The organism is bacterium (assembly GCA_023150945.1).
In the GTDB taxonomy this organism is placed as follows: domain Bacteria; phylum Zhuqueibacterota; class Zhuqueibacteria; order Zhuqueibacterales; family Zhuqueibacteraceae; genus Coneutiohabitans.
In genome coordinates, this window is sequence record JAKLJX010000003.1 from 225164 (window position 1) to 282834 (window position 57671).

The following is a 57671-nucleotide window of genomic DNA, read 5'->3' on the forward strand; positions in this document are numbered from 1 at the left end:
AGTCGGTGTCAAAGTCGTCGTCGAGCGTGCGCAGGGAGATCAGGTGTTTGGCATTGACGGTGCCGCCGAAGAACTCGAAGCCGTCATCGCCGGAGTAACTCACCTGCACATAGTCGATGATGGTGCCGCGTCCGACACCGCCGAGCGTGAGACCGTTGATTTCATTGTTGGGCTGGAAGGCGATGCCGGGGAATTCGATGCGCACGTAGCGCAGAATGCCGCTGTTGTCGTCAGGATTGGAGCCGCCGTAGGTGGAGCCGACGCCGCCTTCGATGATGGCAGTGCCGCCCGGCACGTTGATGGGCGCGCGGCCGCAGATGATTACCCCGCCCCAGTCGCCATATGTGCGCTGCCCCGCTGGCTGGTTACTCGTAAAGACGATGGGCTGCTCGCGGGTGCCGTCGGCGATGATCTTCGCATCTTGCTCGACGATGAGAGAACCCTTGGAGTCTTTGTCGCCATAGACGTAGGTGCCAGGCTCGATCGTAAGTGTTGCACCGGCTTTGACGTAGACGAAGCCGTTCAACGTGTAGGTATTGTTTCTCGTCAACGTCGTATTGGTTGTGATATTGCCGGATAAGACGATGTTGCCGGCCCAAGCCGTTGAACTGGCCAGGCACGACGTCAGAATCACTGCAGCGATTTTTTTCAGCATTACTCCTCCAAAGTCCAAAAAGGGTGGGGGTGTTTGATCGGTGACAAGGTATATGAATGAAATTACCCTGAAATAACTGCATGATTAAGAAACCGTAAAGACAGTCAGGATGGTGGAAGCTGTAGACGGGATTTGAATTAGGCAGGCATGGCGAAGTCCGATGGCCCCCGCGCCAGCGAGACCAAGTGGGCATCTCCTTGCTGCCCCGTGAGGCCTTGCAGTGCAGCAGAGGGCGCGCTGCGGCTCAGCTCAGCAGCCGGTGGCGGTCGAGCAGGCTGGCCAATTGCGCGTGGAGACCAGAACCGTCGGTGGCGGGAGAGATGACCGCATCCGCCGCCCAGTAGCGGAAGTTGTTCGGAATGTCTTGCTGGTTGGAATTGAGAATGATGGGCAGGCGCGCGTCCCGCTCCGCAATTTTGCCGATCAGTTCGAGGCCGTGCATATCGGGCAAAACCGCATCGACGATCACCAGGTCGAAAGGTATCCGCTGCAGGAGTTGCAGCGCCTCCCCAGCCAGGCGGGCGCACACCACGTAGTAGCCTTGTGATTCAAGCTCCAGCTTGCTGGCCATGGCCTGCTGCGAGTCACTCGTTACCAGCAGCAGCGCGGCCAGGGGGAGATCATCAGGAACGGCAATGGCGATGTCTTCGGCCTGGGGATCGCAACTCATTGCGAGTGCGACATTCATGGCTCACCTCCTTTGGCTGTGACTCGGCCTCAATCCGTCCAGGCAAATATGCCGAGCAGGTCCAAATCGAGCAGCGTTGCATAAACGTTTTCGTGGATGCCCACAACCTGCATTGCCGCTCCCTGCTGGCGGCGCGCATTGGCAAAGCGGGCGAGATGGCACAGGCCCGCGGCGCTCAGCAGCACCAGGCCCCGCATGTCGATGGTCCACTGCGCCACCGGAGAAACCGTGACCTTCTGAAGGAAGCCCCTCAACGCCGAGGCGCTTTCCGCGGTGATGGCGCCCTGCAACACGATCCTGCCGCAGGCGAGCGGTCCCGCGCCCATGATTTCGAAGCGGGCCACGGGTGACAGTGCCGAGTGGGGATGGCTCTCATCCAGCCGGGCGTGCAGCGCGGCCATGGCATTGGACCTCATTGGCATTCTCCTTGGGAAATTGGTTCGCATCCGTCCGCAAGCGCGAATTTTGAGAAGCTGCTCCAGCAACGGCCTGGCCGATGCATCAAGATCCGCAGGGTTTCCACGTCACCCGAAGTTTTGGAAACCTCGGCCCAGCCGAGGTTGGATCATTTTCTCACGGAGACGCATTCGGGTACAGTGGTAAGAAATCACGTGACTGCGGAGGTGGCGAGGTGCGCGCTGCCAGAGTGTGCCTCGCGGCAGGGCGCGATGGCATTGTCCGGCTGCAGCCAATTCCATCGGCCGTCACAGGCCAAGATAATCGCGGCAGATCATGGGGGAATAAAAGGGAGATGAAGAAAGCGTGAACTGCTGCGCAGTGGCCGCCGAAGCGCCCCCTACGGCGGGCAGCACCGGCCGGCGCGGGCCAGCGTATTTAGCGCTGTTAGCGCGCGGCGCGTGGTGTGGGACGCGGAAGGACATTTTACCCATAGTTAATCATTTCTTAATTTTGCTTTCATCTGAGTTTCATAAATGCCTTGTGAAAGGCGTGCAATTTGCGAGCGCGCTTGTCATGCGGCCGCTGACTTTGAGCGTGATTCGAAAAGTCTGCGACATGCGCCAGAGCAAAATCTCCGCGCCGAATCTCAAAAGCGTCTGTGCGTCGCCGTATTTCATTTGACCAAAAAAATCACTAAACTGGCCAGCCCGCAGGAGTGGCCGCGCACGCGGAGTGAAGAAGCAAGCAATGCCGCGCGCGCCGGTGGTTCTCATCTTGTCTGGCGCTTTGGGTGCTGCAAATAGTGGTTTCAGAATGCAAGGACAACTGTTGAAATTTGCCGCCATAGATATCGGCTCCAATGCCGTGCGCCTGCTTTTTGCCAACGTCGTGGCCGACGGCGCTCAGCCGGTGGTGCAGAAGGAGTCTCTCCTGCGCGTGCCGCTGCGCTTGGGCACGGAGGTGTTTGCGCACGGCCGCTTGTCGGAGGAGAAGGCCGATGATCTGGTCAAAACCATGATCGCGTTCAAGTATCTGCTCGAAACGCAACGGCCGCTGGCCTACCGTGCCTGCGCGACTTCCGCGATGCGCGAGGCGGCCAACGGCCCGGAGATTTGTGCGCGCATTGAGGCGGAAACCGGCATTGCGGTGGAAATCATCGCCGGCAAGCGGGAAGCGGAAGTGATCTATTCCAATCACGTGGCGGAAAACCTGGAGGCGGGCATTTCCTATCTGTACATCGACGTGGGGGGCGGCAGCACCGAGCTGACGCTGTTTGCGGAGAATCGGGTCGTGGCTTCGGCCTCGTTCGACATCGGCACGGTGCGCATGCTCGGCGATCTGGTCTCTGCGACCGCTTGGCAGGCGCTCAAAGGCTGGGTCAAAACCCTGGCCGCGGTGCACCGGCCGCTGGCGGCGATCGGCACCGGCGGCAACATCAACAAGTATTTCAGCCTGGCAGAGCAGCGCGAGGGCAAGCCGCTTTCCTACAAGAAACTCCGTGCGCTCTACACCGCGCTGAAGTCGCACTCGCTGGCCGAGCGTATCGCGCAGTTGCGGTTGAAACCCGATCGCGCCGACGTCATCATTCCCGCCGGCCGGATTTATCTGGCGATCATGAAATGGGCCGGCATCCCGGAAATCCACGTGCCGCAAGTGGGCTTGTCCGACGGCATGATTCACATTCTGTATGACGAGTATCGCCGCAGGATCAACAATTGAGTCGAGGGCACCATGCCAAAGCAAATCTTGATTGTCGATGATGAGCAGGACATTCTCGATTTGATCAAGTACAATCTCGAAACGGAAGGCTATGCCACGCTGCTGGCGCGCGACGGCGTGCAGGCGCTCAATGTGGCACACAGCGCGCTGCCGGATTTGATCATCCTGGACGTGATGCTGCCCGGCAAGGACGGCTGGCAGGTGATGCGCGAGCTGCGCCAAAGCCCGGAGACGCAGCACATTCCGGTGATCTTCCTGACCGCCCGCTCCAGCGAGATCGACGAGGTGGTGGGCATCGAGCTGGGCGCGGATGATTACATCATCAAGCCGATCAGCATTCGCAAGCTGTTGGCGCGCGTCAAGATGGCGTTGCGCCGCACGCTGCCCGCCGCTGCCGGGCCGCAGGAGGTGCTGCATTTCGGCGAGGTGCAGATCAACACGCTCAACTATTCCGTGCGTGTCGAAGGCCGCGAGGTGCCTTTCACCAAAAAAGAGTTCGAAGTGCTGGTGTTTCTCGCGGAACGGCCGGGCCGCGTGATCACCCGCGAGACGCTGCTCAACGAAATCTGGGGCGACAACGTCGTGGTCATCGACCGCACCATCGATGTGCACATCCGCAAGATTCGCGAAAAGCTCGGCGAAAAGAACATGCACTTGATCGAAACCATCAAGGGCGTCGGCTATCGGATGAAGGCGGAGAATTGAAGCGGTCGCGTGTTTGCGGCTTCGTTTTCGGTAAGGAATGATTGGCCCGCGGCCTTCAGGCTGATATGAAGATCTCCCTGCGCAAAAAGCTGTTCCTCACCCACCTCGCCCTGCTGGCGCTGGTCACTGCTGCCGCCAGTGTGATCACCCATTTCGAGCTGCAGAAGTATTACAAGGATCGGTTGTTTCGCCAGTTGCGGATTCAACTCGACGAAATCGAATTCCTGCTGGCGCACGGCGCTTTCAGCGATGCTTCCGGGAGCCTGAACTACCAAAAGCTGGTCGCGTATGCCACGGCCGGCGCCATTCGGCTGACCTTGATCGATTCGACCGGCGTGGTGCGTTTTGATTCGCAGGTGGCACGCGATTCCCTGAGCAGCGTGGAAAACCATCTTGGCCGTTCGGAAGTGGAACAAGCGCGCGCCACCGGCGTGGGCCGCGCCGAGCGCCGCAGCGGCACCATTCATACCCGTCTGTTTTACGTTGCGCGGCCGGTCGCTCCAATTCATGCCGGCAAGGGCTGGCTGCCGCAAGTGCGCTATTTGCGGCTGGCCGTTCCGCTCACGGAAATCGAAGCGGCGGTGCGCGAACTGCGCTGGCAAATCCTCGCCGGTGGCGGCATGGCCCTGCTGCTCACCGCGGTGGCGGGTTACTGGGTGGCGCGGCGCCTGACCAATCCCATTCACAAACTCGCGGAAATCGCCGATTCGGTGAAGATGGGCGATTTGGACGCTCACTTTGAGCGCACTTCCAATGATGAAATCGGCGATCTGGCGGATTTGCTCAACGAAATGTTGGCAAAACTGCGCGAGGACTTGAAGCAGATGCACAAGCTCGAGAACATGCGCACGCAGTTTCTCGGCAATGTTTCGCATGAGCTGCGCACTCCGATTTTTGCGCTGCAGGGTTATCTCGAAACCCTGCTGTACGGCAACGTGACCGAGGTGCAAACGCAGCGCATGTTCGTCGAAAAAGCCTATCGCCAGGCCGGCCGGCTGAACAACTTGCTCACCGATCTCATCGACATCTCGCGCATCGAATCCGGGGAGATGAAAATGAGCTTCCGCTATTTCGACGTGGCGGAGTGGCTGGCACGGCAGATGCCGGATCTGCAAAACCAGGCCAGTCAATACGACGTCACCATCAACCTGCAGAACGGCGAGCCGTTGGGCTCGGTGATCGCGCTGGGTGATCGCGAGCGCTTGACGCAGGTGATCACCAATCTTGCCAGCAATGCCATCAAATACAACGTGCCCGGCGGACGGGTCGAACTCGGCTATCATCTCAACAAAAAGGAAGTCGAGATCTATGTTGCCGATACCGGCCGCGGCATTCCGGGCGAACACCTGCCCCGCATTTTCGAGCGCTTCTATCGCGTCGATCGCGAACGCTCCCGCGATGTGGGCGGCACGGGTTTGGGGTTGGCCATCGTCAAGCACATCGTGGAAGCGCACGGCAGCAGCGTGCAGGTGAAGAGCGAAGTGGGCAAGGGCTCGGTATTCAGTTTCTCGCTCAAGCGCAATCTCAGCAAGGATTGAGGCCGGCGGATGAGCACGAAGGCAATATCCTTCCATTTCTTAACATATTCTTAACCTTCCAATAACACTGCATTATCATTTTCTTAATACTTTGTTGCCGTTGGTGCCATCCGGCGCGAGGCGCAGCCGCCAGTTTGCCGGCGTTCGACTCGCCGCAGCCACGGCGGCCACCGGGTGACCGCCGGCGAGCGAAGGCACGCGGCTTGATGCCGCCTCTCAATCCACGCGGTCCGTGCTTGTGCGCACAGCAAACTTAGGCAAGGAGGAAATATGAGGCAACGCACCGGTGTCTGCTTTTCAGCCGGATTATGCGTTCTGATTTTTTCCACTTCCACATTCCCGCAAGAAGTCAAATCCCGCAACGCCGAATCCTGGGAGCTTGCCGGCTCCATTCAATTGCAGCACTTGTATGATCCCGATCGCACCGGCGATGGGCTGGTGACCGACAACGGTTTTCGCATGCGGCGTGTTCGTCTCTCGGCGCGCGGCAAAGTCAACGCCTTCGTCGAAAGCACGCTGCAAATCGAAGTGCGTGACAACAGTCCGCGCCTCAAGGATGCCGAGGGCCGAATCAAACTGGCAAACAGCTTCTACCTGCGCTTCGGCCAGTTCAAAGTTCCGGTGTGGCGGGAAGAGTTGCGCTCTTCCACCAATCTCCTGCTCATCGAGCGCAGTGCAGCCGCGGAGTTTTTGGTGGCGAACAATTTTTCCGCGCGCCAGATCGGCGTGGAATTCGGCCGGCGGCCGGAGCGCGGGCTGCAGATGGCGTTGCACCTCTCCAATGGCGCAGGCGAAGGCATTCGCGAAGATGCCGGCCGGCCGAAGAACGGCTTCGTCAACAACGGCAAGCTGATCACCGGCCGCCTCAGTTTGCCGCTCGGCGAGCGCGTGCAACTCGGTGTTTCAGCAGCGGCCAACCGAGTGACCCGGATTGCGCAAAACCCGGCGGGGGCAATGGTCTTTGCCGGCACGCAGACACTGCTCGCACCGGACCTGGGCCTCTATCTGCACAGCAGCACGCACATGCAGTTCGATATAGAAGGCGGGGTGGCCTTCGGTAAACTTGTGCGTGAGCTGCCGGGCGGCACAGCGGGGGATTTTCTTCTGGCGGATCTCAGCGGGCGCTGGACCGCCAAGCTGCACCATGCCCTCACCAGCCTGGGTGGGCTGGAAGCGATCGAGTTGGCCGCGAGCGCTTGTTATCTCGAACCGGATGACCGGCAGGAGGATGAGTCGCTCCTGCTGCGCTTCGGGCCTGCGATTTATTTCGGCAAAACCTGCCGGCTGCAAATCAACGGTGAAGTGGACAAACCTTTGCCGGCCGGCGGGGAGACTGTGCTGCAAGTGCGCTCACAGATGAATTTTACTTTTTAACCTTTTCTTAACGAAAAATTCACGCCGCAGTCACTTGCGATCGCTACCATTCCTTGCCGGGCAAAGCCCCGGACTGCGGCGGCGGGCGGAAGCGCGGGCGCTATCTGCGGGCGCGCACGCAAGCGTCAGGCGAAGATCTACCATGCGCCATAATTTTGTCGAGGAGTTGGCCGGCCTGCCCAGCGAGTTGTTGTACCTGGCCTCGCTGGCGGAAAAAGCGGTGGAGCTGTCGATTCAAGCGCTCACAAACCGCGATGCGGCGCTGGCGCAGAAAGTCATTGCCGAGGATTTGCGGCTGGACCGGCGCGAGCTGGCGATCGAAGAGTTGTGCGTCAGTCTGCTCTCTCGCCAGCAACTGGCGGCGAGCGAGCTGCGGGTGGTAGTGTCCGCCTTGAAGATCAACAATGATCTCGAGCGCATCGGCGATCACGCGGTGAACATTGCGGGCAATACGCTGGCGCTGCTGCAGGAGCCGGCGCTGGCGCTGCCGGCCGAGATTCCGCAGATGGCCGGACTGGTGCAGCTCATGGTGCGCGACGCCATCGATGCCTTCGTGCATCGCGAGGCCGCGGTAGCGGTGTCCGTGTGCCAGCGGGATGACGAAGCTGACGCCTTGAACCAGCACATTCTGCGCGCGCTGGTTGCGCAGATGGCTGGCGATGCGCGCAGTATCGCTGCCGGCTTGTCGCTGATTCTAGTGAGCAAGAATCTCGAGCGCATCGCGGATCTATCGACCAACATCGCCGAGGAAGTGGTCTACATGGTGGAAGCCCGCACCATCAAGCACAATTCTTGAACGATACCGGGACAATAACATGTGTTGTCTTCTCCGAGCCGCGCGTGCGTCTGCAATTAGGCTTGACTCTTTGACGGATTTTTCACATATACCTCGCCGATTTGGACTGACGCCGCTGTGACACCAACAAGCGGTGTTTTCCGGCAAGCACGATCACCGGCCGCCGGACCGCTGTTGCTTACGGCACTGCCAATTCCACCGTCCGGGCACAAGGAGAAGAGGATATGAATCCCCATTATGAAATCAGCCTGCAACGTGATATGGACTTGATTCGCCGCAAAGTGATCGAAATGTCGAATCTGGCCGAGCACGCGCTCAAATCGAGTTTGCAGGCGCTGGTCGAGCACAACCGGCAAATCGCCTACTCGGTGATCTTGCGCGATCAGCACATCGACGAGATGGAGAAGGAGCTTGATCGTCTGTGCCTGGAGTTTTTGGTGCGCCAGCAGCCGGTGGCGGGGCAACTGCGCTTCGTCTATGCCGTGATCAAGATCAACAATGAGCTGGAGCGCATCGGCGATTATGCGGAGAGCATTGCGCGGCAATTTCTCACCATCAGCGCTTTGTCGCCGCAACCCTCCTATGCCCGCTTTGTCGAAATCGCCAACATCTCGATCCCGATGTTGCGCAATGCCATGCAGGCCTTCATCGACCAGAACCAGGAGCTGGCGCTGGCCACGCTGGAGATGGAAGACCGGGTGGACGGCATCCGCAACGCCATCAATTCCGAGCTGGTACATCTGCGCGAAAAGGGCGAGCTGCCGCTGGAGGCGCTCGCGCCGTTGATGTTGATCGCCAGCCGCTTCGAGCGCGTGGCCGATCAATCCTGCAACATCTGTGAAGAAGTGCTGTACATGTGCACCGGCAAATACATCAAGCACAAGGGCGTGGAAGTCTTTCGCGTGCTGTTCGTCGATGAAGGCAACTCCAGTTTGAGCCAAATGGCGGAGGCGATCGGCAACCGCCTGGGCATTTCCAAATTCATCTTCAGCAGCGCCGGCATCATGCCCAAGCCCATCGCCGAGTCCACGCTGCAGTTCATGGCCGGCAAGGGCTTCGATTTGTCGCGGCAAGGCTCGAAGTACGTCAATCAAATCGTCAATCTCGAACATTATCAAGTGATCGTGGCACTCACCGAGGCGGCGCAGGTGGCGTTTCCGCCGCCGCCCACCAAAACGGTGAGCATCTTGTGGGAGGTGCAGGATCCAGCGAGCGTGCCAGGCTCGCCGCAGGAGGTGCAGCAGGCCCATGAGAAAGCCTATCAGTATCTGGAAACACACATCCGCGATCTCGTGCACGCCATTCTGGGCGACGAGCAACGGTGACCAGCCGCTGCGTTTGCTTGCGGGAACACGCGGAGTGGCATTGGTTGCAAATGTTAACCTCTGGAAGGGAGGAGTGCAGGACATGAGAAGCAAGAATTCCGGTGGGCGGCAGATGGCTGCGATTGCTGCAGTCGTGCTCTTTGCGCTGCTCGGTTGCGGCGGCGGCGGCAACGGCGAAAAACTCACGATTCAAAATGCCGGCTCCGATACCATGGTCAACCTGGCGCAGCATTGGGCGGAAGTGTACGCCAAGATCGATACCACCGTTTCCGTCGAAGTCTCCGGCGGCGGCTCGGGCACCGGCATTGCCGCACTGATCAACGGCACGGTGGATTTGGCGAACAGCAGTCGCAAGATTCACGCGGATGAAAGCGAGCGTGCCCGCAGCAATACCGGCAGTGTCCCGGTGGAATACATCGTCGGCTATGATGCCTTGGCGGTCTATGTGCACAAGGACAATCCGCTGGAAGAGATCACGCTGGAACAGTTGGCGGAGATTTACGGCACCGGTGGCACGATCACCGCGTGGTCGCAACTGGGCGTGAATAATGCCGGCTGTGCCAAGGATGAAATCATTCGCGTCAGCCGGCAATCCAACTCCGGCACCTATGAATATTTTCGTGAAGCGATCAGCCACGCCAAAGGCCAGTCCCTGGATTTCAAACTGGGTTCGGTGGACATGAACGGTTCCAAAGACGTGGTCGAGCTGGTTGCCAAGACACCCTGCGCCATCGGGTACAGCGGCATGGGCTACGCTACGCCGCAAGTGAAGATGTTGCGCGTCACGCGCAAGGCTGGCGAACCCGCCTACGCGCCGACGGTGGCCACCACTCAGGATCAGACCTATCCCATCGCCCGGCCCCTCTACATGTATGCCCCCGGCTCACCGCGTCCGCATGTGCAGCGCTTCCTGGATTGGATTCACTCAGAAGCCGGTCAGAAACTCGTGGAAGAATCGGGATACGTGCCGATTCCGCATACCGCTGCCAGTGAAAACGCAGGGAATCCTTAAATGAGGAACCGCCGCCGTCTCGAAACGTTGATCGAACGCCTCATCGAAGGGGTGGTTTGGTTCTGCGGCATCAGCGCCATCGTATTTGTGGCCTTGATCTTCATTTTCGTTTTTCGCGAAGGCGCGGGCTATCTTTTCAAGGGGCTGAATCTGCGTGAGTTTCTCACCAGCCCGGAATGGTATCCGACCTCGGCCGCCAACAAGCGTTACGGCGTGCTGGCGTTGATCGCCGGTACGTTCAGTGTCACCGCTTTGGCCATGATGATCGCCGTACCCTTTGGTTTGGGGGCGGCGATTTTTATTTCAGAATTCTGCGGCGCGAAGGTCAAGGAAACGCTCAAGGTCGTGATCGAGCTGCTGGCAGCCATTCCCTCGGTGGTGTGGGGTTTCATCGGCCTGACCGTGATGAACCCGGTCATCATCGAAGTCTTTCACGCGCCCATCGGGTTGACGGTGCTGAACGGCGGCATCATCCTGGCCTTGATGAGCGTGCCCATCATCGTGTCCATCGGTGAAGATTCCTTGAAAGCGGTGCCGGATTCTTATCGCGAAGCGGCGCAGGCGCTGGGCTGCACCCGCTGGCAATTGGTCTTTCGCGTGCTGCTGCCGGCCGCGAAAAACGGTTTGCTGGCAGCCGTGCTGCTCGGCATCGGCCGCGGCGTCGGTGAAACCATGGCCGTGCTCATGGCCACCGGCCATGCCGTCAACCTCCCCACCAGCCTGCTCGATTCGGTGCGCACGCTGACCGCCACCATCGCCGCGGAGTTGGGTGAAGCGCCGGTCGGCTCCGAGCATTACCAGGTGTTGTTCATCATCGGCATTCTGCTGTTCACGATTACCTTCATTGTGAATCTGGTCGCAGACCTGGTGGTGCGCGGGATTCGGGGAAAGTGAGATTGGAAGCAAATCACTCGTGAGTGGACCGCGCCGCTGCAGCAGCAGGTGGCCGGCCTGCGGTGGACGAAATTGCCGATCCTCTGCGGCGTCGCAACCACAATGATCGTTGCGATCGCCTGCTCGAGGCTGCAGGCCGGGCGCGGTATCCGAGCGCGCGACAATCCCAGCACGGCCTTTGGTGCCGCGATTTTCAGCTTGATGGGCTGCATGATTCTCGTCGATACGCTGCTGGCGCTGCTGGCGTGCGGCCAGGCATGACAAGGCCGCCCGTTGCTGGCCGATTGCTTCTCTTCGCAGATGGCCTCTCTCAATTTGGAAAGATCATGAATCCTCAACCGACCTCAGCCTCCAACCGCACTGCCGCCGCCGGGATTCACCTGCCGTCCGGTTCAGCCAACGAGCGGCCGGCTGCGCTGGTGCCGGACCCGCGCCATAATTTTACCGCCACCGCCATGGTGCGCAAGAACCAGCGCACCGAGCTGCTGGCCAAGTCTGTCTTTCTGGTCATGACGCTGCTGATGATCGCGCCGTTGTTGATGATTGTCGGCTATCTGTTCTACCAGGCGGCACCGATTTTGTCGATCGACTTTTTGGTCTCCAATCCGGTGCGCGGCATGCGGGCGGGCGGCATTTGGGCGCCGCTGTTGGGCACCATCTATCTCGTCGGCATTTCGCTGCTGATTGCCGCGCCCATCGGCGTGCTGGCGGCGGTTTATCTCAATGAATACGCCCGCGACAACTGGTTCACGCGCATTGTCAATCTCGCGGTGGTCAATCTCGCCGGCGTGCCGAGCATCGTGCACGCCCTGTTTGGCCTGGGTGCGTTCGTGTTGTTCGCGCGCATGGGCCGGTCGATTCTGGCGGCCTCGTTGACGCTGGCCATCATGACGCTGCCGGTGATCATCGCCAGCACCAAAGAGGCGCTGGCGGCGGTGCCCAAGGCCTTTCGGGAGGCGTGTTGGAACGTGGGCGCCACCCGCTGGCAGACCATCCGGCACATCGTGTTGCCCAATTCGATCAGTGGCATTCTGACCGGCATCATTCTGCAGGTTTCGCGCGCCGCTGGCGAGACCGCGCCGGTGATGTTCACCGGTGCGGTATTCTTCAAAGCCATTAAGGAAGGCGATCTCTTCGCCTACAATTTGTTTGATCAATGCATGGCTTTGTCGATGCACTTGTTCACGATTTCCACGCAGGTGCCGGACGTGCCGAAAGCGCTGCCCTATGGCACGGCGGTGGTGTTGCTGGGCACCGTGCTGCTGGTCAATGCGCTGGCCATTGGGCTGCGCATTTATCTCCGTTCCCGCAAGAAATGGTGAGTGATGCCCGCCGGTGGCGGTCACGGCACATCGATCCTGCCGCCCGGCCCGCGTGCCAGCCGCAGGGTGAAACCGGTGGCAAGGGCGGCGTCCCGAATTGCCGGGCGCCACACTAGACATGCGGTCTTGTGAGAGGAAATGCAGTGCAAGAATCGAATCACAAAGAAATCGAAATTTCCGATCTCATCGTGAAATACGGCCAGAGCGTGGCGCTGCGCGGCATTTCGCTGGATGTTTTTCGCAATGAGATTTTGGCCGTCATCGGGCCGGCGCAATCGGGCAAGAGCACGCTGCTCAAGGTCATCAACCGCACCATCGATTTCGTAGTCGGCAGCCAGGTGCTGGGCGAAGTCAGAATCAACGGCACGAACATCCGCCAGATCAAAAACGTGTTCGAGCTGCGGCGCAAGGTCGGCATGGTGTTTCCCCTGCCGGTGGGGCTGCCGCTGTCGATCTATGACAACGTCGCTTTTGCGCCGCGCATGGCGGGCGTGCGCAACAAGGCCGAGCTGGACGAAATCGTCGAGCGCTGCTTGCGCCAGGCGGCCTTGTGGGATGAGGTCAAAGACCGGTTACAGAGCCTCGGCACCAAGCTCTCAGGCGGGCAGCAGCAGCGCTTGACCATCGCTCGCGCCCTTTCCCACCAACCGGAAATTCTCTGCCTGGATGAGTTTTCCATCGCGGTGGACCCCGTGACCACCATGCGTATCGAAGACGTACTCAAGGAATTGCGTTCGCAGATCACCATCATCCTTGTCACTAATCTCGTGCAACAGGCGCGGCGGCTGGCGGATCGCACGGCCTTCCTGCTCAACGGTGAGCTGGTGGAAATCGACCGCAATGAAGTGATCTTTTCCGATGCGCCCGCGAGTCAAAAGACATACGAATACGTCAATGGAATCTTCGGATGAGTGAAACGGCGGCATACAGCATCACCACGACCAACCTCAGCCTGTGGTACGGCACGTTTCAGGCGCTCAACAACGTCAGCCTGAAGGTGAAAAGCGGCCTGATTACGTCTCTCATCGGACCTTCCGGCTGCGGCAAAACCACGCTGCTGCGCTGTTTCAACCGCGTTAACGAGCGCTACGGCAACGTCACCACTACCGGCGAGATCAAGCTGCTCGGCAAAAACATCTACGACCCCGACGTCTCCCTGCCGGAGCTGCGCAAGGCCATTGGCATGGTGTTTCAGCGGCCCAATCCTTTGCCGATTTCGGTGTATGAAAACATCGTGTTCGGCCTGCGCATCCACAGCCCGCGGCGGGAGTTGCGGAAGTCCCAACTCGATGCGGCGGTGGAGCAGGCGCTGCAAGACGTGTCGCTGTGGAAGGATTTGAAGGACAAGCTGCACGTGCGGGCAACCAGCCTGCAGTTGGAACAGCAGCAAAAGCTGTGCATTGCCCGGCTGCTGCCGCTCAAGCCCGAGATCATCCTGATGGACGAGCCCTGTTCCGCGCTCGATGCGGAGGCCACGCGCGGCATCGAAGAATTGATGTTCGAATTGGCGGGTCGCTACACCATTGTCATCGTCACCCACAACATGGCGCAGGCCCGGCGGGTGAGCGATGAGTGCATTTTCATGCTGCTCGGCGAGCTGATCGAGCACAGCCGGACCGAGGATCTGTTCCTCACCCCCCAGGACCCACGCACCGCGGAGTACATCGAGGGCCGCTACGGTTGAGCGGCATGCCGGCGGCGGCAGAAGCCCGTCCGAGTGGTGGCCGGCCTGACATTTCGCTTGACTTTTGAAGCCTCAATCCCTATTTTGGCGCCCGTTGATTGAAAAGGGATGGGCGATTAGCTCAGATGGTTAGAGCGCTGGTCTCACATACCAGAGGTCGGTGGTTCGATCCCACTATCGCCCACTGATTCCACTCATACTGCCGCGCGGGTCTTTTTCCTGCCTTGCTGGTTGAATCTTTCCGCACCCGGGTACTCATTCGTTCACTTATCGGTTTCGCCGGGAAATTCGGCTTGACAATCGCAGGCCGGAATGGTATATTTCCCGCCAGTTTTTCGAACCTAGGAAGGGACAGCATGCGAAAATGACTGTCCCTCTTTTTTTAACTTGAATTCCAGGACTCATGGACACGCAGAAAAACGCCGAAGAGCAACTAACAGGACGTTCCGAACGCATCACCAAACGATCCGAAGACTATTCCCGTTGGTATACTGATGTCATTGGCGCCGCCGAATTGGCCGACTACTCACCGATCAAAGGCTGCATGGTCATCCGGCCGAATGGGTACGCCATTTGGGAGAAGATTCAAGCCGGTCTTGACAAGCTGTTCAAGGATACCGGCCATGTGAATGCCTATTTTCCCCTGTTCATTCCCGAGAGTTTTCTGCAGAAGGAAGCCGAACATGTGGAGGGTTTCGCGCCGGAGTGCGCGGTCGTCACGCATGGCGGCGGCAAGAAGCTGGAAGAACCCCTGGTGGTGCGCCCGACCTCGGAGACGATCATCTGGTCGATGTACCGCAAGTGGATTCAATCCTATCGGGATTTGCCGATCTTGATCAACCAATGGGCCAACGTCGTGCGCTGGGAGATGCGCACGCGCCTGTTCCTGCGCACCACGGAATTCCTCTGGCAGGAAGGCCATACTGCGCATGCCACCTTCGAGGACGCGGAACGGGAGACGTTGCAGATGCTGGAGGTTTACCGGACCTTTGCCGAAGAGTACATGGCCATACCGGTAATCCCCGGGATCAAGACCGAGAAGGAGAAGTTCGCGGGCGCGCTGCGCACGTATTGCATCGAAGCCATGATGCAGGATGGCAAAGCCCTGCAGGCGGGCACCTCGCATCATCTCGGCCAGAACTTTGCCAAGGCTTTCGATGTCAAGTACCTCAATGAACAGGGCGCGCTCGAGTACGTGTGGGCGACGAGTTGGGGCGTCTCCACTCGTTTGATCGGCGCCTTGATCATGACGCACAGCGACGACAACGGCTTGGTGCTGCCGCCCAAACTGGCGCCGTTGGCAGTCGTGCTGGTGCCGATTTGGCGCAAGGACGAGGAAAAAGCGCTGGTGATGGAACGCGCCCAGCAGTTGACGGCCGAATGGAAAGGCAAGTTCACGTTCAAGGTCGACGACCGCGACAACTACCGGCCGGGCTACAAATTCAACGAATGGGAAAAACGCGGGGTGCCGTTGCGCGTCGAGCTGGGCCCGAAAGACGTGCAGAGCGGCAATGTCGTTTTGGTGCGTCGTGACTCAGGGGAGAAGCGCGTGGTGCCGCAAGCCGGGCTGTCAGAGGAAATCCTGCGCACGCTGGCGGCGATGCAGCAGGCACTGTTCGAGCGCGCGCTGGCCTTTCGTGAAAGCAACACGCGGGCGATCGACGATTACGAGCAATTCAAGCGGGAGATCGACGAACGGGGCGGCTTTTTCTGGGCGCATTGGTGCGGCGAGCGCGAGGCGGAGGAGCGCCTGCAGGAGGAAACCAAAGCCACGATCCGCTGCATCCCCCTCGATGGCAAGCCGGAAGCGGGCCGCTGCCTGATTACCGGCAAGCCTTCTTCCCAGCGCGTGTTGATGGCCAAAGCCTATTGATCATCTGTCGTATGAGTAGTGAACCAAGCTTAGCGGAGGAGCGGTGAAGAGGTCTCTCTTTGTAACTGTCATGATGACGATTCTGTGCGGTTTGCTTTGGATTATTTCGATTGCCGCGACGACACCGCAGGCGGCAGTCGTGGAGCGTAAGCAACCCCCGATAGTCAAGGAGGGTGCGCTGGCTGCACCCGCCCGCCATTTCCAGAAGTGACAGTTCGTGGCCGTGCGATTGGACAAAGAGGAAACAAGCAAACTCGCTCAACCCGAATCGTGTCCGCAACGAACAGGTGCGGAAGGTATGAAAGCCCTCCCGTGACGAGGCACAGGTCGCGCGCCCCGGCTTTCGACCGAAGAGCTTTACTACATGACTTGTTCACTGCAGCACACAGTGAGCCTGTCCGAGACGCCGCCCGCGGCGTCTCGGCTTTTTGGGACGAAACCGGCAATAAAAATTTATCACGGCTCTCGGCGAATAAACATTCTGTGGGTACAAAGATAAATGTATTGACGTTTCGAGACGCGCCTACTCACAGGATGTTCGCAGCGTCAACGTTCGCAGGTGACTAGCCACGGTCGGCGGGTCGTATCGCGTCATGGACGTTCAACCCTAGTTCCAGTCTCCGTCCCATGAGTGTGAAAACAGTAGCAGCGTGGCAAGCCAAAGAGTCGCTGGTTCCCTTCGGCAATGGCAGGAATTCCGAGAGCATGAGACCATCTGAAGCAGTCGCCGCCCCCGCCGGCGCCACCGAAAAGGTTCCCTTTCGCGCCGGCTATGTGGCGATCATCGGCCAACCCAACGTCGGCAAATCCACCTTGCTGAACGCCCTGCTCCAATTCAAGCTGTCGATCGTCTCCCCCAAACCGCAAACCACGCGCAAACGCATCCTGGGTATTCTCAACCGGCCGCACAGCCAGATGATCTTCTTCGACACCCCGGGCATTCTGGAGCCGAGTTACCAGTTGCAGCATGCCTTCGTGCGGGTGGCGCACGCCGCGATGCGCGAGGCGGATGTGCAGCTCTTGCTGATCGAGCCGGACCCCGTGCTCTCCGCGATGGATGCGAAGATTCTCGACCGCCTGGCTGACACCAATCGCCCCATCATCGTCGCGATCAACAAGATCGACAAGGTCAGCAAAGATACCTTGCTGCCCATCATCGCGGGTCTGCGCGACCGGCCGGGCGTCAGGGAAATCGTGCCGATTTCGGCGCTGCAGAAGGACGGCATCGAGCTGCTCGCCGGCGTGTTGGAGAATTGCCTCGCCGAACACGAAGCCTTCTACCCGGTCGACCAAATCACCGATCATCCCGAGCGCTTTCTGGCCGCGGAAATCGTGCGTGAGAAAATCTTCCTGCGCTACGGCGAGGAAATTCCCTATTCCACCAGCGTGGTGGTCGAAGAATTCATCGAGCGGCCCAATCACAAAGACTTCATCCGCGCCGTCATCTACGTTGAACGTGAATCGCAAAAAGGCATCATGATCGGCAAGCGCGGCAGCGCCCTGAAGGAAGTGGGCAAGCTCGCGCGCGAAGAACTGGAAGCGATGATCGGTAAACCCGTCTATTTGGAACTGTTCGTCGCCGTCAAGGAAAAGTGGCGCGACCGCGAGAATGAATTGCGCAGTCTCGGCTACCTGTAAACCGGCGCGTCGCCGCGCGGCGGGCAGGTGGTCAACTGGTCTTGCGATGCACGGCTCATGAGTGCGAGTGACACCGGAACTCCCGTCATCAACCGCCCAGCCCGCGCCCGGCGCCGGCCGCAAGCGCGGGATTCAGCGCCAGAGCCGGTGGGCCCGCGAACACCTCTTGGAATGCTGCATGAACCCTTCTGAGAACTCCCCGTTTTCCACCCGCTTGTTGCCCCTGGTTGCCGTGCTGCTGCTCGGGTTGCTGATTTGGGTCAGCGATTATGCGCAATGGGCGGTGCGCCTCACCATGGGTGCGCTCTTTTGCTCCATCATTTACTTGCGCGAGGAATCCAGCAGCGAGCGCTGGATTGCCATCGGCATCATCGCATTGGGGACCCTGCTCTCGCTGCTGCTGCCGGCAGACTTCCTCTCCCTGCGCTGAGCAGCCGGTCAGCGTTGTTCTCACGCGGGCCGGCGGCGCGTTCGTGCCTTGGCCGCGGCGCCTGCGCTCTCCTCCACCCGGCGTGCCCGCCACAAAAACCAGATCAAGCTCCCCAGCAAAAATGCCAGCAGGGCCTGCAAGCTCAAGAACGAGACAAGCTTCAGCCAACTGAAAGCCGGATCGACGAAACGCACCAGCCAGCCCGCCGCTTCGTTGCCGAGCGCCGCAGCAAACGCCGCGATAATGAAGCCCCGCTTCAAGCCCGGTGAAAACGGTGAGAAGATCAACAAGTGCGTCAGCAGCAACACCACCAGGGCCATCATCGGCAGGTGCATGTGGGTGACTTCCAGCATCGATTGATAAGTGCGCGGCATGCGAAACTCCTCCTCCGCGCCCAGATAGTAGCTTGCAACCGAGGCCGGGGTCAAGTCCATCTTGGCAAAGTAAAGGCCGAAGTTCGTCAGCCAAAATCCAGCCAACAACAACGCTGCCAGCGTCAGTGTGAGACGCATCAAAGGGTGGCTTTGAAAGCCACCAGATTGCAGGTATTTCATCCAGCTTTCCTCGATTTTCCTCTTGTGATTCGACACCGCTGCACTCGCCCCGGCATCGCAGACACCGGCCTGCCACGGCATGAAAACTTCTGAACCGGTCTTGTTCAAGCCAGCCGCGGCGCCCCTGGCGCTGGCTGTTCGCGCGCGGCGCAGCCGGCCCGCATTTGCGATTGGGTCAAGGGAAGCTAAAAACTCCGCCCGGAAAATCAAGCAGGATTGCAGCAGCGCAGCAACTGCCGGCCGCCGCGCGGCGCGATTTCAGCCCATGTGCGGCGCTGATTTCGGCGGTTTGGGCGGCTTTTTGGCGGAAATGGGCACGCTCGCCGCGGTTCAGGTTGCTTGACTTTTACGGCAATTTTTCCTATCATCAAGCCTTCAAATGCCAACAAGTTAACGGAGTCGCGCGTGCCCCACAGTTATCAGAACTACATCGCCGGTGCCTGGTGTGATGCCGCTGCCGGCGAACGTTTTGATAATCACAATCCCGCCCACTGGGATGAGATCGTTGGCACGTTCCCGGCTTCCAGTCACGTTGACGTTGGCAGGGCGGTGGCGGCCGCGCAGGCGGCCTTCGAGGGATGGCGTCTGACGCCGGCGCCCAAGCGTGGAGAGATCATCAAGCGTGCCGGTGATTTGCTGCTGCGCCACAAAGAAGACTTGGCGCGCCTGATGACCACAGAAATGGGAAAGGTACTCAGCGAGACCCGCGGCGACGTACAGGAGGGCATCGATACCGCCTACTACGCCGCGAGCGAGGGCCGCCGGCTGTTTGGCTTCACCACCCCCTCGGAGTTGCCGGACAAATTCTGCATGTCCGTGCGCATGCCGGTGGGTGTGGCAGGCATCATCACGCCCTGGAATTTCCCTCTGGCAATTCCCACGTGGAAGATTTTTCCCGCGCTCGTTTGCGGCAATACCGTGGTGTTCAAACCCGCAAGTGACACGCCCGCCACGGCAACGCGCCTCGTTGAGCTGCTGTTGGATGCCGGTTTGCCGGCGGGAGTGATGCAACTGGTGCATGGTTCCGGCAGCCAGGCCGGCATCGCGCTGGTCGAGCACGCGCAGGTCAATCTGATCTCCTTTACCGGTTCCACCGCAGTCGGAAAGCAAATCTCGGCGGCGGGCAGCCGCAGCCTCAAGCGCCTCTCGCTGGAATTGGGAGGCAAGAATGCGCAAATTGTGATGCCCGATGCCGATTTGGAACTGGCGCTGCAGGGTGTGTTGTGGGGCGCATTTGGCACCACCGGCCAGCGCTGCACCGCCACCAGCCGCTTGATCCTGCACGCAGCGATTCACGACCAATTTCTGGCCATGCTGGTGCGGGAAACGGAGAAGCTGCGCCTAGGCAGCGGCCTTGAGCCGGACACGCAGGTAGGGCCGCTGATCAATTTTCCGCAGCGCGAGAGAGTGGCCGAGTACGTGCAGATCGGCAAGGCCGAAGGCGCGAAGCTGGAGACCGGCGGGGAAGTCCACACGGCCGGAGGCTGCCGCACCGGCGCGTTTTATCGCCCGACGATTTTCAGCGGCGTCGAACCGGGCATGCGCATTGCCCAGGAGGAAATTTTCGGACCGGTGCTGGCGGTGATCAAGATTCGCGATCTGGCTGAGTCGATTCGAGTCTTGAACGGTACGCCCTACGGTCTAAGCTCGTCGATCTACACGCGCGAGGTGAATGCCGCCTTTCGTGCGATGCGCGACTTGCAGGCGGGCATTACTTACATCAACGGCCCGACAATCGGTGCGGAGGCTCATCTGCCGTTCGGCGGGGTGAAGGAAACGGGGAACGGGCATCGCGAAGGCGGCTGGCCAGTTTATGATTTTTTCAGTGAAACCAAGACGATTTATGTCGATTATTCCGGCAAGCTGCAGCGCGCGCAGATTGACAACCAGTAAGCTTCCACGCTGCCCCTGTGTTCCGTGCCCATGATTCCCGCCGACCGACAAACGACCGTGCCGGGCGCGGGCGCCAACGCGGGGCGCGATCCTTCCGCCGGGCAGACCGGCCCGGCCGGGAAGTTGTTTCTGGTCGCCACCCCGATCGGCAATCTGCAGGATATTACGCTGCGCGCGCTGGAAACCTTGCGCGCGGTGGATGTGATTGCGGCGGAGGACACGCGCCGTGCTGCCATTCTGCTGCAGCGCCATGACATTCACAAGCCGACGGTCAGCTATCACAATTTCAACGAACGGAAAGCCGCTCCACGTCTGATTGCCGCGCTCGCAGCCGGCAAGAATGTGGCACTGATTACCGACGCCGGTACCCCTGGAATCTCCGATCCCGCGTTCTATCTCGTGCGCCAGGCGCTTGCCCACGCACTGCCCATCGAGGCAATTCCCGGCCCGACGGCATTCGTGGCAGCGTTGATCCTTTCCGGTTTGCCCACCCATCGCTTCGTTTTCGAAGGATTTCCGCCGGTGAAAAAAGGCCGCCAGACCTTTTTCGAGGCGCTCAAACACGAACCCCGAACCATCGTGTTGTACGAAGCGCCGCAGCGCATCGTGCGCACGTTGACCACCATTCAGGAAGTCTGGGGAGACCGGCGCGCGGCGCTGGCTCGAGAGTTGACCAAGCTGCATGAGGAAGTGCTGCGCGGCCGCGTCACCGAGTTGCTGCACATGCTGGCCGCCCGCACGCTCAAGGGCGAATGCGTGCTGGTGCTCGAGGGGGCAGAGGAGGCGGCCACAGGCCGCGAACACTAACCGCCGGAGGGAAAGTGGCTGGAACCGGGGGGGCGGCATTGTCGCATGAAGGCAGGAAGCTCGCGCGTGCAGACGGATGGGGGCACATCACGATGCCGGGCGGCGAACAAACCGCGCGCCCGCAGGCAGGAAGACGTAGAAGGCAGGTTATTCATCAAGAGAGGGATGGAACGCTGCTGTGAAACTCAACATCTTACCGGACGGCCTCAAGAACTGGTATCTCAAGCTCATCACCCCGATCGTCGACTATTTCATTTCACATCATTTGAATCCCAACTGGTTCACGACCATCGGCTTTGCGTTGAGCGTGGGAACCACCTACCTGTTTGCGATCGGCGAGTTGCGCCTGGCAGGCATCGCCGTGTTGCTGGCGGGAACCTTTGACATCATCGACGGCCGGGTGGCGCGCGCCACCAATCGCGTTACCAAGTTCGGCGCACTCTACGACTCTGCGCTCGACCGCTACTCCGAAGTCTTCATGTTTTTTGGTCTGGCTTATTTCTATGTGCACATTGACCCGCGCGCGCTCTGGCGGCCAGTAGCTGTGGCGGTGGCGCTGGGCGGGTCGATGATGGTTAGCTACATCCGCGCCCGCGCCGAAGGCTTGGGCCTGGAATGCAAAGTCGGTATCATGCAGCGGCCGGAGCGCGTGGTCTCGCTCGGCTTCGGTGCCTTGATCGGCGAGCAGGTGCTCACCTGGGTGATCATCGCCATCGCGATTCTCGCCAATTTCACCGCGATTCAACGGCTGTATCACATCTGGGCGATGGAAAACGGATCGAAAAGTGAACTGTTGACCGTGTCCCAGAAGTGAGCGCCGCCCGCGGCAGCCGCACGGGTCGCCGGCCCGGCCGCGTCCGTTGCTGCCGCCTTGTTGGAACAGTCGTATGGCATTGGTTAAATCATCGCAGTCTCTACAACATTCGTTTCAGGAAATGGAGGCAGTTTTGGCTAATCCCGCAGTAAAAATCAAAGCCCCCACCGGCAAGCTCGGCATCTTGACGCCGGGCATGGGCGCGGTCACCACCACGTTCATTGCCGGCGTTGAAGCCGTGCGCCGCGGGCTGGCGCAACCGTTTGGCTCACTCACCCAGATGGGCACCATCCGTCTCGGCAAGCGTACCGAGAAGCGCTCGCCTTTGATCAAAGACTTCGTGCCGCTCGCCAATCTCAATGACCTCGTGTTCGGCGGTTGGGACATTTTTGAAGATGATTGCTACGTGGCCGCAAAGAAAGCCGGCGTGCTCGACCGCAAGGATCTCGACCCGATCAAAGACACGCTCAGCGCCATCAAACCGTGGAAAGCAGTGTTCCACAACGACTACGTCCGCCGCCTCTCCGGCACGCACGTGAAACAGGCTGATACCAAGTGGGACCTGGCGCAGATGGTGCGCGATGACATCATGAATTTCAAAGCCCAACACCAGCTCGACCGCCTGGTGATGTTGTGGTGCGGCAGCACGGAAATCTATCTGCAGCCCGAGCCGGTGCATCAGTCGCTGGCGGCGTTCGAGCAGGGCCTGCGCGACAATCACCCGGCCATCGCGCCGAGCATGATTTATGCCTATGCCGCGATCAAGGAAGGCATTCCCTACGGCAACGGCGCGCCCAATCTCACCGCCGACATTCCGGCGCTCATCGAGCTGGCGAAACAGACCGAAACCCCGATCTGCGGCAAAGATTTCAAAACCGGGCAAACGCTGATGAAAACCATCCTCGCGCCCGGCTTGAAAGCGCGGCTGCTCGGCCTCTCCGGCTGGTTCTCCACCAACATTTTGGGCAATCGCGACGGCGAAGTGCTGGATGATCCCTACTCCTTCAAAACCAAGGAAGAGAGCAAGCTCTCGGTGCTGGAATACATCCTGCAGCCGGAAGTCTATCCGCAGCTCTACAAGGATTTCTATCACAAAGTGCGGATCAACTACTACCCGCCGCGCGGCGACAACAAGGAAAGCTGGGACAACATCGACATCTTCGGCTGGCTGGGCTATCCGATGCAGATCAAGATCGATTTCCTGTGCCGCGACAGCATCCTGGCCGCGCCCATCGTGCTCGATCTCGTGCTCTTTCTCGACCTGGCCAAACGCGCCGGCATGAAGGGCATTCAGGAGTGGCTGTCCTTCTACTTCAAAAGCCCGCAGACCGCGCCGAATCTGTATCCCGAGCACGACATCTTCATTCAGCTCATGAAGCTGAAGAACACCTTGCGCCACCTGCAGGGCGAAGAGCTTATCACGCATCTGGGGCTGGAGTATTACGATTGATCGCCCCGGTGCGCAGCCCTCACAGCCATGTTGGAGGAGCTTCGTGCCGCGCTTAAACGCTGGTGCGTCGCGGTTCTCGCTGCGGAAACTCCTGCGGCGGGACCGCGGCCCGCATTCTCCAGACGGGCATCCCGCGGACAAAGCAGAAGCCTCGCCGCTCGCCAACCTGCTCAAAACCTCGCTGCCAGCCGTGGTTGATCTCGCCTCGCAGACCATCACCTGGACGATCGAGTCGATCTTCATCGGCCGCCTGAGCGCGGCGGCTTTTGGCGGGTTTGGCATGGCGATTCAGGTCATCGTGTTATGTATGACGGTGCTGCTCACCTTCGTGGTGGGCAGCTCCCTCATCATCAACCGCAACCTGGGCGCCGGCGAGCGCCGGGAGGCCAACCACATCTTCGGGCAGACCATGATCATCGGCTCGATGATCGCCATTGGCCTGGCACTGTTTTGGTTCTTCGGGGCGACGCAAATTTTCAAACTGATCAAGGAAGGCGGCCAGGAAGCCGAGCATGCCGGCGTGATCTATCTGCGCACCATCGCAGTCTTCTCGCCCTTCATCATCACGAATTTCATCGCCCTGGGCGTGATCCGCGGCATCGGCGAGACCAAGTTTTCGATGATGATCAACCTCGGCCTGAATGCGGTCAACCTGGTGCTCTCGCCGCTGTTGATTTTCGGCTGGCTCGGCTTGCCTCGCCTGGGCGTGCAGGGCGCTGCCGTCGCCGCCGGCATATCGCATACCCTCGGCTTCGTGGCCACTTACAATCTGCTGCGCAGCCGCAAGAGTATTCTCTTTCTCTCCTTGCGCGAGATGGCGCAGCCCAACCTCGCCACGCTGAAGCGGCTGTTCAAAGCGGGCTTTCCCACTACCATCGAGCAGTTGGTGTGGGCTTTCGGCCAGCTTGTGGTCACCAGTTTCGTGGCGGTGCTGGGCATCCATTTGCTTGCGGCGCATCAGGCCTTCATGCGCATTCAGGCCATTCTGTCGATGTTCTACATGGGGTTTGGCTTGGGTGCCATGACGCTGATGGGCCGCAACCTGGGCGCCGAGCGGCGGCAACTCGCCGAGCGCACCGCTGAAGTCTCGGGCTGGGTGATGTATGCTTTTGTCATGGTTGTCGTGCTGTTGCTGTTCGTGTTCTCGCGGCCGATCTTGAGCATCTTCACCGCCGACCCCACCGTGATTCAGGTCGGCCTGTTTCCGCTCAAGGTGTTTGCCCTCACCCAGCTTCCCAAGGCGGTGAACGGCGTGTTGATGGGCAATTTGCGCGGGGCCGGCGATCTCAAATGGCTGATGTGGCTCAGCATCGCCGCCGTGTTCGCTCTCGAAATCGGCGCCAACATTGTGGTGGCGTTTTGGCTCGGGTGGGGCTTGTGGGGCTTGTGGCTGGTGCACATGTCGGATGAGACCATTCGCTTTGCGGCCAATTTCTGGCGCTTCAATCGGGGCAAATGGAAATTTCTGCATCTCTGACCGCCGCGGCGGCAATCCGCGCGGCAGCGCTGCCAACTGATGAGAGTTTGATACCGGGAAGTGTTCTCGATTGTCCATGACTGGCCTTTTCATCTCCTTCGAAGGCATCGATTGCTCCGGCAAGAGCGAGCAGAGCCGGCGGCTGGTTGACCGGCTGCGCCAGGCCGGCTACACCGAGGTCGAATTCGTGCGCGAGCCGGGCGGCGTCGAAATTGCGGAGGCCATCCGCCGCATCCTGCTCGACACCCGCCACCATGGCCTCCATGATCGCACCGAGATTCTGCTGTATTCCGCAGCGCGCGCGCAAATCACCGCCGAGCGCATTTTGCCGGCGCTGGCAGCGGGCCGCCTCGTGGTGGCGGACCGCTACGTCGATTCCACCACCGTCTATCAGGGCCACGGCCGCGGCCTCGATCTCGACTTCGTCCAGGCGGTGAATCGATTTGCCACGCAAGGCACGCTGCCCCGGGTGACGTTCCTCATCGACTTGCCGGTGGCGGTGGCGCAGGCCCGCCAGCAGCGCAATGGCCTCATCAAAGACCGCCTGGAAAGCGAAGGCGACGAGTTTCACCGGCGCGTGCGCCAGGCCTATCTGCAACTCGCGGCGCGCGAGCCGCAACGCTTCATCGTCATCAACGGTGAGCAAGATATCGCTGCCATCAGCGCCGAAGTGGATCAACACTTACGCCAGCGATTTGGATTGCAAGTATAGACTCCTGGTTACGGCCGGGAAGCGCTGCCCGGCCGCCCATCTCCGAATTCAGGCTGATCACTCAGACAGCGGAGGGCAAAGACCATGTTCGGTTCCGTGATCCTGGAGATTGCGATTGGCCTGATTTTGGTGTATCTTCTGCTCGGCCTGATCTGCACGGCCATCAATGAGTTGGTGGCGCAGGCCCTGCAGTTGCGCGCTCGCACGCTCGCGGACGGCATTCGCAATCTGCTCGCCGATTCGAACTATGAGGGCCTGGCAAAACAGGTCTACAGCCATCATCTCATCAAGGCCTTCTATCGGCGCGGCGAAAAGCCTTCCTATCTGCCGTCGCATTCGTTTGCCGCGGCTCTGCTCGACGTCGTCACGCGCGACCACAGCGGCCAGGTGCAGGATCTCAAAACCGCGGTCGAGAAACTGCCCAACGAAAAAGTGAAGCAGGTGTTGCGTGTGTTTGTCGATCAGACCGCGGGCAATGCGCTGCAGGTGCAGAAACAGATCGAGCAATGGTTCAATGACGCCGCCGATCGCATGTCGGGCTGGTACAAACGCCGCATCCAAAAGATCACCTTGTTCTTCGCCTGTTTGGTGACGGTCTTGATCAATGCCGATACCGTGATGATCGCCAACAACCTGGCGCAGGATTCGGTGTTGCGCGCTGCCGTGGTGGCGCAGGCCGAGAGTCATCTGCGGCAGTCCGCTGCCGCTGACAGCGCCGGCACTGTCACCGCCATCCGCAATCTGCAGGAGATCAAGAAGATCGGCCTGGTCATCGGCTGGGAACATGACCGCACGCAGGATTGGCAGTGGATCACCAAAGTCATCGGCCTGATCCTGACGGCGCTGGCCGCCTCGCTCGGCGCGCCCTTTTGGTTTGATTTGTTGAATCGGGTGGTGAATCTGCGCGGCACCGGCAAGACGCCGGCCGCGGCCGTGGAAACGGCGAAGCCGGCCGCGACTTGAACGGCGCAGCTTCGTTTTCACCCGACAACCTCATCGTTGGTTTGGCAGTGTCGAGTTGGCGGATTACTCCTCCAATCGTATCATCCCGTAGTTGTTCGTTGTCTCCGCCCTTGCAGGCGGCTGTCTCTATTCGTGGTCTGCCCGCCGGGCAGTTGAATCAGCAAGGAGTCATGCGCATGACGTTCAAGAAGCAAACCGCCGCCCTCGTAGTCGTCTTGGCCGCCGGCCTCACCGTTGTTGGTTGGTTTTTCAATTGGGGTGTGGGCGTGGGCGCCGATTATGTTCACGAAATCCGCAAGAACATTGAAATCTTCGGGCTGGTCTATCAGGAGATTTCGAAGAAATATGTCGAGCCGGTTGATCCGGACAAGTTCATGAAGGCCGGCATCAACGGCATGTTGGAGACGCTCGATCCCTACACCGCTTTGATCGAGGATGAATCCAACTCGCATTTGCAGATTATCACCACCGGCAAATACGGCGGCTTGGGCATGCGCATCGGCGAGCAGCAAGGCTGGCCGACCGTGGTCGAGCAGCCCTTCGAAGATGATCCGGCCGGCAAAGCCGGCATCCGCGAGGGCGACCGCATCATCATGATCGACGGCCAGACCACCAAAGGCCTGACCATCAACGAGGTGGCCAAGCGGCTGCGCGGTGAAATCGGCACACCGGTGACGCTCAAGATCGAACGCGAAGGCGAACAGGAACCGCTGGAATTCCGCCTGATTCGCGCGGAGATCACCATCCTCGACGTCAGTTATTCCGGACTCATCCGCGACGGCGTGGGCTATATCAAGCTCTCGGGCTTTTCCAAGAACGCCGGCTATGAGATCCGCCAGGCGATTCGCGAGCTGCAGCCCCAGGGGATGAAGAGCCTGATTCTCGATCTCCGTAGCAATCCCGGCGGTTTGCTTGATGCCGCGGTTTCCGTCTCCGAGAATTTCATCAAGAAAGGCGACCTTGTCGTTTCCACCAGAGGCCGGATTGAGGAAAGTGTAAAGGAATACCGTTCCGATGTCGAGCCGATTGCCGGCGATCTGCCGCTGGTGGTGCTGGTGAATGAATTCAGCGCCTCGGCTTCGGAAATCGTCGCGGGCGCGATTCAGGATCTCGATCGCGGCGTGGTCATCGGCCAGCCGACGTTCGGCAAGGGTTTGGTGCAAACCGTGGTGCCGATCACGCGCGACGCGGCGCTGAAGATCACCACCGCCAAGTACTACATTCCCAGCGGCCGATTGATTCAACGGGTCGACCGCCTGCGCGGCGCGCATTCACCGGAGGTGGCGCTGGAGGAAGGTGAAGGCGAAGAAGGCGCGACCGGCACGGCCACCATCGCCTCGGAACTCAACCATGACAGCACGCACATTTACTACACCCTCAAGAACCGGCGCGAAGTGCGCGGCGGCGGCGGCATCAAGCCCGACCTGCGCGTCGAACTGCCGCCTCTCAACCGCTATCAGTACGAATTGCGCCGCAAGTCGCTCTTCTTCCATTTTGCCCTGACCTACGCCAACCAGCACCGCGATCTGCCGCGCAATTTCACCGTTGATGACAACCTGCTGGCGCAATTCCGCGCGTTCATCGCAGAAAAGGGCTTCAGCTACGTTGCGGAAAGTGAAGACCGGCTGGCGGAATTGAAAAAGGTGGCGGCGGAAGAGGGGTACTACAGCACGCTCACTCCCGACATCAACCGGCTGGAAGCCGCGCTGCAAACGCTCAAGGCGGATGATTTCAACCGCAACCGCGACTACATCGTGCGTGAACTGGAAAAAGAGATTGCCGCCAAGCTGTTCGGCACACGGGCAAAAGTCGAGGCCACCTTCGACGACGATCCCTATCTCGCCGAGGCGATCAAGGTTCTGCAGAACCAGGAGCGTTATCTCGCCATCCTCGGCGCCGCCGCCAAGCAGAAGGGATGAGATGGGTTGCCTGCTGGACTACAACCAACAGTTTCACATATTCCTTTTAGGAGGACCATTTCATGGCGTTAGCCAAAACCAAACGGAAAGTGCTTCCCAAAGACGGCTCATCGCAACTCAATCGCAAGAAGCTGAAGAAATTGGCAAGCAAGCGCAATGGCCAGGCGCGGGACAAATATGTTTACGCCTTCGGTGCCGGCAAAGCCGAAGGGGATGCGCGCATGAAGAATTTGCTGGGCGGCAAGGGCGCCAATCTTGCCGAAATGGCGAGCATCGGTTTGCCGGTGCCGGCCGGATTCACCATCACCACCGAAGTTTGCACCGCGTTTTATGAGAACAAGCGCCGCTACCCCAAGGGCCTGGAAAAGCAGGTCGAAGCCGCCCTGGCGCACGTCGAAAAGATCATGGGCGCGCAATTCGGCAGCAAACAAAACCCGCTGCTCGTGTCAGTGCGCTCCGGTGCGCGCGTTTCCATGCCGGGCATGATGGACACCGTGCTCAATCTCGGCTTGAACGAGGCAACCGTGCAGGGCTTGATCGCCAAGACCGGCAACGAGCGCTTTGCCTATGACTGCTACCGCCGCTTCGTGCAGATGTACGGCGACGTCGTGCTCGGCCTCAAGCCGCAGAACAAAGATGACATCGATCCCTTCGAAGAAATTCTCCATCACAAGAAGGAGACGTTGGGCGTGAAGTTCGACAATGAACTGAGCGCCGAAGCCCTGCGCGAATTGGTGCAGGAATTCAAGACGGCAATCAAAGAACGCACCGGCCATGATTTCCCCGAGGATCCCATGGCGCAGCTTTGGGGCGCGATCGGTGCGGTGTTCGGCTCGTGGATGAACGAGCGCGCGATCGCCTATCGCAAACTCTATGAGATTCCGGAAGACTGGGGCACGGCGGTGAACGTGCAGGCGATGGTGTTCGGCAACATGGGCGATGATTGCGGCACGGGTGTGGCCTTCACGCGCGATCCCGCCACCGGCGAAAACGTGTTCTATGGCGAATATCTGATCAACGCCCAGGGCGAGGATGTGGTCGCCGGCATTCGCACGCCGGAGCCCATCGCGCGCCTGGAACAGGAGATGCCCAAAGTCTTCGAGCAGTTGATGAAGATCCGCCGCACGCTCGAGCGCCATTACAAAGAAATGCAGGACATCGAGTTCACCGTGCAAAACGGCAGGCTGTGGATGCTGCAGACCCGCAACGGCAAGCGCACCGCGTTTGCGGCCTTCAAGATTGCCCATGACATGGTGGCGGAAAAGCTGATCAAGAAGGATGAGGCGCTCGCCCGCCTCGATCCCAATGCCCTGAACCAACTGCTGCGCCCGATCTTCGACCTCAAGGAGAAGCAGGCCGCCATCGATCACGGCAATCTGCTCGCCAAGGGTTTGAATGCCGGTCCCGGCGCGGCCTCCGGCAAGATCGTCTTCAATGCCGAGGATGCGGTGGCGTGGAGCAAGCGCGGCGAGCAAGTGATTCTCGTGCGCATCGAAACCTCGCCGGAAGACATCAAAGGCATGGATGCCGCCGAAGGCATTCTCACCGCACGCGGCGGCATGACCAGCCACGCCGCACTGGTGGCGCGCCAAATGGGCAAAGTCTGCGTCGCCGGTTGCGAAGTCCTGGAAATCGACTACCGCAACCGCACCATGCAGGTGAAGGGCCGCATGCTGCGCGAGGGCGACTGGCTCTCGATCGACGGCACCACCGGTGAAGTGATTGCCGGCGCGATCAAGACGCGGCACTCCGAGATCCTGCAAGTGCTGCTTGAAAAGACCATGCAGCCGGAAGAATCCGAAACCTATCGCATCTACGCCGACATCATGGCTTGGGCGGACAAACATCGCAAGCTCAACATCCGCACCAACGCGGACCAACCCGATCAAGCGGCGAATGCCGTCGCGTTCGGCGCGCAAGGCATCGGCCTGTGCCGCACCGAACACATGTTCTTCGGCGGCGATCGCATCGATGCGGTGCGCGAGATGATTCTCGCCGACGATGAAGCCGGCCGCCGCACCGCGCTGGCCAAACTGCTGCCTTTCCAGCGCCAGGATTTCATCGGCATTTTCGAGGTGATGGACGGCCTGCCGGTGACGGTTCGCACGCTCGATCCGCCCTTGCACGAGTTCCTGCCGCACAGCGAACGCGAGCAAGCGGACCTGGCCGCCAAACTCGGCGTGAGCGCGGAAAAGATCAAAGCCAAGGTGGAAGCGCTGCACGAGTTCAATCCCATGCTCGGCCATCGCGGCTGCCGGTTGGGCGTGGTCTATCCCGAGATCACCGAGATGCAGGCGCGCGCCATCATCGAAGCGGCGTGCATCGTGGCGAAACAGGGCAAGCGCGTCCTGCCGGAAATCATGATTCCGCTGGTCGGACACGTCAATGAGCTCAAGGCGCAGGAGAAAATCGTGCGCGCCACTGCGGCCCGGGTTTTTGAAGAGCAGGGCGTCAAGGTCGTTTATCTCGTCGGTACGATGATCGAATTGCCGCGCGCGGCGGTGGTGGCGGATCAGATCGCGCAGGAAGCCGAGTTCTTCAGCTACGGCACCAACGATCTCACCCAAACCACCTTCGGCCTGTCGCGCGACGATGCCGGGAGATTTCTGCCGCACTACGTCGAGCATGAGATTTTGCCGGCCGATCCCTTCGAGACCATCGATGTCGAAGGCGTGGGCGAATTGATGAAATGGGGCGTGCAGCGCGGCCGCAGCACGCGCCCGAAGCTCAAAGTCGGCATCTGCGGCGAGCACGGCGGCGACCCGGCCACCGTGAAGTTCTGCCACCAGATCGGCTTGAACTACGTGAGCTGCTCACCCTTCCGCGTGCCGATTGCCCGCCTGGCGGCGGCGCAGGCGGCCCTGGCGGAAGTGGACAAAGACTGATCGCGCGATCAGTTTTGGGTGGAAGGCAAAAAGAAATCGCCCGTGGGCTGGAACAACCCGCGGGCGATTTTTCTTGCAGGCGAGAATTCTGGAAACGGGTAGGATTTGGCGAGCCGCGGACTTGTGGGTTTGCTCCTGCTCGTACTCTTACTCTTACTCCTACTCTTACTCCTACTCCTACTCCTACTCCTACTCCTACTCGCCTCTGCATCCTCACTAAAGGCGAGTAAGAGTAAGAGTAGGAGTAAGAGTAAGAGTCAAGCGCGATCATCTACACATATTCATATACCCCCCTTCCCACCTTCTTTCCCAAGCGGCCGGCTTTCACATATTTTACCAGCAGCGGGCAAGGCCGGAATTTTTCGCCCAGGCTTTGATGTAGAAAGGTGAGAATATTCAGGCGCACGTCGAGCCCCACCAAATCGACCAGCTCGAACGGCCCCATGGGATGATTGAGTCCGAGCTTCAAGGCCTTGTCGATCTCGCGGGCGCCGGCCACGCCTTCCTGCAGCAGGTAGAAGGCTTCATTGCCGATCATGGCGTTGATGCGCGTGGTGATGAAGCCCGGCGATTCGTTGATGATCACCGTCTCCTTGCCCATCTTGTGCGCGACCGCCTGCGTCAGGCCCACGCTGGCCTCAGAGGATTCCAGGCCGCGAATGATCTCCACCAGTTTCATCACCGGCACGGGATTGAAGAAGTGCATGCCGACGACCTGGCCGGGGCGCTGCGTCGCGCCTGCCATCTCGGTGATGGAGAGCGAGGAGGTGTTGGTTGCCAACACGGCCGGCGCCGGCGCCAGCTTGTCCAGCCGGGCGAACAAATCGAGTTTGAGATCGATCCGTTCCGGAATGGCTTCGATGATGAACTCGGCGTCCTGCGCGGCGGCAGCGAGATCGGTGGTGGTTTGCAGGCGGGCAAAACCCTTGGCTGCCGCTTCATCGGTGATGATCTTTTTGTCGACCGCCTTGCGAAAGTCCGCCAGGAGGGCGGCGCTCGCCTGAGTGAGAATCTTGTCAGCCACGTCATACAGTTTGGTGGCGAAACCGGCGAGACACGAGGCATAGGCAATGCCGCGGCCCATGGTGCCGGCACCGATCACCGCCAGTCGGTGGATGGTCGGGGGCATCAGTGGAATCTCCTGAAAGTGAGTTCAAGCACAGCAGGTGTGTCGGGATTTTTTGGCAGCGGGAGAGTGGTCAACGCGGCGGGCGGAATTCGTGCGTCTCCGCGCAGCGAATCAGTTCTTCCGCGGTGACGATCAAGTCGACGCGCTGATCATACGCTGCCACTGGAATGCTTGTCACCAGTTGACTGCGGAACGCCAGCGCAATCTTGAGGCCCGGCGCTTCCGCGAGAAACCGGTCATAGTAGCCTTGGCCATAGCCCAGGCGGTTGCCGCGCCGGTCAAACCCCAAGCCGGGCACGAGGATCACCTCAAAGGCCGCGATTGCCGGCGCCGGCACCGCGCCGTGCTCCGGCGAAGGTTCGAGAATGCCGAGCACGCCCGGCTGCAGCGCCGCGAAATGCGGAACGAAAAAGTGCGCCAGCCGTTTTTCCTGCTTGATCACTTTGGGTACGGCGACCGGCGCGCCGGCCGCGAGCCGCATGCGGATCAAATCGTGTGTTTCGACTTCATCACCAAAGGAAACGTAAGTGTGCACCACTCCCGCCTGCTGAAACGCCGGCAGCGCCCTTACTTGCTGCATAATCGCAGCGGTGGCGTGTGCTCTTTCCTGCTCGGGAAGCAGTGCGCGTTGCCGGCGCAGATGCTCACGCAGGCCGGCTTTGCGGGCAAGCAGGGCCGCGTGTTCCTCCCGGTCGCTGAAGCTGTCGAGGTTTTTCACGCCGATGGCTCCTGCAGTTTTGCGAGCATCCCTTTGGCAAAGTTGCGATCAAGAACGGCAAACATGCCGACTTCGGCCCGGCCCCAGTATTTTCCCCATTCCGCTTTGGTGCCGAGCGTCACTTGTGGAATGTCCGCGGCGTGATGCAGGACGCGGGTCTTGGCGGCAACGGCGTCCTCGGCGAAGACCACCAGCGCGGCGTTGTGCGTGTTGATCTCGCGCCGGACGGCATCAAAACCAATCACGATCTTGCCCGCGCGTTGCGCCAAGCCGAGCAGCGGCAATATATCATCCGGAAGCATTTTCACCTGACCGAAGAGAAAAGAAGAACCGTCGTGCTGTCGCAGCAGTTGGCGCGAGTCGTTCAGTCAAAATGCCACGGGGAAACCGAAATCCAACCGCGGAGAAGCCGGGAGCACTGCGAAGAGTTTTTCTATTGTTGCAACTCTGCGATCCCAGTGTCCCCGCGGCCGGAATGCTCGCTTTGCCGCAAGGAAGCAACTGCTGCGGACAGCCCGGCACCCGCCGTCTATTTGGCCTTGCCCTGATTGGCCACGGCTTGCATGGCCTGTTTCACGGTTTCCTCATCACCGAGATAGTAACTCTTGATCGGCTTGAGATCATGATCCAGCTCATACACCAGCGGCACGCCGGTGGGAATGTTCAATCCGACGATGTCGGCCTCGGGCACGTTGTCGAGATATTTTACCAGCGCGCGCAGGCTGTTGCCGTGCGCCGCAATGATCACGCGCCGGCCGGTGCGAATCGCAGGCGCGATCTGCTCATGCCAGTCGGGAAGAAAACGCGCCACCGTGTCTTTCAAACACTCGGTGAGCGGTAGTTCATGCTCCTTCAGGTTGTGATAGCGCGGATCATGGCCGGGATAGCGGGGATCGGATTTCTCCAGCGCCGGCGGTTGCACGTCATAGCTGCGGCGCCAGACTTTCACCTGTTGCTCGCCGAACTTTGCCGCCATTTCCGCCTTGTTCAGGCCCTGCAGCGCACCGTAGTGACGCTCGTTCAAACGCCAGGAGCGGTGCACCGGAATCCACATGAGATCCATTTCATCCATCACAATCCACAACGTGCGGATGGCGCGTTTGAGCACCGAGGTATAAGCCACGTCGAAAACATAGCCGTTCTCTTTCAACACCTTGCCGGCAGTGTGCGCTTCGGCAATGCCTTTTTCGGACAAATCCACATCAGTCCAGCCGGTGAAGCGGTTCTCCTTGTTCCACACACTTTCGCCGTGACGCAAGAGCACAAGTTTGGTCATGAGTCAAACTCCTTTTGGTTTCGTGAAATCAGGCGAGCCTGAAAGTTGACATTTCTCGCGCAGCACTGTTGGCACCACCGTCATGCTGCATTGCAAAAAGATCCTGTGAAAAGTTGGGCACTCTGCCAGGCATTTCAGCAGATTCGTCTGAATGACATCGCGAGCGGCCACTCTTGCGAATTGCAGCATGACAAAGAAGACCACGACGCTTCAGGCAAACGAAAAGCGAAACAAGGCAATCGACCACTAGTCTTTGGGGGGCGCTGTGTCTGTCGCCAGGCGACGATGGCGGTCGATCCAGTACGTCCAGGGAAGGATGAGCCATTGCGTCAACCCAAAAACGGCGAGGGCGTTCGCGTCAGGAGGCGGAGACTCGCGTCCCATCACGTTACCGGCATAGCCCAAAACGCAAAAGATCACCAATCCCCAAAAGGCATAGCTGCCGATGCGGTCACGCGGCCGGGTGGTGCGCGCATACAAGGCCACCGCCGCGGTAAACAAGGCGCTTTCCACCAGCACGGTCGCGGCCACTGACTGCCACAGTCCCAATCCCCAAAACGTTTGCGTGCCTGGCGCCAGGGGCAAATCCGGCCGGTGGGTGATCAGATCGAGAATCCAGTGGCTGAGCACGCCCAGACCGAGCACCCACGCACCCACGGCGTAGCGGCGCAGCGCATAGTACACCAGCCCAAATGCGGCCGACCATCCTGCCACTGTGAGCAGGCTGTGCGAGATGGGATAATCATAAAAATCGAGCGGGGTGAACGCGGTATTGCCGGGCGCGATGCGTACGTGTTCCAGGCCGAGCAGAAGAAAGATGGGCCAGAGCAAGTCCAGAAATTGGGTAGCCAGGAACAGCGTGCCCAGCGAAACTTTGGGCGCGGCTTTCTTGGCTGCGAAGGCAACGGCATAGTGACCGATGAACATGGCGGGCATCCAATTTTGAGAACAGTGTTGTTCTACCGGGCGGCAATTGCGTGCGCCCTTCGGCAGTCCGCTGAAAAGTCGGCGTTGCGCTGCTGTGCAGGTTTGCTGTTTGCGGCTGCCACAGCGACCGGCATAAGCTAGAAGATTTTTGCACAAATGCCAGCCTCTCCTGCTGCCCGGCCGCAACAAAAAACCCTCTGCGAAGCCGTCGGATTTCGCAAAGGGTTGGTTCTTCTCGGTGAAGTGAGACGATGCGGGCGGTGGCCGCGCCCGGGCCGGCGCTTGCTCAAAAATTCACGCCGAGTGAAAAGCGCTGTACGTTTTCCAGCAGGCCGAAGTCGGCGTAGGCATAATCGATTTTCAACTTCGTGCTGCTGCCCCACAGGCGATAGTGCAAACCGCCGCCCAGAGTGAGACCCTCTTCGCTTTCCGAGCGGAACAGCGTGGAATAGCCGCCGCGCAGGAAGAGCATCTCGTTGAGCACCACCTCAGCACCGGTGTTGATGCTCTCGGCATTGTCGTTGGGATGAAGCGCGTCCAGGCCGACCGTGACTCGCACGTTGTCGTTCTGGTAGATCTCAGTCGCCAGCCCCACACGAAAACTCAGCGGCAGTGGAAACTTTTCGGTTTCGTACATGGCGTTGACGAATTCGACATTGCCTTCATTGGTCGGATCCGGATCGTTGCTGAAGCGGATGTCACGACCATCGAGGCGCAGATCGCTGCCGAAATTGCTAATGCTCGCGCCCAACCGGACGTTGCGGAAGGGCGTGGTGAACAAGGCGCCGATGTCGAGCGCCACTGCATTCGCGCTCATGTGCCAGAGATTCTGCCGGATGAACTTCGCGGTGCCGCCAATGGCAAAACGGTCGGTCAACCGGCGCGCGTAGGTCAAGCCCAAGGCCAAGTCGTTGGCGTCGAACAATTCGCCGGTGCCCTCCGGCCGTTCGACGGTGCGGACAAAATCATCCGGCGCGCTCAGGCTCGTCACGCTCAAGCCCAGCGTGCCCAGCCCCCGCACCTCGAAGGCCACGGCGGCATAGTTGAAATTCATGTCCGCCAGCCATTGGTTGTGCACGAACATCGTTCCCAAACCCTGATAGTGTCCCAGACCCGCCGGGTTCCAGTACATCGCGCTCAAGTCACCGGCCATTGCCGCAAACGCGCCGCCCATGGCCGTGCCGCGCGCATCCACGCCGATCTTCAGGAACTGCGCGACCGTGGTGCCGGTCTTGGTGATGGTTTGCGTGTTATCCACCTGGGCGCGCAGCGTGGCAGCCGCCAGCAGGCCTGCCATCATGATGAGACTGAGAGTTCTTTTCATTTTCTCGGACCTTGATCTAGTTTAGGAATTATTGCCTGGCGAGTTCTTTCCCTTGCCGTTCCTCTTATGCTCCTTCTCTTGCTCCTACTCTTACTCCTACTCGCGTTCAAGCTTTTGGGGAGGGAGTAGGAGTAAGAGTAAGAGTAGGAGTAAGAGTAAGAGTAAGAGTAAGAGTAAGAGTAAGAGTAAGAGTAAGAGTAAGAGTCCTAGCCGGAGCAGCAGCTCGACCAGGACTCTGGCGCGAGCTGCCAGTTACTTGATCACTGCGAAGCGCCCGATCTTTTGGCCGAGCGGGCCGGCATCAACATGATAGAGGTAAATGCCGTAGGCCAGCGGGAAATTGTCGCGCGTGGTCAAGTTCCAGAACGCCTGCCCGTCGTCCGCGGTGGTGTGATGCTCGATGACGTCCACCAGCTCGCCGGTCACGGTGAAGATCCGGATGGTGCAATCCTTCGGCAAGAGATCGAAATAGAGCCGGCGCTCGCCGCGGTCGCGCGGATTCTGCCGGTCGAGCGGCTCGATGACGTTGGTGACGACGTAAGGATTGGGCACGACGCGAATGCGGTCGAGCGAATTGGCCGCAAGGGATTCATCCACGCGCGCGGCTTTGGTTTTGAAACTGTAGGCGTCTTCCGCGGTGAACGGCCGGCTGGTGGCGATGAAGTAAACATCACCGGCAGCGGGCGCCACCGGATTGTTGGGCGGCGGCACGAAGGTGAACTCCCAGGTCTGCACCAGTCCCTGTTCACCGAGCAGGATGACCGCGCGCTCATCGGGCGTCCACAAGCTGTCGTTTTTCACCGTCTCGAGATAAACCATGCGCTGTTTTTGGGGGACGCGGCCTTTGGTCACGTCCCAGACTTCGGCTTTGGACTTGATGTAGCCGAATCCCGGCCGCGCGCTGCTGTCGACGATCGCATTGGAGAAGCGGACTTCATAGTCACCGGGATACTTGTTGCGCTCGATGCCATTGAACGGTTTCACGCTGCCGAGGTAGTTCGATTTGCTGGCGGGCGTCCACTTCGTGCGCGCCACGTCCAAATCGAGCGGCACCTCCTGCACGAACAGCCGCATGCCGTCGAAGAACGGATTGGCTTCTTCAGAATTGAGCAACTGGCTGTCTTTGATGGCGAAATAGCGAAACACCGCGCGCAGAGCCTGGCCTTCGCTGATGGCGCCGCCCGGCAGCACTCGCACAAAACCGGCCTCCGGCTGCAGCTCATAGTCTGCGCCGCGATTGAACAAACGCTGGCCATCGCCGCTGGTGAGCACGAAGGTGGTATCATTGACATTGAGATGGGGCATGCGCACGAATTGATCCACCCGCGCGTTGAATGTGTGGCTCACCGGCTTCATGTCTTCCACGGTGTAGCGCACGGGGTCCGCCGCAAAGCGCACGTGATACTCATTACTCTCCTCCACGGCGCGCGCATCGACGATCTCGACTTGCAGCGCACCGGTGGCCACGCCGCTGCGGTGCGTGATGCGACTGGCTTCGCCGTTGTCTTCCAGCGCGCTGCGCACATAGCCCGCGCTCGGTGCGCGCGGCACCACCCGCACGGTGTTGACGTCCAAAATCAGCTCATTGGTCTCGGGATTCAGCGTGATGTTCTTCGAGCATTCCGTGGGCGCGATCTTCTGGCCGAGGTCGCCGTGATCATAGGAGACGACGGCATAGTAGTAGGTTTGGCCGTTGATCACATTGTTGGAGTCAACGAAGGCATGGCGCAGGCCGGTATTGCTGCCGAGATTGTAGGCCACGCCCCGCCCCGGGAAGGGCACTTCGCTCAATCCGCTGAACTCGTTGATCAAATCGAATTTGGCAGAGGCACCGGTGGCCGTCTTCAAAGGCTCGAACAGGAAGCGCGTGCCGTTGGCGTCGGTGATCACTTGCTGGTCGAGGAAATTCGGATCGGTGCTGCGATAGATGACATAGCCCTCGAAGTCGAACGTCTCGCTGACCGGATCGAACGATGATTCGGCCACATTGTCCCAATACAAGGTGACTTTGCGGTCGCCCGGCACCGCCGTCACGGTTGGTTTCTCCGGCGGCTTCGCAAATTGATAGTTGATTTCATAGATCTGTTGAGCGGTGAGGGCATTCAACAGCAAGTCTTCCAAGTCCTGGCCGACGAGCAGGGCAATGGAAAACCGCCGAATGGCCCTGGCCGGCAATTCGATCGGGCCGGAGCCGTAGAGGAACACATAATCGCCCGCCTGCGTGGCGTTGGCGGAATCGAATTGGCCCGGGGTCATGTAGTTGTTGAAAATGAATTCATCCGCCGAGATCACATTCTGCCCGCCAAAGGGCGGCGCCGCAAAACTGGTCAAGCCGATTTGGTCGGATTCATCCAAATCGGTGAATTCAAAATTCGGCTCTCCCGGCTCGCGAATATCGAAAGGATCGCCGGCAGTGGGCACGCCGTCACCCTCGCCGCGATCGCCGGTGTTGGGCACGCCGTCCACGCCGATGTCATGCTTGTCCGCCACCCAATCGCCGTCGTTGTCGATGCCGTCGGTCTGGCTTTCATCGATCCTGCCGTCGCCGTCATTGTCGATGCCGTCCAGCGGGTTGCCGGGGCTCTCCAAAAACTTGTAGCCGAAATAGCCCGGCGTGCGGCCGACTACGTCGCTCTTGCCGTCCTCATCCCAGGAATAAACCATGTTGATGGAGCGGTCAAAAAAGGAAAGATCGTCGCCGTAGTTCTGCGGCCCGCCGATGTGAGGGTCGCCCCACATGCCGAAATGGACGTTGTGCAGGTCCTTGTCGCTCTTGTTGGTGATCTTGTAAATCAGAAAGATGATGTCTTCGGCGAGCGGATTCGACCATTGATAGTAGCGAAATTCCACTTCCAGACCGAGGCCGCGCCGGGTCGAATCATTCACAAAGGGGTAGTACTGGAATTCCTTGTTGCGCCGGTCATCGCACACGAAGAAGGATTCCATGTCGGCGTTGCTCGCGCCCTGCCGCAGCGCGCCCGGCCAGACATATCTTTTCAAATTCGGGTTGTACCAGCCGTCCGGCCAACTGTCGGGCTTGCCGTCACCGTTGCGGTCCAGATCATTCACCGTCGGAATGCGATTGCTTTGGGGATTGGCGTACGGCACGCGGCCGTCATCGCTGGTGGCGAGCGGCTCCCAGCCCCAGAATTCCTTGCCGTCGGGCGAGACTTCACCGCCGAGCGAGATCAACCCATCGCTGATGCAGACGACGACCCAGGTGGTGTCGCCGTTGGGTTTGATCACCGGATTGCCGGCGGCATCGCGCTTGATGTGTGCATCGCGATGGCTGCGCGGCGGCACTTCGATCTCCGCGGCGATGAAAGGCGCGAACTCATAACCGTAGCCCAAACTTTCCCACACGATGTCGGTGGTGCGATTGCCCGGGCTGGAGATCGAGCCATAGTTCCAGATTTCCGTGGTGATCTTGTTGCCGTTGATGATCGCGCGCTGGCGCGGCGCCAGGTTGTCGTTGGCGGCCGCGGCTTTGCGCAGCATCTTCTCGCGCACTTTCTCACGCCAGCGATAGTAATCCTCGTGATCGGCCGCACTCCAGTTTTTCTGCGGGCCGTTGAGATACCATTGCAGCGAGCCGCGCCGAGGCTGCTCCTGCGCACTCGCGGCCGTGGCAACGAGGAACAGCAGCAGAAGAAGCAAACCATTTTTCATTCTGAAATTCATGAATCCCTCACGGTTGGTCACAAGCTGGATGCTTGATACTGGATGCTTGATACTTGATACTGGATGCTGGATGCTGGATGGATAGATTGAGTTGTCACTTTTTGCTCAGGTGCTGCCGTTCGACGGACTGGATGAAGGCATTGATTTTCTTTCCCAGCAACTCCAGCCGGTTGTGAAGATCCTGATAAAGATCGGCATCAGCAAGTGAACCCGTCTCGAACAGCGTTTCGAGATGATCGGTGGTTTCATCATTTGAGGCCAGCGAGCATATCAATAAACGGACATAGTCTTGTTTGTATGCCCGCCTGCCGAAGCCTTCCACGATCAGCGATTTTACGGACTTTATCGAACGGCGTATCTGGCCTCCTTCTTCATACATCTCGAACTTTGGCAGCTTTTCAAGAGTCATTCTGTGAATATCAATGACCAACTGCCGCGCCAATCGCCAAATCTCCAAACCCCGATAACTCATACGCACCCCCTTGTTCAGATATCCTGCCTTTGAATGCCACTGGTCAGTGATCAGTGATCAGTGATCAGTGATCATCATCCATCCTCAAAGATTTTTCATCCATCATCCATCATCCAGCATCCATCATCCAGCATCGATCATCCAGCATCCAGCATCCAGCATCGAGTATCGAGTATCCAGCATCCAGCATCGAGTATCCAGCATCCAGCATCGAGTATCCAGCATCGAGCATCGAGTATCCAGCATCGAGCATCGAGTATCCAGCATCGAGCATCCAGCATCCAGCTCAAAACTCCACCGCCACGCCCACTTGAGCCGAACGCGGCGCGCTGTAGTAATTCGGCCGGACTTGATACTCCGACCAGGTGTGCACCCCCGGCTCGCCGTAATGCTGCGTGAACGCCTGGGTCTCTTCCAGTGAACGGTTGACGAAGGTGTAGCCGGCGCGGCCGGTGTCGTCGAACACGAAGCGTTCGTTGCGGGCATCGAATACATTGAAGACCTTGGCAAAGAGCACGAAATCGAAGTGGCGCAGCCGCAAGTTCTTGAACACGCGCAGATCGAGATTCTTCTGCCAGGGTTTGTTGCCGCTGTTGGCGGTCGGCACGAAGTTGGCAAAGGGAATGTTGGGCGTGTGCGGCCAGCCGCTGCCGATCTTGCCGATGAGGCTGATGCCCCAGTTGCCGGGCTCGCTGAGCGTCACCGTGGTATTGAGCAGGTGGCGCTGATCCCATGCCAGCGGCACCACTTGCTTTTCCTCCTCCAGCCCGGAAAGCGCGCTGAAGAAGAAGGCGCCGCTGCTCACGTCGTTGCCCTCGGCCTTTTGGAACGTGTAATCGATCCAGGCGGTGAGCTTGGTGTTGGGATCATGCCGCTTGGTGAGGCTCAGGGTGAATCCCTTCACCTGGCCGTAGTCCTTGTTCAAATAGATGCTGTAGCTGCGCGGGCCGAACTGCCGCGATTGATAGTTGATCGTTTGCAGCGCGAGCAAGTCGCGAATGTCCTTGGAGAACAGGCTCATCTCCAGCGCCAGTGCCTCCCCGAGCTGCTGCTGCAGGCCGAATTCATAGTTCACGGTTTTTTCCGGCTTGAGATCGGCGTAGCCGAAGTCGGTGAAGCCGCGCGCGCCGAACACATTGCTGCCGTAGATGCGGCGCAACTCCGGCATCTGATAGAAGTGGCCATAGGAAAAATGCAGGATGCCGCGATCGGTGATCGGAAAGGCCACGCCCAGCCGCGGCGAGACCCGCTGTTTGGCCTCCGCCTTGGAGCGCGCGCCCTCCGGGTCGAGCAGGTCGACGATGTAATCGCTGTTGGGATCGAAATAGTCGTAGCGCACGCCGGCGTTGATGATCATGTCGTTGTATTCGATCTTGTCCTGCAGGTAGGCGGAGAAAAAGGTCGCCGTTTCATCATAGAAGGTATGGCTGGGGGTCTCGTTTTCCGGAACCACCGTGGGGCGGCGATAGAAGTCGTTGTCATACAGAATCGTGATATTGCGTTCGCGCAACTCATCGCGCCGCAGGCTGATACCGGTTTTGATTTCGTGGCGCGTGGTGACCTGGCTGGTGTAGTCGAGTTTGCCGCCCAGCGTTTTGGATTCGCGGTAGACGTGTTCCATCTGCGTGCCGCCAAAGGCGAAAGTGGCGGTGGAGGGTGCGCCCTCGATGCGGGTGGTGGGCACGTAGCGCGGGTCGGTGGGATCCTCGAAGACGAATTGCTTGAAATCCGTGGTGGCGTAAAAGAGATTGGCCTCGTAGAAGCTGCGGGTGAAGGCGTGATTGAGCTTGAGCGAATAGTTGTAGTTGTCGTCGCGATAGTTGTAGATGCCGTCGGGATTATAGCGATAGCTGTGTACGTAGTTCTTCCAGCGCGTGCGATCATAGAGAAGCTGTGAGGAGAGTTTGATCCGCGCGCCCAGGCGGTAAGTCAGTTTGCCGAGGAAATTGAAGTCACGGCTGGGATTCATGGGCACGAACGCGCCGTCGCCGCCGCGCTCGATGTACCAATTGTCGGCGTTCTTGAAATTGGCGGAATCGCCCGGTACGTGCTCGCGGATGCCGTACTGATAGCCCTCATCGTCATCGTAGCGGGCGCTCATGTTGAAGGTGAATTGGTCACCGAAAAAGGGCACCGGGCCGTTGAGGCTGCCGTCAAACACATGGTTGGCCAGCGGGTCGATATCGTCAACGTTGAAGAAGATGTCCTTGGCGTTGGAGAAGTAGTCGCCGGTGTAAGCGGAGAGATTGCCGTGATAATCGGCACCGCCTTCCTTCACTTGAATGTTGACGATGCCGCTCATGGCGTTGCCGTATTCCGCATTGAACGCGCCGCTGATCACGCGCAATTCCTCGATTGCCTGGTTGGAGACGCCGTTGGTGAGAGAGTTGGTGAAAAACGGATTGACCACCGGCACGCCGTCGATGTAGTAGCCGATTTCATTCGAGCGGCCGCCGCGAATGTGCAAGGTGCCGTCGGCGCCGGTGTTGACGCCGGCCTGGGTGGTCAGCACGCCCACGAAGGTCTCCACCGGCAGTGCCTTGATCTCGTCCGCTGTTGCCACCTGTTGCGAGGCGGTCAGGTCCTTTTGCACCAGCGGCCGTTCCGCCACCACCACCACTTCCTCACCTTCAATGACTTCCGGTGAGAGCGCGAAATCCTCCCGGGTGGTTTGATCGACGCTGACGCGCACGTTTTCCAGGCGGATTTTGCCGTAGCCGATGAAGGAGACGCGCAGGGTGTATTTGCCCGAGGGGATGTTGAGGATGACGTAGTTGCCCTCGGCGTCGGTGGCCGCGCCCAGGGTGGAGCCTTCGATCATGATGGTGACACCCGGCAGCGCTTCGCCGGTTTGCTTGTCCACCACCCGGCCGGCGATCTTGCCGCCGGTGGCAAAGGCGTTGAAGGAGAAACAGAACAACCCGCACAGCAGCCACAGCCAGCTCATGCGTTTGTTGCCCGCGATCATGTTGCAACCCTCCGGAAGAGTGTCAATATTGGTTATGGAAGTGGGCCATTTATTTGCTGGGATACCAGTTTGTCATTCCGCAGGAACCTTGTGAATCACTCGGCACCGCGCCAATTTCTTCACAGGATTCCTGCTGAATGACAGGGTTGAAAGCGCGCGGCTGGTCAATCAAGCAGCAAAAAGTTCCATCTTGGATTCTGAGTTCTGATCAGCTTTTGTTTTTTCTCCCGGCTCATATTTTTGATTTCCTTTGCCCGTGCGATGGCTTGTCGTACATCGCCATGGGTTTCATAATGAACGAGCTTGTGGCAATAGTACCGCCCCGCAAAGGTGCCGGGTTTTCCCCGATTTTCGCGGTGTTGCTGCAGTCGCAGTTTCAGATTATTCGTGACGCCGGTGTAGAGCACCGTTTTGCCGGGATTGGTGATGATGTTAACATAGTAATTCCCCTTGGTCATGCCTGCCCCCTTGCGCACTGCCCGAGACCTTCAATGGATTGTTTTGGGAATACAGTCTAGATGAGCACGCTCCGATATTCCGTCTTGACGGTTCATTTTGCTTTTTCGTCTGCTGCTTCATCTGCTGTTTCATCTGTCATTCCGTTTGTCATTCCGCAGGAACCTTGTGAATCACTCGGCACCGCGCCAATTTCTTCACGGGATTCCTTCTGAATGACATGACGCGCAGAGGCTGTTCTGCATTAATGACAAGGCGCGCAGATGCCGCCTTTCATCGCATTCATCATCACACCTCAAAATTGTCATTCCGCAGGAACCTTGTGAATGACTCGGCACCGTGCCAATTTCTTCACAGGATTCCTTCTGAATGACAGGGTTGGTAGAACGCATTCTGTCATTTGACATGCGCACAGCGCTACCCTGCTCTGTCATTCCGCAGGAACCTTGTGAATCACTCGGCACCGTGCCGAATTCTTCACAAGATTCCTTCTGAATGACAGGGCGCGCAGATGCCGCCTTTCATCGCATTCATCATCACACCTCAAGTTTGTCATTCCGTAGGAACCTTGTGAATCACTCGGCACCGCGCCGAATTCTTCACAAGATTCCTTCTGAATGACAGCGCGAGCAGCGGCCGCGGTGCATTGGATTCATCTATGAACCTTGTGAATCACTCAGCACCGCGCCAAGCTCTTCACAGGATTCCTGCTGAATGCCAGCGCTGGAGGGACACAACTGCTGGTGCAGCATGCACCCGACACAAGCAAAGCCTGGCCCGGGCGTGAGGGCCGGGTCAGGCTTTGCATCATTGGTTACTTCAACAAGGTCATGCGGTTCGTTTTCTTGAAATTGCCGAATTCCAGCGAGTAGATGTACACGCCGCTGGCGACGCGCTGGCCCTTGTCGTTCTTGCCGTCCCAGCGCACGCGCTGGCGGCCGGCGCTTTGCAGCTCGTCTTTCACCAGCGTGCGCACCACGCGGCCCATCATGTCGTAGATGCGCAGGCTGACCTTCTTGTTGAGCGGCAAAACGTATTCGAGGGTGGTCTCGGGGTTGAAGGGGTTGGGATAGTTTTGCTCGAGCACATAGTCCTCGGGCGTGATGAAGTCCACGGCATGCTGCTCGACGCCGGTGCCGCTACCGACAAACTCGAAGCGCTGGAACGACCAGCTCTTCGGATTTTTGATTTTGGTGAACACGGAATCGTACTTGCCGGCGGCGGCATTCCACGTCAGGCTCAGCGTGCCGATGCTGTCCTGATTCGATTGGAAACTGGCGAGCAGCTCATAGTTGCCGTCGTCGTCGAAGTCGATGCCCTGGCCGTTCCATTCCGCCTGGACTTTGGAGGCAAAAACGTTGCTGACGGACTGGGTCGTTGTTATCACGCCCAGGGAGTCTTTCACGACAATGTCGATGGCGCTGGTTTCGGAGCCTGTGAAGATATCCGGCTCGCCGGTGTAGATCACCTTGGTGGTATAATCGCCGGGATTGCGGGGATTGCTGCCGGTCAACTCGGCGCTCACGATCGTACGGGGGAACCCGGCGCCGGAGAAGATGTTCGCGCGACCGTTTTTGTCAACATCGAACATGCTGGTCCAGAAATTGGCAAAGTTTGGAACGACCTTGACAACGTGCGAAGCATCGATTGCAAGCACGTCGTCGCCGGGATTGTAGTCGATCACCCACAAATCGCCGGTTTGGTAGGCAACGAAGAAAGCCTCGTCATTGCCGTCGCCGTCGACATCGCCCGCAGTGCCACCGAACAAGGCAACGTAGTCATCGGGCGAGGTCGCCTGCAGGTAGCGGGTGGGAGAATTGGGATCAGGCGCTTGATAGGCATTCGGGCCGGTGACGGCGACATTGTAGAAGTTGAAGAAATTCCACGTGTGATTGACAATTTCCCAATTGCCGTCGCCGTTGAGATCGGCGGGAACGGCATGATAGGGCGAGCCACCGCCGTAACTGCCGCGATCGACGAAGAACTCGGTCACCCAGCTTTCAAAGCTGCCGCCGGAATTGTGTTCGATGTCGCCGACGACCGAAGTCACGAGCAAACCGCGTTTGCCACCCGCCGCATTCCGCCGGATGCTGAGCAGCAATTCTTGTTTGCCGTCTTTGTCGACGTCGATGACATAGGGAATCCCTTCGTGATCGGCGCGAAAGGCTTTGTAATCCGCGGTGCAGCAGGTGTCGGTCTCGGTGTTCACGACCGAGGAATACTTGGTGCCGTAGTTGTCGCTCCCAACCACGCCATCCCATTCGTAGACGTAGTAGCCGGAAGGCTCAGAGGCGAGCGGAAAGATGATTTCGGGTTTGTTGTCGCCGTCCAGATCGCCCACCGAAACCACACGCGGATTGGATCCCGGGTAGCGGTTCACACCGGCAGCGGTGTCCGGCGGTGATGACCACGCCAACTCGAACTTGTCCGCGGACTTGTTGTATTCGAACAACCGCACGCCCAGGCCGGCATAGTCGGTCAAGATCATTTCCCTATTGCCGTCTTGATCGAGATCAAAGCCGCCGATCACCGTGCGGCTGTTGCCCGTGTTATCCTCCGCGTAGAGCGCATCGACATCGTCGTGCATGATTTGATTGCGTTGCTCCCAGCCGTCCGCCACCTTGTCCGCGGTGGTGGGATCATACTCCAGCACCACGATCAGCGGCTGGCTGGGCTCGTCGGCGTAGCGGTTGGTGATCACGACCTCGCGCAGGCCGTCGCCATCCAGGTCCACCGGCGAGAGGCGCAGCGGATACCAGAAATCCACCGGATCGCCCGTGCTGTCCAGAATCTTCGTCCACTCATAGCTGGTGGAGTCGGCAGGCGAGCCGATGCCGAGGTATTCGATGCGATAGACTTTTTCACGGTTGCCGGCATTGGCAATGATGTCCCAGCGGCCGTCGCGGTCAATGTCGCCGAGGTCGGCGCCGCGGCCGGTGGTTTGGGGATCGAACTTGCCGACGCGTTTGAAGTTGTCGACGGTGAGCGTGGCCACGTCATCGACGCCGTCCAGGAAGTAGAGCACGCCGTTCGACATCGGGAACCAGGCTTCGAGCTTGTCATCCCTGTCGATGTTAGCGAACAAGAGCTTGTGGCGATTGAGCGATCCCGGATCATTCTCCGGAAAGATACCATTGAGATCGACTTGCAGCGCGTAGGTATCCTCGCCGGTGGCTTCGAAAATGGTGAAGCTGAAGTTGTCCCAGGTGTTGAACCAGATTTCCTTCTTGCCGTCGCCGTCGAAGTCGACCACGTCCACGTCATAAGCCGCGCCGCCGCCGAGCAAATCCTCCCCGGCCGAGAACTCGACTTCAAAGGAAGCAAAATCGTCGAAGGTGGGTGAGGTCATTTCGACCACCAGCATTTCGCGCCGGCCGCTGGTGCGCGATTGCACCACGATCTCGATCTTGCCGTCGCCGTCGACGTCATCCATTTTGATGCCCGCGGGGCGAAAGTCCACCGCCGGATCCTTGCCGAGATCATAAGTCAGCGTGGGGTTGGCGGGAAAAGCGCCGGTATCGTCTTGTTCGAAGATGAAAAGCTTGTTGGGATTGTTGATGGTGGGCACCCCAAAATAGATCTCCCATTTGCCGTCGCTGTCAATGTCGCCATAGGTCAGCGCCGGCAGGGAGTTGGAGCCTTCCGGCATGGTGTAATGCCAGACATGGGTGTATTGATCGTTGCCGGTCGCCTCATACAGATAGACATCGAGAAAGCCGGGATCGGGGCCTGCCGGTGAAAGGGTTTCATCGGTGGCGAACAGAAACTCGCGGCGGCCGTCGCGGTCGAAATCCATGCCGACTTCGACTTTGCTGCTGCCGAAATACTGCACGTCGCGGAAATTGCCGTCAGTGCGCGGATTCAACGCCCAGGAGATTTTGAACCCCGGGCCGGTGTTGTATTGCGCTTGCGCCGCCTGCGGCCACAGGCCGGTAAGCAGCAGCGCCAGCGTCGCGCCAGTAAAACACGTTACCACTTTTCCCATCGCGTACCTCCATTCAATGGATAAAGCCAGTACTGCAGTGAATTGAACGAGTCGAATTGCCGGTGAGGGATGCCCGCTGCACACGTCGGCGCAGTTTGTCGCAGGCGGGACTGCTGAAAATCAATTGAAGTGAAAGTGAAGGGTCGTGGTTTGATCGTGCCGTCTGTCAAGACCATTCGTTTTCGCAGCCAAGCTACTGGTTCGAGGGATGGTAAGAGTCCTGTTCGAGGCCGAAGGCTCCCCTCCGGGGGCCGGCATGTTGACCATTGGGTGATGGTTGCGATGCGCGCGGTATTGCATGTGCCGGTTCGCGTCAACCGGCGTTGGCTTGTGGAGCGGCAATATAGAAGCTTTTGGGCATGCTGTCAAGCGCCTTTTTCTCCCAAAGGTATTCCTCCCCGCGGCCAGGTCGTAATTCGTGTCCGTCTGGAATGGTTCCGACCTCGGCTGCGTTGAGATTTCGAAAACCGCGCGTGCCGTGGCAACTCAGAGGATGCTGAGGCAACGGCCAGGCCGTTGCAGGAACATGTTCTCGGAAGATCGCGAGTTGTGACGGAGACGAACGGGTGTCCGTCCAACAACACCACCGCCCGGGCGGTTTTTCATTTCGTTGCAGGAACATGTTCTCGGAAGATCGCGAGTTGGGAGGAGACGAACGGGTGTCTGTCCAACAACACCACCGCCCGGGCGGTTTTTCATTTCGTTGCAGAAACATGTTCTCGGAAGATCGCGAGTTGGGACGGCGACGAACGGGTGTCCGTCCGACAACACCACCGCCCGGGCGCTTCATCACGAAGAGGAGCGAGTGTTATTCGAGTTGTGCACGCTTCAGGGCCCAGCGCCCGGGCGGTTTTTCCATTTCTGGATAGAGACCAATTACATAACCGCAAAGTCGCCGGCAGTGCGGAGAAAAGCCTGGTGCTGGGTAACAGGCTCCTCGATCGAATCGGATGAATGATTTGGGATTATACCTGAGTATTCACAAGTTCCTTTCGGGATGACAGTGGTGATGAAACGCACTAACGGCTCTCCAGCTTGCTGATGTTTTCAAAATAAGGCGGCCGAATGACGCCGGCTTCGGTGATGATGGCGGTGATCAGCGCGTGCGGGGTGACATCGAAAGCGGGATTATAGACGCGGCAGCCCTCGGGTGCGGTGCGGCGGCCGAAGCCCTGCGTCACCTCCTCCCCGGCGCGCTCCTCGATGGGAATCTCTGCGCCCGAGCTTTTGCTGAAATCAATGGTGGAAACCGGCGCGGCCACATAGAACGGAATGCCGTGGCGCTGCGCATGCACTGCCAGGCCGTACGTGCCGATCTTGTTGGCGGTATCGCCGTTGCGCGCGATGCGGTCGGCGCCGACGATGCAGAAATCAATGTGGTGGCGTTGCATCACGAAGGCGGCGGCGCTGTCGCAGATGAGCGTGCAGGGAATGCCCTCGTTTTGCAGTTCCCACATGTTCAAGCGCGCGCCCTGCAGCAGCGGCCGGGTTTCATCGACGAACACGTGCAGGCGTTTGCCCTGGCTGTGCGCGGCGAACAGCACGCCCACGCCGGTGCCGTAATCGGCGGTGGCGAGCGCGCCGGTGCTGCAATGCGTGATGACGTTGGCCTGATCGGGCACCAACTCGGCGCCGTGGCGGCCCATGGCGCGGCTCACCACGCGGTCGCGTTCATGAATATCGAAGGCCTCGGCGAACAGGGCTTCTTTGATCTCGGTGACCGAGGTCTCGCGCAGTTTGAATGCCACTGCCTGCATGCGATCGAGCGCCCAGCCGAGATTGACGGCCGTCGGCCGCGTGCCGCGCAGGTAGCGAATGGCGCGATCCATTTCCAGAAAGAGGGCCTCCTTGCCGTCTTCTTCCTGGAGGCGCTGTACGCTGAGCAGCACGCCGAAGGCAGCGGCAATGCCGAGGGCCGGCGCGCCGCGCACGCGCAAGTGTTTGATGGCCTCGCCGAGATCATCCACTTCGTCGATATCGAGATGGATCAGCTCTGCGGGCAGGCGGGTTTGATCGATCAACCGAACTTTGTGGTGGCGCCATTCGATGGTGGTCACCGGCATAGCCCTCTCCTTATTAAGGTCGGGTGGAATTGCGCTGCAATAGTTGGATCCCGGCCGGCGGCAACAGGCGGCGGAAGCAGTTCAGGGGCCGGCGGGAGCGGATTTGTTTTGGCCTAAGAAAGAGATTTTGCCTTCAAAGTCAACCCTGGCGGCCATCTTTTCGCGAGTGGCAGCCGCAGCGTCCAAATTTCCGGTTGACAAACGTCCGCCGAATGCTTAATATTCAACGCCATGCAAGCAACTGAACCGCGAAAACTGCGTGCAATGTCTGACCAGAGACGATCATTTTTAGATAAAGGAGGCCGGTCCTTGCCGGCCGAGAAGTGAGAGGGATTTGGGTTGAAGCTGAAAGATATCATCGAGCCGATCAAAGACGATCTCGAAGCGTTCGAGCAAGAGTACAAATCCCTTCTCAAATCCGACATTTTCTTGATTGACCAGGTTGTTCACTATCTCATCTCCCATCGCGGCAAGCGCTTGCGCCCGATCATCGTGCTGTTGATCAGCCGCATGAACGGCGCGCCTCCCACCATCAAGCGCTTGAAAGCCGCGGCCATTCTCGAACTGCTGCACACCGCCACCCTGGTTCACGACGATGTCGTCGATGATTCCTATCGCCGCCGCGGCTTCCCCTCGATCAACTCGATCTGGAAGAACAAAGTCTCGGTGTTGATGGGCGACTATTTGTTCTCCAAATCGCTGCTGGCGATGCTGCACCTGGGCGACGCCAAGGCCTTTGCCATCATTTCGCGCACCGCCGAGCGCATGAGCCAGGGTGAACTCTTGCAGCTCGAGCGCAGCCGCGACTATTGGATGGAAGAGGCGATCTATTTCCGTTTGATCGCGGACAAAACCGCGGCGCTGATTGCCGCGGCCTGCCAACTCGGCGGCATGGCGAGCGAGCAATCCGATGCCGAGATCGAAGTCATGGGAGAATTCGGCGAGAAGGTGGGGATCGCGTTTCAAATCCGCGATGATTTGCTCGATTTGCTCGGCGAGGAAAGCGTGATCGGCAAGCCGGTGGGCAACGACATTCGGGAAAACAAAATCACCCTGCCGCTGTTGCACGCCCTCAAGCAGGCCGCCAGACCGGAAGCCAAGGAGATCATTCGGCTGGTGCGGCGCGGCGCCACCTGGCGCTCGCGCAAACGTGACTATGAGCGCATCGTCGAGTTCATCAAGCGCCAGGGCGGCGTGGATTATGCCCATCAAACCGCCTGCCGCTTCTGCGAGGAAGCCCTGGCGCTCCTGGCGCCTTATCACAACTCGCCCTACAAAGACGCGCTGACCAAACTGGTGCGCTTCATTACCATGCGCGAGCATTGAGTGCCGGCCGCCGAATTGCAGCGACGATTCGCAGAAAAGGCGGCGGCCCGTGCCGGCTGCCGGGCCGCGGCGACGGTGGCGGCCGCGTTCTTTCTCAGTTGCCGGCTGGCGCCCGACATTCATACTGTCGCGCGCACCCGCGTGTTGATGGACACCGTAGTATCCATCAAAGTCCACTTGCCGGATTCGAGCCGGCAGGAGGCGGCGATTGCGGCGATCACTGCCGCCTTTGCCGAAATCGGCCGCCTCGACTCCGCGCTGTCATCTTACCGGGAGGACAGCGAAGTGGCGGCGCTCAATCGCGCGGCCGCGCAAGCCGGTGCGCTCGCTGTTTCTGCGGAACTGGATACGGTCTTGGCCGCTGCCCTCGCGGTCAGCCGCCGCAGCCACGGCGCATTTGATATCACCATTGCGCCGGTGCTCGAATTATGGGGCTTTGGCACGGACTCAGCCCGTGTGCCCACGGCCGAGGCCATCCGCGCACGCCTGCCGCGCGTCGGGTATCAGCATCTGCGCTTCACCGGCGCCGGCGCAGACGGCCAGGCGCAGGTTGAATTTGTGCGGAGCGGCATGATGGTTGACCTCGGCGGCATTGCGAAAGGCTATGCCGTTGATCGCGGCGTGCAAATGCTGCTCGCGCGCGGCTTTGCAGATGTGATGGTCGAAGCCGGCGGTGATTTGCGCGTGCATGCTTCCGCGTTGACCGCAGGTCGCATCAACATATGGGTACGCCATCCGCGCGCGGCCGATCGCTTCTTCGCCCGCTTCAAAGCCGGCGGCGGGGCCGTTGCCACCAGCGGCGATTACGAACGCTATTTCGAACAAGCGGGCCGGCGTTATCATCATCTGCTCGATCCCCGAACCGGGTATCCGGCTGGGGCGGCAGAGGCCTCGCCGCAGATGTTGAGCGCCACGGTGGTTGCACCTACGGCCATGCTTGCGGATGCTTATGCCACCGCGATTTTTGTGTTGGGACCGGCGGCCGGCATCGCATTGGCAGAGGAACTCGGACGGCTGGAGGCGTTGGTCATTTACCTGGAAGCGGGCGAGTTGCGCTGGCGCGCCACGGAGAATTTCAAGAAGAAGTTGGAGAGGAGGGAGGAGGATTGAGGTGTGGCCGGGCGGGTTTGCAGTCTGTTTGACAAGACAGCGTTGATCGCAAGATTGTTTATTGCAACTCAATCTCACCGCCTTTCTTTCGCTGGGCGGCGAATGTTTGAATTCAAGGCAGCATGAGTCGAATTCTCATTACCGGCGGCGCCGGTTTCCTCGGTTCTCACCTCTGTGAATTTCTCCTGCAAGGAGGCCACGAGGTGATTGCCCTGGACAATCTCTCGACGGGCACGATGACGAACCTGGAGCCTCTGCTGGGCAGCCGGCTGCAATTCGTCAAGCATGACGTGACCGAATACCTCGCGGTCGCTGGCCGGCTCGATTACGTGCTGCATTTCGCCTCGCCGGCCAGTCCGATGGATTATCTGCAAATGCCGATTCAAACGTTGAAAGCCGGCGCGCTGGGAACGCATCGCGCGCTCGGCCTGGCCAAAGACAAGGGCGCAACCTTTCTGCTGGCCTCGACTTCCGAAGTTTATGGCGATCCGCTGGAACATCCGCAGCGGGAAGAATATCTGGGCAACGTCAATCCGGTCGGGCCGCGCGGGGTTTATGATGAGGCCAAACGCTTTGCCGAGGCGCTGACCATGGCTTATCATCGCACGCACGGAGTGGACACCAAGATCGCGCGCATCTTCAACACCTATGGCCCGCGCATGCGCCTCCATGACGGCCGCGCGATTCCGGCTTTCGTGCGCCAGGCGCTGCGCCACGAACCGATCACGGTTTTTGGTGACGGCAGCCAGACCCGCAGTTTCTGCTATGTCGATGATCTCATCGTCGGGCTGCACCGGCTGCTGCTGTCGGATTGCCATGAGCCGGTCAACCTCGGCAATCCCCACGAAATGACCATTCGCGCGCTGGCCGAGGCGATCATTCAAGCGACCGGCAGCCGCAGTCGCATCGTGCAGAAACCGCTGCCTGCCGATGATCCCAAAACCCGCCAGCCCGACATCTCCCGCGCGCTCGCCTTGCTCGATTGGGAGCCGCGCGTGGGTTTTGCCGAGGGCTTGGCAGCCACCATTGCCTGGTATCGCCGGCAGATGGGACTGGCATGAGCGCAGCGCTTCTGTGCGGGACGCGCCGGCGCCCGGCATCCGGCAAGGGCAGGCACGGCCGTGGGCCGGCCACGAGCACATCATGCCGCAACTCTCTTTAGCCGGCGGTGCGCCAACCCAGCCGGTGGAACGTATTTTGATTCTGCGGCTGAGTTCGATCGGCGACGTGGTGCTGGTCTCGCCGCTGCTGCGCGTGCTGCGGCGGCACTGGCCGCAGGCTGAGATCGATTTTGTGGTGAAGGCAGAGTTTGCCGATCTGGTGCAACACAATCCGCATCTCGATGCGGTTCATGTGGTGCACACCGCCGAGCGGCTGGCGGGTCTGCAGCGCCTGCGCGAGAAGCTGGCCAGCCGGCGTTACCAAGTCGTGCTTGATCTGCACAAGAATTTTCGCACGCAGTATTTGATTGGCGGCCTGGGCGCCGGACAAGTGCTGCGCTACCGCAAGCACGTGGTGCGGCGCTGGCTGCACGTCAAATTCAAACTCGACACGATGCAGCCTCTGCCGCCGATCTATCTGCGCTATCTGCAGGCGGCGGCGGCCTTGGGTGTGAGGGATGATGGCGCGGGCACGGAGTTGCACTGGCTGCCCGGCCACGTGCAGGAGGCCGCGCACGCCCTCGCGCCGGCCAGCAGTGACGTCAACGTGCCGCTCATCGCGCTGGCGCCGGGAGCAGGTTATTTCACCAAACGCTGGCCGCCGGAATATTTTGCCGAGCTGGCTTCGCGCCTGATTGCTCGCGACCGTGAATGTTTGATTGCCGTGTTGGGCGGTGAAGAAGATCGCGCCGCGGGCCGGCAGATTGCAGCGGTTGCGGGCAGCCGGGTGATCGATCTCACCGGCCGGCTTTCCCTGTTGGCTGCGGCCGTGGTGCTGGCGCGCAGCCGGCTGGTGGTGGCCAATGATTCCGGCTTGATGCACATGGCGGAAGCGGTCAAAACGCCGGTGCTCATGCTCGCCGGTTCCACCACGCAGGCGTTGGGATTTTTCCCGCAGCGCCCGGAATCGCGCGTGCTGGAAAATCAGGCGCTCGCGTGCCGGCCCTGCAGCCACCTCGGCCATGCCGCGTGCCCGCGCCGGCACTTTCGCTGCATGCGGGATTTGACTCCGGCGCTGGCGCTGGCTGAACTCGAACGTTGGCTGCGGCCGGTGCCGCTTCGCTGACGTTGTGCCGTGAGCAACTTGTTTGCGAGGGAGGTACCCATCTCTACTCAAACCGAATCATCCCGGTCCCGGCCGACCGTGAATGGCCGCGACACGCGCGAGGTGTTACCCTCGCGCGAATTGGCGCGCAAGGCCGTCCGGCTGGCGCTCGAAAAAAAAGGCGGCGAGATCAAGCTGTTCGATTTGCGCAAGCTGACCAGCATTACCGACTTTTTTTTGATCTGCACCGGCAACACCGATACCCACGTGCAGGCGCTCGCCGATCACATTGTCGAACAGCTCGAATTGCAGCAGATCAAACCCTGGCACGTTGAAGGCCGCGAAAGCCTGCGCTGGGTGTTGATCGATTATGTCGACGTCGTGGTGCACATTTTTCAGCCGGAAGTGCGGGAGTTTTACGGCTTGGAGCGCCTGTGGGGCGACGCCGAAATCGAAGAATTCAATGACGAGGCCGGGGCGCCTTCCTGAGGGCGCGAGGGCCGCGGCGAACCATGCCAGCAGCAAGGATTGAAAGACCATGAACCTCAACGCGGAAAACTATCTCGAAGAAATCATTGCCGCCGCTCTCGCGCGGCTGGGCTGGCCGGCTGCGGCCATTGTCATCAACCGGCCGCGCCAGGAAGGCTTCGGCGATTTTGCCACGCCCCTGGCGATGAATCTCGCCAAGGCCATGAGGAAAGCGCCGAAAGCACTGGCGCAGGAGCTGCAGGCCGCGCTGGCGTACGATCCCGCAATCATCAGCCAGATCACGGTTGACGGCCCGGGCTTTCTCAATTTTCATTTTACCCCGGCCTACTGGCAGCAAGTGCTGGCGGCGGTGCTGCAGCAGCGCGAGGCGTTCGGCCAAAGCACCTGGGCGGCCGGCCAGCGAGTCAATCTCGAGTTTGTCAGTGCCAATCCCACCGGTCCGTTGAACGTCGTGAATGCGCGCGCTGCCTCCCTCGGCGACGTGCTGGCGAATCTGCTGCAGGCAGTGGGCGCGGCAGTGGTGCGCGAGTACTACATCAACGATGCCGGGCAGCGCGTGAAGGCGCTCGGCTATTCGATCAGTTCGCGCTACATGAATCTCTTCGAGATTGAGGAGCCTTTTCCGGAAGACGGTTATCACGGCGATTATGTGCGGGATTTGGCGGTGCAGTTCCGCGAGGAATTCGGCGACCGCTTCGTGCCGCTGCCGCTGGAAGAGCGCGGCCGCGAATTCACCACGCTCGGTCTGGCGCGCATCATCGCCTCCCAGCGCCGCACGCTGTCCGAATTTCGCGTCAACTACGATGTTTGGTTCAGCGAGCAAAGTTTGTTGGAAAGCCGGCGCGAAGAAGAAGTGCTGCGCCTGCTGCGGGAACGCCAGGCGAGCTACGAGAAGGACGGCGCGGTTTGGTTCCGCTCCGCGCACTTCGGAGATGAGCAGGATCGGGTGCTGGTCAAGAAAGACGGTGAGCCGACGTACTTTCTCGGCGACATTGCCTATCACATGGACAAATTCCGGCGGGGCTTCAACCAGTTGTATGATCTCTGGGGGCCGGATCATCACGGCCACGTGGCGCGCATGAAGGCCGCGCTGGCCGCGCTCGGCTACCCGCCCGGCAGCTTCGACGTGCGGATCATCCAGCAGGTGAGTTTGCTGCGCGGCGGCGAGCTGGTGAAGATGTCGAAGCGCAGCGGCAACATCATCGAAATGCGCGAGCTGATCGATGAGGTCGGCGTCGATGCCGCCCGCTTTTTCTTTCTGATGCGCACGCTCGATTCGCCGATGGATTTCGATCTCGATCTCGCCAAGAAGCAAACCGATGAGAACCCGGTTTACTACGTGCAATATGCCCACGCGCGCGTGTGCAACATCCTGGCGTATGCCGCGGAGCAGGGCCACGCCCTCAGCCGCGGCGGCGAGGTGAGCCGGCTGCGCGCTCCCGAGGAAATCGCGGTGCTGCGCAAGCTCTCCGAGTTCCCCGAGGCGGTGTCCAAGGCCGCCCGTTTTCTGGAGCCGCACCGGGTGACCAATTTTCTGCAGGAGATGGCTGCGACGTTTCACCATTTCTACCAGAAACATCGCGTCGTCAGCCCGGAGGCCGATCTTACCCAGGCCCGCCTGCAACTGGTGGAGGGTGCACGTATTGTATTGGCAAACGCGTTGCGTCTGCTCAACGTGAGCGCGCCCGAGCGCATGTAGCGCCGGGCTGAATTGATTCTGCCAGCCCCGGTCTCTCCGGCAGGCGGCTGCGGCCCGGCCGGCCAGCGCTGCGCCGCAATCGCCGGCGCGGAGAGCATGCCTTTCTTCCCGGCGGATGACTCCACCTCCTGCACGGTCATGCTGCCGGCATCTTTCCCGGCACCAGCACGGTTCTGCGGCTTGCGATGATTTTTCGCAGCATGACCTGCGCGAGTGCGTCGATTGCACTGGAAGCGAAGCATGGCGAGCGGGGCTGTTTTTGTATCAAGAAAGGGTATTACGCATGAGTCTCCTGGTCGTGGGTTCTCTTGGGCTGG

Annotated in this window: 51 protein-coding genes and 1 tRNA gene (1 of these 52 cut by a window edge); 34 read left to right on the top strand and 18 right to left on the bottom strand. The window is 59.7% G+C overall.

What is annotated here, in order from left to right; translation table 11 throughout:
- From L6R21_06235 to L6R21_06250, 4 genes are all read right to left on the bottom strand, one after another.
- The coding region (locus L6R21_06235) for a T9SS C-terminal target domain-containing protein (protein ID MCK6558781.1) at nucleotides 1-655 on the bottom strand (655 nt) is incomplete at its 3' end.
- Nucleotides 656-899: 244 nt separating this feature from the next.
- The gene (locus tag L6R21_06240; GenBank protein MCK6558782.1) at nucleotides 900-1343 is read right to left on the bottom strand and encodes a response regulator; all 444 of its coding nucleotides are present in this window, start codon (nucleotides 1341-1343) and stop codon (nucleotides 900-902) included.
- A 29-nt stretch (nucleotides 1344-1372) separates the two neighbouring features.
- On the bottom strand, nucleotides 1373-1759 hold the full coding sequence (locus L6R21_06245) for an STAS domain-containing protein (protein ID MCK6558783.1): 387 nt from the start codon (nucleotides 1757-1759) through the stop codon (nucleotides 1373-1375).
- 510 nt (nucleotides 1760-2269) lie between these two features.
- Nucleotides 2270-2587 (bottom strand): hypothetical protein, encoded by a 318-nt coding sequence (locus L6R21_06250; protein MCK6558784.1) that lies wholly within the window; start codon nucleotides 2585-2587, stop codon nucleotides 2270-2272.
- Here L6R21_06250 and L6R21_06255 point away from each other — a divergent pair.
- The 17 genes from L6R21_06255 to L6R21_06335 all read left to right on the top strand — a co-directional run bounded on the left by L6R21_06255 (nucleotide 2571) and on the right by L6R21_06335 (nucleotide 18052).
- Nucleotides 2571-3461: an exopolyphosphatase gene (locus L6R21_06255; protein ID MCK6558785.1), complete on the top strand. Its 891-nt coding sequence runs from the start codon at nucleotides 2571-2573 to the stop codon at nucleotides 3459-3461. The two genes, L6R21_06250 and L6R21_06255, sit on opposite strands and share 17 nt — an antisense overlap.
- Nucleotides 3462-3473: 12 nt before the next feature.
- The gene (locus L6R21_06260; protein ID MCK6558786.1) at nucleotides 3474-4166 is read left to right on the top strand and encodes a response regulator transcription factor; all 693 of its coding nucleotides are present in this window, start codon (nucleotides 3474-3476) and stop codon (nucleotides 4164-4166) included.
- A gap of 65 nt (nucleotides 4167-4231) precedes the next feature.
- Nucleotides 4232-5704, top strand: coding sequence for an ATP-binding protein (locus L6R21_06265; GenBank protein MCK6558787.1), 1473 nt, complete (start codon nucleotides 4232-4234; stop codon nucleotides 5702-5704).
- Between the two features lie 270 nt (nucleotides 5705-5974).
- Nucleotides 5975-7078, top strand: coding sequence for an OprO/OprP family phosphate-selective porin (locus L6R21_06270; protein ID MCK6558788.1), 1104 nt, complete (start codon nucleotides 5975-5977; stop codon nucleotides 7076-7078).
- Between the two features lie 142 nt (nucleotides 7079-7220).
- On the top strand, nucleotides 7221-7874 hold the full coding sequence (phoU, locus tag L6R21_06275) for a phosphate signaling complex protein PhoU (GenBank protein ID MCK6558789.1): 654 nt from the start codon (nucleotides 7221-7223) through the stop codon (nucleotides 7872-7874).
- A 224-nt stretch (nucleotides 7875-8098) separates the two neighbouring features.
- Nucleotides 8099-9199 carry a phosphate signaling complex protein PhoU gene (gene phoU, locus L6R21_06280; GenBank protein MCK6558790.1) on the top strand — a complete coding sequence of 367 codons (1101 nt, stop codon included), beginning with the start codon at nucleotides 8099-8101 and terminating at the stop codon, nucleotides 9197-9199.
- 82 nt (nucleotides 9200-9281) lie between these two features.
- Nucleotides 9282-10211, top strand: a complete 930-nt coding sequence (locus tag L6R21_06285; GenBank protein MCK6558791.1) for a phosphate ABC transporter substrate-binding protein — start codon at nucleotides 9282-9284, stop codon at nucleotides 10209-10211.
- Nucleotides 10212-11105 (top strand): phosphate ABC transporter permease subunit PstC, encoded by an 894-nt coding sequence (pstC, locus tag L6R21_06290; protein MCK6558792.1) that lies wholly within the window; start codon nucleotides 10212-10214, stop codon nucleotides 11103-11105. It abuts the gene before it with no gap.
- A 102-nt stretch (nucleotides 11106-11207) separates the two neighbouring features.
- Nucleotides 11208-11366, top strand: coding sequence for a hypothetical protein (locus L6R21_06295; GenBank protein MCK6558793.1), 159 nt, complete (start codon nucleotides 11208-11210; stop codon nucleotides 11364-11366).
- A 194-nt stretch (nucleotides 11367-11560) separates the two neighbouring features.
- The gene (pstA, locus tag L6R21_06300; GenBank protein MCK6558794.1) at nucleotides 11561-12427 is read left to right on the top strand and encodes a phosphate ABC transporter permease PstA; all 867 of its coding nucleotides are present in this window, start codon (nucleotides 11561-11563) and stop codon (nucleotides 12425-12427) included.
- 143 nt (nucleotides 12428-12570) lie between these two features.
- Nucleotides 12571-13338 carry a phosphate ABC transporter ATP-binding protein gene (locus L6R21_06305; protein MCK6558795.1) on the top strand — a complete coding sequence of 256 codons (768 nt, stop codon included), beginning with the start codon at nucleotides 12571-12573 and terminating at the stop codon, nucleotides 13336-13338.
- The gene (locus tag L6R21_06310) at nucleotides 13335-14111 is read left to right on the top strand and encodes a phosphate ABC transporter ATP-binding protein (GenBank protein MCK6558796.1); all 777 of its coding nucleotides are present in this window, start codon (nucleotides 13335-13337) and stop codon (nucleotides 14109-14111) included. The genes L6R21_06305 and L6R21_06310 overlap by 4 nt, the downstream gene beginning before the upstream one ends.
- Before the next feature lie 110 nt (nucleotides 14112-14221).
- Nucleotides 14222-14295 (top strand) — tRNA-Val (locus tag L6R21_06315).
- A gap of 219 nt (nucleotides 14296-14514) precedes the next feature.
- Nucleotides 14515-15984 (top strand): proline--tRNA ligase, encoded by a 1470-nt coding sequence (gene proS / locus L6R21_06320; GenBank protein MCK6558797.1) that lies wholly within the window; start codon nucleotides 14515-14517, stop codon nucleotides 15982-15984.
- A 70-nt stretch (nucleotides 15985-16054) separates the two neighbouring features.
- A complete protein-coding gene (locus tag L6R21_06325; protein MCK6558798.1) occupies nucleotides 16055-16195 on the top strand; it encodes a hypothetical protein in 141 nt (46 codons plus the stop codon).
- 494 nt (nucleotides 16196-16689) lie between these two features.
- Nucleotides 16690-17622 carry a GTPase Era gene (era, locus tag L6R21_06330; GenBank protein ID MCK6558799.1) on the top strand — a complete coding sequence of 311 codons (933 nt, stop codon included), beginning with the start codon at nucleotides 16690-16692 and terminating at the stop codon, nucleotides 17620-17622.
- 178 nt (nucleotides 17623-17800) lie between these two features.
- A complete protein-coding gene (locus L6R21_06335) occupies nucleotides 17801-18052 on the top strand; it encodes a hypothetical protein (protein MCK6558800.1) in 252 nt (83 codons plus the stop codon).
- Nucleotides 18053-18072: 20 nt separating this feature from the next.
- Here the strand turns inward: L6R21_06335 and L6R21_06340 are convergent, their stop codons facing one another.
- The gene (locus L6R21_06340; GenBank protein MCK6558801.1) at nucleotides 18073-18606 is read right to left on the bottom strand and encodes a hypothetical protein; all 534 of its coding nucleotides are present in this window, start codon (nucleotides 18604-18606) and stop codon (nucleotides 18073-18075) included.
- 79 nt (nucleotides 18607-18685) lie between these two features.
- On the opposite strand from L6R21_06340, the gene L6R21_06345 reads away from it, so the two are divergent.
- The 10 genes from L6R21_06345 (at nucleotide 18686) to ppdK (ending at nucleotide 31526) form a co-directional block, all read left to right on the top strand.
- Entirely contained in the window at nucleotides 18686-18949 is a 264-nt protein-coding gene (locus L6R21_06345) for a hypothetical protein (protein ID MCK6558802.1), read from the top strand.
- A 62-nt stretch (nucleotides 18950-19011) separates the two neighbouring features.
- Complete coding sequence (locus L6R21_06350) at nucleotides 19012-20499, top strand: aldehyde dehydrogenase family protein (GenBank protein MCK6558803.1); 1488 nt, start codon at nucleotides 19012-19014, stop codon at nucleotides 20497-20499.
- Between the two features lie 30 nt (nucleotides 20500-20529).
- Nucleotides 20530-21306 carry a 16S rRNA (cytidine(1402)-2'-O)-methyltransferase gene (rsmI, locus tag L6R21_06355; GenBank protein ID MCK6558804.1) on the top strand — a complete coding sequence of 259 codons (777 nt, stop codon included), beginning with the start codon at nucleotides 20530-20532 and terminating at the stop codon, nucleotides 21304-21306.
- Nucleotides 21307-21484: 178 nt separating this feature from the next.
- A complete protein-coding gene (locus L6R21_06360) occupies nucleotides 21485-22120 on the top strand; it encodes a CDP-alcohol phosphatidyltransferase family protein (protein ID MCK6558805.1) in 636 nt (211 codons plus the stop codon).
- Nucleotides 22121-22241: 121 nt separating this feature from the next.
- The gene (locus L6R21_06365; protein MCK6558806.1) at nucleotides 22242-23570 is read left to right on the top strand and encodes an inositol-3-phosphate synthase; all 1329 of its coding nucleotides are present in this window, start codon (nucleotides 22242-22244) and stop codon (nucleotides 23568-23570) included.
- Between the two features lie 43 nt (nucleotides 23571-23613).
- Entirely contained in the window at nucleotides 23614-25047 is a 1434-nt protein-coding gene (locus L6R21_06370; protein ID MCK6558807.1) for an MATE family efflux transporter, read from the top strand.
- Between the two features lie 76 nt (nucleotides 25048-25123).
- A complete protein-coding gene (gene tmk, locus L6R21_06375; GenBank protein ID MCK6558808.1) occupies nucleotides 25124-25759 on the top strand; it encodes a dTMP kinase in 636 nt (211 codons plus the stop codon).
- 84 nt (nucleotides 25760-25843) lie between these two features.
- Nucleotides 25844-26722, top strand: coding sequence for a hypothetical protein (locus tag L6R21_06380; protein MCK6558809.1), 879 nt, complete (start codon nucleotides 25844-25846; stop codon nucleotides 26720-26722).
- A gap of 176 nt (nucleotides 26723-26898) precedes the next feature.
- Nucleotides 26899-28641 carry a S41 family peptidase gene (locus L6R21_06385; GenBank protein ID MCK6558810.1) on the top strand — a complete coding sequence of 581 codons (1743 nt, stop codon included), beginning with the start codon at nucleotides 26899-26901 and terminating at the stop codon, nucleotides 28639-28641.
- A gap of 62 nt (nucleotides 28642-28703) precedes the next feature.
- Nucleotides 28704-31526, top strand: a complete 2823-nt coding sequence (gene ppdK, locus L6R21_06390) for a pyruvate, phosphate dikinase (GenBank protein ID MCK6558811.1) — start codon at nucleotides 28704-28706, stop codon at nucleotides 31524-31526.
- Nucleotides 31527-31797: 271 nt separating this feature from the next.
- Here ppdK and L6R21_06395 read toward each other — a convergent pair whose 3' ends face one another.
- The 13 genes from L6R21_06395 to mtnA form a co-directional block, all read right to left on the bottom strand.
- Entirely contained in the window at nucleotides 31798-32655 is an 858-nt protein-coding gene (locus tag L6R21_06395) for a 3-hydroxyacyl-CoA dehydrogenase NAD-binding domain-containing protein (protein MCK6558812.1), read from the bottom strand.
- A gap of 70 nt (nucleotides 32656-32725) precedes the next feature.
- Nucleotides 32726-33373, bottom strand: coding sequence for a 5-formyltetrahydrofolate cyclo-ligase (locus L6R21_06400; GenBank protein ID MCK6558813.1), 648 nt, complete (start codon nucleotides 33371-33373; stop codon nucleotides 32726-32728).
- On the bottom strand, nucleotides 33370-33675 hold the full coding sequence (locus L6R21_06405; GenBank protein MCK6558814.1) for a ribosomal L7Ae/L30e/S12e/Gadd45 family protein: 306 nt from the start codon (nucleotides 33673-33675) through the stop codon (nucleotides 33370-33372). The genes L6R21_06400 and L6R21_06405 overlap by 4 nt, the downstream gene beginning before the upstream one ends.
- A 227-nt stretch (nucleotides 33676-33902) precedes the next feature.
- Nucleotides 33903-34649 carry a 2,3-diphosphoglycerate-dependent phosphoglycerate mutase gene (gene gpmA / locus L6R21_06410; protein ID MCK6558815.1) on the bottom strand — a complete coding sequence of 249 codons (747 nt, stop codon included), beginning with the start codon at nucleotides 34647-34649 and terminating at the stop codon, nucleotides 33903-33905.
- 246 nt (nucleotides 34650-34895) lie between these two features.
- Nucleotides 34896-35576 (bottom strand): metal-dependent hydrolase, encoded by a 681-nt coding sequence (locus L6R21_06415; protein ID MCK6558816.1) that lies wholly within the window; start codon nucleotides 35574-35576, stop codon nucleotides 34896-34898.
- A gap of 286 nt (nucleotides 35577-35862) precedes the next feature.
- Nucleotides 35863-36900 carry a PorV/PorQ family protein gene (locus L6R21_06420; GenBank protein MCK6558817.1) on the bottom strand — a complete coding sequence of 346 codons (1038 nt, stop codon included), beginning with the start codon at nucleotides 36898-36900 and terminating at the stop codon, nucleotides 35863-35865.
- A 252-nt stretch (nucleotides 36901-37152) separates the two neighbouring features.
- Complete coding sequence (locus tag L6R21_06425) at nucleotides 37153-40581, bottom strand: hypothetical protein (protein ID MCK6558818.1); 3429 nt, start codon at nucleotides 40579-40581, stop codon at nucleotides 37153-37155.
- Nucleotides 40582-40675: 94 nt separating this feature from the next.
- On the bottom strand, nucleotides 40676-41023 hold the full coding sequence (locus tag L6R21_06430; GenBank protein ID MCK6558819.1) for a four helix bundle protein: 348 nt from the start codon (nucleotides 41021-41023) through the stop codon (nucleotides 40676-40678).
- A gap of 139 nt (nucleotides 41024-41162) precedes the next feature.
- Entirely contained in the window at nucleotides 41163-41327 is a 165-nt protein-coding gene (locus L6R21_06435) for a phosphotransferase (protein MCK6558820.1), read from the bottom strand.
- A gap of 12 nt (nucleotides 41328-41339) precedes the next feature.
- A complete protein-coding gene (locus L6R21_06440; GenBank protein ID MCK6558821.1) occupies nucleotides 41340-44021 on the bottom strand; it encodes a TonB-dependent receptor in 2682 nt (893 codons plus the stop codon).
- 164 nt (nucleotides 44022-44185) lie between these two features.
- Nucleotides 44186-44479, bottom strand: coding sequence for a GIY-YIG nuclease family protein (locus tag L6R21_06445; GenBank protein MCK6558822.1), 294 nt, complete (start codon nucleotides 44477-44479; stop codon nucleotides 44186-44188).
- A gap of 812 nt (nucleotides 44480-45291) precedes the next feature.
- Nucleotides 45292-48462 carry an FG-GAP-like repeat-containing protein gene (locus tag L6R21_06450; protein ID MCK6558823.1) on the bottom strand — a complete coding sequence of 1057 codons (3171 nt, stop codon included), beginning with the start codon at nucleotides 48460-48462 and terminating at the stop codon, nucleotides 45292-45294.
- 1019 nt (nucleotides 48463-49481) lie between these two features.
- Nucleotides 49482-50525 carry an S-methyl-5-thioribose-1-phosphate isomerase gene (mtnA, locus tag L6R21_06455; protein ID MCK6558824.1) on the bottom strand — a complete coding sequence of 348 codons (1044 nt, stop codon included), beginning with the start codon at nucleotides 50523-50525 and terminating at the stop codon, nucleotides 49482-49484.
- A gap of 339 nt (nucleotides 50526-50864) precedes the next feature.
- Between mtnA and L6R21_06460 the strand changes: the two genes are divergently transcribed.
- From L6R21_06460 to L6R21_06490, 7 genes are all read left to right on the top strand, one after another.
- The gene (locus L6R21_06460; GenBank protein ID MCK6558825.1) at nucleotides 50865-51851 is read left to right on the top strand and encodes a polyprenyl synthetase family protein; all 987 of its coding nucleotides are present in this window, start codon (nucleotides 50865-50867) and stop codon (nucleotides 51849-51851) included.
- The gene (locus L6R21_06465) at nucleotides 51852-52961 is read left to right on the top strand and encodes an FAD:protein FMN transferase (GenBank protein ID MCK6558826.1); all 1110 of its coding nucleotides are present in this window, start codon (nucleotides 51852-51854) and stop codon (nucleotides 52959-52961) included.
- 122 nt (nucleotides 52962-53083) lie between these two features.
- On the top strand, nucleotides 53084-54022 hold the full coding sequence (locus tag L6R21_06470; protein MCK6558827.1) for an SDR family oxidoreductase: 939 nt from the start codon (nucleotides 53084-53086) through the stop codon (nucleotides 54020-54022).
- The gene (locus L6R21_06475; protein MCK6558828.1) at nucleotides 53988-55187 is read left to right on the top strand and encodes a glycosyltransferase family 9 protein; all 1200 of its coding nucleotides are present in this window, start codon (nucleotides 53988-53990) and stop codon (nucleotides 55185-55187) included. The genes L6R21_06470 and L6R21_06475 overlap by 35 nt, the downstream gene beginning before the upstream one ends.
- Nucleotides 55188-55265: 78 nt before the next feature.
- Nucleotides 55266-55655, top strand: coding sequence for a ribosome silencing factor (gene rsfS / locus L6R21_06480; GenBank protein ID MCK6558829.1), 390 nt, complete (start codon nucleotides 55266-55268; stop codon nucleotides 55653-55655).
- A 49-nt stretch (nucleotides 55656-55704) separates the two neighbouring features.
- A complete protein-coding gene (gene argS, locus L6R21_06485; protein MCK6558830.1) occupies nucleotides 55705-57354 on the top strand; it encodes an arginine--tRNA ligase in 1650 nt (549 codons plus the stop codon).
- 283 nt (nucleotides 57355-57637) lie between these two features.
- Nucleotides 57638-57671: the 5' end (the start) of a PfkB family carbohydrate kinase gene (locus L6R21_06490; GenBank protein MCK6558831.1), read on the top strand. 884 nt of this gene lie beyond the right edge of the window; only the first 34 of its 918 coding nucleotides appear in the window; it begins with the start codon at nucleotides 57638-57640; its stop codon lies beyond the right edge, outside the window.

Excerpts from the sequence above, each read along its gene's own strand:
- L6R21_06240 (MCK6558782.1), bottom strand. The coding sequence starts at position 1,343 with ATGAATGTCGCACTCGCAATGAGTTGCGATCCCCAGGCCGAAGACATC.
- L6R21_06245 (MCK6558783.1), bottom strand. The coding sequence starts at position 1,759 with ATGAGGTCCAATGCCATGGCCGCGCTGCACGCCCGGCTGGATGAGAGC.
- L6R21_06250 (MCK6558784.1), bottom strand. The coding sequence starts at position 2,587 with ATGGCGGCAAATTTCAACAGTTGTCCTTGCATTCTGAAACCACTATTT.
- L6R21_06260 (MCK6558786.1), top strand. The coding sequence starts at position 3,474 with ATGCCAAAGCAAATCTTGATTGTCGATGATGAGCAGGACATTCTCGAT.
- L6R21_06265 (MCK6558787.1), top strand. The coding sequence starts at position 4,232 with ATGAAGATCTCCCTGCGCAAAAAGCTGTTCCTCACCCACCTCGCCCTG.
- L6R21_06270 (MCK6558788.1), top strand. The coding sequence starts at position 5,975 with ATGAGGCAACGCACCGGTGTCTGCTTTTCAGCCGGATTATGCGTTCTG.
- phoU (MCK6558789.1), top strand. The coding sequence starts at position 7,221 with ATGCGCCATAATTTTGTCGAGGAGTTGGCCGGCCTGCCCAGCGAGTTG.
- phoU (MCK6558790.1), top strand. The coding sequence starts at position 8,099 with ATGAATCCCCATTATGAAATCAGCCTGCAACGTGATATGGACTTGATT.
- L6R21_06285 (MCK6558791.1), top strand. The coding sequence starts at position 9,282 with ATGAGAAGCAAGAATTCCGGTGGGCGGCAGATGGCTGCGATTGCTGCA.
- pstC (MCK6558792.1), top strand. The coding sequence starts at position 10,212 with ATGAGGAACCGCCGCCGTCTCGAAACGTTGATCGAACGCCTCATCGAA.
- L6R21_06295 (MCK6558793.1), top strand. The coding sequence starts at position 11,208 with ATGATCGTTGCGATCGCCTGCTCGAGGCTGCAGGCCGGGCGCGGTATC.
- pstA (MCK6558794.1), top strand. The coding sequence starts at position 11,561 with ATGGTGCGCAAGAACCAGCGCACCGAGCTGCTGGCCAAGTCTGTCTTT.
- L6R21_06310 (MCK6558796.1), top strand. The coding sequence starts at position 13,335 with ATGAGTGAAACGGCGGCATACAGCATCACCACGACCAACCTCAGCCTG.
- proS (MCK6558797.1), top strand. The coding sequence starts at position 14,515 with ATGGACACGCAGAAAAACGCCGAAGAGCAACTAACAGGACGTTCCGAA.
- L6R21_06325 (MCK6558798.1), top strand. The coding sequence starts at position 16,055 with ATGATGACGATTCTGTGCGGTTTGCTTTGGATTATTTCGATTGCCGCG.
- era (MCK6558799.1), top strand. The coding sequence starts at position 16,690 with ATGAGACCATCTGAAGCAGTCGCCGCCCCCGCCGGCGCCACCGAAAAG.
- L6R21_06335 (MCK6558800.1), top strand. The coding sequence starts at position 17,801 with ATGAACCCTTCTGAGAACTCCCCGTTTTCCACCCGCTTGTTGCCCCTG.
- L6R21_06340 (MCK6558801.1), bottom strand. The coding sequence starts at position 18,606 with ATGAAATACCTGCAATCTGGTGGCTTTCAAAGCCACCCTTTGATGCGT.
- L6R21_06345 (MCK6558802.1), top strand. The coding sequence starts at position 18,686 with ATGAAAACTTCTGAACCGGTCTTGTTCAAGCCAGCCGCGGCGCCCCTG.
- rsmI (MCK6558804.1), top strand. The coding sequence starts at position 20,530 with ATGATTCCCGCCGACCGACAAACGACCGTGCCGGGCGCGGGCGCCAAC.
- L6R21_06365 (MCK6558806.1), top strand. The coding sequence starts at position 22,242 with ATGGAGGCAGTTTTGGCTAATCCCGCAGTAAAAATCAAAGCCCCCACC.
- tmk (MCK6558808.1), top strand. The coding sequence starts at position 25,124 with ATGACTGGCCTTTTCATCTCCTTCGAAGGCATCGATTGCTCCGGCAAG.
- L6R21_06380 (MCK6558809.1), top strand. The coding sequence starts at position 25,844 with ATGTTCGGTTCCGTGATCCTGGAGATTGCGATTGGCCTGATTTTGGTG.
- L6R21_06385 (MCK6558810.1), top strand. The coding sequence starts at position 26,899 with ATGACGTTCAAGAAGCAAACCGCCGCCCTCGTAGTCGTCTTGGCCGCC.
- ppdK (MCK6558811.1), top strand. The coding sequence starts at position 28,704 with ATGGCGTTAGCCAAAACCAAACGGAAAGTGCTTCCCAAAGACGGCTCA.
- L6R21_06395 (MCK6558812.1), bottom strand. The coding sequence starts at position 32,655 with ATGCCCCCGACCATCCACCGACTGGCGGTGATCGGTGCCGGCACCATG.
- L6R21_06405 (MCK6558814.1), bottom strand. The coding sequence starts at position 33,675 with ATGCTTCCGGATGATATATTGCCGCTGCTCGGCTTGGCGCAACGCGCG.
- gpmA (MCK6558815.1), bottom strand. The coding sequence starts at position 34,649 with ATGACCAAACTTGTGCTCTTGCGTCACGGCGAAAGTGTGTGGAACAAG.
- L6R21_06415 (MCK6558816.1), bottom strand. The coding sequence starts at position 35,576 with ATGTTCATCGGTCACTATGCCGTTGCCTTCGCAGCCAAGAAAGCCGCG.
- L6R21_06420 (MCK6558817.1), bottom strand. The coding sequence starts at position 36,900 with ATGAAAAGAACTCTCAGTCTCATCATGATGGCAGGCCTGCTGGCGGCT.
- L6R21_06425 (MCK6558818.1), bottom strand. The coding sequence starts at position 40,581 with ATGAATTTCAGAATGAAAAATGGTTTGCTTCTTCTGCTGCTGTTCCTC.
- L6R21_06435 (MCK6558820.1), bottom strand. The coding sequence starts at position 41,327 with ATGCTCGATGCTGGATACTCGATGCTCGATGCTGGATACTCGATGCTC.
- L6R21_06440 (MCK6558821.1), bottom strand. The coding sequence starts at position 44,021 with ATGATCGCGGGCAACAAACGCATGAGCTGGCTGTGGCTGCTGTGCGGG.
- L6R21_06445 (MCK6558822.1), bottom strand. The coding sequence starts at position 44,479 with ATGACCAAGGGGAATTACTATGTTAACATCATCACCAATCCCGGCAAA.
- L6R21_06450 (MCK6558823.1), bottom strand. The coding sequence starts at position 48,462 with ATGGGAAAAGTGGTAACGTGTTTTACTGGCGCGACGCTGGCGCTGCTG.
- mtnA (MCK6558824.1), bottom strand. The coding sequence starts at position 50,525 with ATGCCGGTGACCACCATCGAATGGCGCCACCACAAAGTTCGGTTGATC.
- L6R21_06470 (MCK6558827.1), top strand. The coding sequence starts at position 53,084 with ATGAGTCGAATTCTCATTACCGGCGGCGCCGGTTTCCTCGGTTCTCAC.
- argS (MCK6558830.1), top strand. The coding sequence starts at position 55,705 with ATGAACCTCAACGCGGAAAACTATCTCGAAGAAATCATTGCCGCCGCT.